At 32.2% G+C, this 57,671-nt stretch carries 56 protein-coding genes, 3 tRNA genes and 1 riboswitch (1 of these 60 running past the window's edge); of the genes, 31 read left to right on the top strand and 28 right to left on the bottom strand.

Going from position 1 to position 57,671, the window contains the following annotated elements; translation table 11 throughout:
• The 4 genes from M4I21_RS16440 to mtaB form a co-directional block, all read left to right on the top strand.
• Window positions 1-15, top strand: the 3' portion of a protein-coding gene (locus tag M4I21_RS16440; RefSeq protein ID WP_249560316.1) for a ribonuclease Z. Its footprint begins 891 nt before the window's first position; 15 of the gene's 906 nt are visible here — the last part of the coding sequence; its start codon lies beyond the left edge, outside the window; the stop codon is at window positions 13-15.
• A gap of 145 nt (window positions 16-160) precedes the next feature.
• Window positions 161-1,084, top strand: coding sequence for an EamA family transporter (locus M4I21_RS16435; protein ID WP_249560315.1), 924 nt, complete (start codon window positions 161-163; stop codon window positions 1,082-1,084).
• An 88-nt stretch (window positions 1,085-1,172) separates the two neighbouring features.
• On the top strand, window positions 1,173-1,820 hold the full coding sequence (gene pdxH / locus M4I21_RS16430) for a pyridoxamine 5'-phosphate oxidase (RefSeq protein ID WP_249560314.1): 648 nt from the start codon (window positions 1,173-1,175) through the stop codon (window positions 1,818-1,820).
• 129 nt (window positions 1,821-1,949) lie between these two features.
• Window positions 1,950-3,278: a tRNA (N(6)-L-threonylcarbamoyladenosine(37)-C(2))-methylthiotransferase MtaB gene (gene mtaB, locus M4I21_RS16425; RefSeq protein ID WP_249560313.1), complete on the top strand. Its 1,329-nt coding sequence runs from the start codon at window positions 1,950-1,952 to the stop codon at window positions 3,276-3,278.
• A gap of 77 nt (window positions 3,279-3,355) precedes the next feature.
• Here the strand turns inward: mtaB and M4I21_RS16420 are convergent, their stop codons facing one another.
• Complete coding sequence (locus M4I21_RS16420) at window positions 3,356-3,652, bottom strand: GNAT family N-acetyltransferase (protein ID WP_249560312.1); 297 nt, start codon at window positions 3,650-3,652, stop codon at window positions 3,356-3,358.
• Window positions 3,653-3,833: 181 nt separating this feature from the next.
• On the opposite strand from M4I21_RS16420, the gene M4I21_RS16415 reads away from it, so the two are divergent.
• The gene (locus M4I21_RS16415) at window positions 3,834-4,484 is read left to right on the top strand and encodes an alpha/beta hydrolase family protein (RefSeq protein ID WP_249560311.1); all 651 of its coding nucleotides are present in this window, start codon (window positions 3,834-3,836) and stop codon (window positions 4,482-4,484) included.
• Window positions 4,485-4,540: 56 nt separating this feature from the next.
• The gene (locus M4I21_RS16410) at window positions 4,541-5,485 is read left to right on the top strand and encodes a lytic transglycosylase domain-containing protein (RefSeq protein WP_249560310.1); all 945 of its coding nucleotides are present in this window, start codon (window positions 4,541-4,543) and stop codon (window positions 5,483-5,485) included.
• Window positions 5,486-5,567: 82 nt separating this feature from the next.
• On the opposite strand, the gene M4I21_RS16405 is transcribed toward M4I21_RS16410, so the two are convergent.
• Window positions 5,568-6,083: a DUF2892 domain-containing protein gene (locus M4I21_RS16405; RefSeq protein WP_249560309.1), complete on the bottom strand. Its 516-nt coding sequence runs from the start codon at window positions 6,081-6,083 to the stop codon at window positions 5,568-5,570.
• 7 nt (window positions 6,084-6,090) lie between these two features.
• Window positions 6,091-6,978, bottom strand: a complete 888-nt coding sequence (locus M4I21_RS16400; protein ID WP_249560308.1) for a DUF6263 family protein — start codon at window positions 6,976-6,978, stop codon at window positions 6,091-6,093.
• A gap of 170 nt (window positions 6,979-7,148) precedes the next feature.
• Between M4I21_RS16400 and rpmH the strand changes: the two genes are divergently transcribed.
• On the top strand, window positions 7,149-7,310 hold the full coding sequence (gene rpmH / locus M4I21_RS16395; protein WP_013619748.1) for a 50S ribosomal protein L34: 162 nt from the start codon (window positions 7,149-7,151) through the stop codon (window positions 7,308-7,310).
• 120 nt (window positions 7,311-7,430) lie between these two features.
• Window positions 7,431-10,283 carry a carbamoyl-phosphate synthase large subunit gene (gene carB / locus M4I21_RS16390; protein WP_249560307.1) on the top strand — a complete coding sequence of 951 codons (2,853 nt, stop codon included), beginning with the start codon at window positions 7,431-7,433 and terminating at the stop codon, window positions 10,281-10,283.
• 155 nt (window positions 10,284-10,438) lie between these two features.
• On the opposite strand, the gene M4I21_RS16385 is transcribed toward carB, so the two are convergent.
• The 13 genes from M4I21_RS16385 to M4I21_RS16325 all read right to left on the bottom strand — a co-directional run bounded on the left by M4I21_RS16385 (window position 10,439) and on the right by M4I21_RS16325 (window position 23,188).
• Entirely contained in the window at window positions 10,439-11,074 is a 636-nt protein-coding gene (locus M4I21_RS16385; RefSeq protein ID WP_249560306.1) for a DUF1266 domain-containing protein, read from the bottom strand.
• 111 nt (window positions 11,075-11,185) lie between these two features.
• Window positions 11,186-11,737 (bottom strand): hypothetical protein, encoded by a 552-nt coding sequence (locus tag M4I21_RS16380; RefSeq protein WP_249560305.1) that lies wholly within the window; start codon window positions 11,735-11,737, stop codon window positions 11,186-11,188.
• 122 nt (window positions 11,738-11,859) lie between these two features.
• A complete protein-coding gene (locus M4I21_RS16375) occupies window positions 11,860-12,594 on the bottom strand; it encodes a LytR/AlgR family response regulator transcription factor (protein ID WP_249560304.1) in 735 nt (244 codons plus the stop codon).
• Entirely contained in the window at window positions 12,587-14,290 is a 1,704-nt protein-coding gene (locus tag M4I21_RS16370; protein ID WP_249560303.1) for a tetratricopeptide repeat-containing sensor histidine kinase, read from the bottom strand. Before M4I21_RS16370 ends, M4I21_RS16375 begins: the two co-directional genes overlap by 8 nt.
• A 66-nt stretch (window positions 14,291-14,356) precedes the next feature.
• Window positions 14,357-16,405, bottom strand: coding sequence for a WG repeat-containing protein (locus M4I21_RS16365; RefSeq protein ID WP_249560302.1), 2,049 nt, complete (start codon window positions 16,403-16,405; stop codon window positions 14,357-14,359).
• A 23-nt stretch (window positions 16,406-16,428) separates the two neighbouring features.
• Window positions 16,429-17,043 (bottom strand): hypothetical protein, encoded by a 615-nt coding sequence (locus M4I21_RS16360; protein ID WP_249560301.1) that lies wholly within the window; start codon window positions 17,041-17,043, stop codon window positions 16,429-16,431.
• Window positions 17,044-17,147: 104 nt separating this feature from the next.
• Window positions 17,148-17,690 carry an acyl-CoA thioesterase gene (locus M4I21_RS16355; RefSeq protein ID WP_249560300.1) on the bottom strand — a complete coding sequence of 181 codons (543 nt, stop codon included), beginning with the start codon at window positions 17,688-17,690 and terminating at the stop codon, window positions 17,148-17,150.
• Window positions 17,691-17,694: 4 nt separating this feature from the next.
• On the bottom strand, window positions 17,695-18,060 hold the full coding sequence (locus M4I21_RS16350) for a DUF8785 domain-containing protein (protein WP_249560299.1): 366 nt from the start codon (window positions 18,058-18,060) through the stop codon (window positions 17,695-17,697).
• Between the two features lie 28 nt (window positions 18,061-18,088).
• Complete coding sequence (locus M4I21_RS16345; RefSeq protein ID WP_249560298.1) at window positions 18,089-19,420, bottom strand: DNA recombination protein RmuC; 1,332 nt, start codon at window positions 19,418-19,420, stop codon at window positions 18,089-18,091.
• Between the two features lie 82 nt (window positions 19,421-19,502).
• On the bottom strand, window positions 19,503-20,294 hold the full coding sequence (locus M4I21_RS16340; RefSeq protein WP_249560351.1) for an ABC transporter ATP-binding protein: 792 nt from the start codon (window positions 20,292-20,294) through the stop codon (window positions 19,503-19,505).
• Between the two features lie 63 nt (window positions 20,295-20,357).
• Window positions 20,358-20,984 carry a hypothetical protein gene (locus tag M4I21_RS16335; protein ID WP_249560297.1) on the bottom strand — a complete coding sequence of 209 codons (627 nt, stop codon included), beginning with the start codon at window positions 20,982-20,984 and terminating at the stop codon, window positions 20,358-20,360.
• Window positions 20,985-21,000: 16 nt separating this feature from the next.
• Window positions 21,001-22,032, bottom strand: coding sequence for a FecCD family ABC transporter permease (locus M4I21_RS16330; RefSeq protein WP_249560296.1), 1,032 nt, complete (start codon window positions 22,030-22,032; stop codon window positions 21,001-21,003).
• A 1-nt stretch (window position 22,033) separates the two neighbouring features.
• Complete coding sequence (locus M4I21_RS16325) at window positions 22,034-23,188, bottom strand: ABC transporter substrate-binding protein (protein ID WP_249560295.1); 1,155 nt, start codon at window positions 23,186-23,188, stop codon at window positions 22,034-22,036.
• Window positions 23,189-23,256: 68 nt separating this feature from the next.
• Window positions 23,257-23,462: riboswitch (cobalamin riboswitch) on the top strand.
• 37 nt (window positions 23,463-23,499) lie between these two features.
• Between M4I21_RS16325 and M4I21_RS16320 the strand changes: the two genes are divergently transcribed.
• On the top strand, window positions 23,500-25,335 hold the full coding sequence (locus tag M4I21_RS16320) for a TonB-dependent receptor plug domain-containing protein (RefSeq protein ID WP_249560294.1): 1,836 nt from the start codon (window positions 23,500-23,502) through the stop codon (window positions 25,333-25,335).
• A 4-nt stretch (window positions 25,336-25,339) separates the two neighbouring features.
• Window positions 25,340-26,395 (top strand): YncE family protein, encoded by a 1,056-nt coding sequence (locus M4I21_RS16315; protein WP_249560293.1) that lies wholly within the window; start codon window positions 25,340-25,342, stop codon window positions 26,393-26,395.
• Between the two features lie 75 nt (window positions 26,396-26,470).
• Here M4I21_RS16315 and M4I21_RS16310 read toward each other — a convergent pair whose 3' ends face one another.
• A complete protein-coding gene (locus tag M4I21_RS16310) occupies window positions 26,471-27,994 on the bottom strand; it encodes a GFO_1087 family putative carboxy terminal peptidase (protein ID WP_249560292.1) in 1,524 nt (507 codons plus the stop codon).
• Window positions 27,995-28,224: 230 nt separating this feature from the next.
• On the opposite strand from M4I21_RS16310, the gene M4I21_RS16305 reads away from it, so the two are divergent.
• From M4I21_RS16305 to M4I21_RS16280, 6 genes are all read left to right on the top strand, one after another.
• A complete protein-coding gene (locus tag M4I21_RS16305) occupies window positions 28,225-28,734 on the top strand; it encodes a GFO_1088 family ECF-type sigma factor (RefSeq protein WP_249560291.1) in 510 nt (169 codons plus the stop codon).
• Window positions 28,721-29,140 (top strand): PG0215 family putative anti-sigma factor, encoded by a 420-nt coding sequence (locus M4I21_RS16300; protein ID WP_249560290.1) that lies wholly within the window; start codon window positions 28,721-28,723, stop codon window positions 29,138-29,140. Before M4I21_RS16305 ends, M4I21_RS16300 begins: the two co-directional genes overlap by 14 nt.
• 9 nt (window positions 29,141-29,149) lie before the next feature.
• On the top strand, window positions 29,150-29,683 hold the full coding sequence (locus M4I21_RS16295) for a GFO_1090 family protein (protein WP_249560289.1): 534 nt from the start codon (window positions 29,150-29,152) through the stop codon (window positions 29,681-29,683).
• 68 nt (window positions 29,684-29,751) lie between these two features.
• Window positions 29,752-30,297: a GFO_1091 family lipoprotein gene (locus M4I21_RS16290; protein ID WP_249560288.1), complete on the top strand. Its 546-nt coding sequence runs from the start codon at window positions 29,752-29,754 to the stop codon at window positions 30,295-30,297.
• Between the two features lie 157 nt (window positions 30,298-30,454).
• On the top strand, window positions 30,455-31,297 hold the full coding sequence (locus M4I21_RS16285; RefSeq protein ID WP_249560287.1) for a mechanosensitive ion channel family protein: 843 nt from the start codon (window positions 30,455-30,457) through the stop codon (window positions 31,295-31,297).
• A gap of 186 nt (window positions 31,298-31,483) precedes the next feature.
• Window positions 31,484-37,153 carry an endonuclease gene (locus M4I21_RS16280; protein ID WP_249560286.1) on the top strand — a complete coding sequence of 1,890 codons (5,670 nt, stop codon included), beginning with the start codon at window positions 31,484-31,486 and terminating at the stop codon, window positions 37,151-37,153.
• Window positions 37,154-37,234: 81 nt separating this feature from the next.
• Here the strand turns inward: M4I21_RS16280 and purB are convergent, their stop codons facing one another.
• Window positions 37,235-38,578, bottom strand: a complete 1,344-nt coding sequence (gene purB / locus M4I21_RS16275) for an adenylosuccinate lyase (protein ID WP_249560285.1) — start codon at window positions 38,576-38,578, stop codon at window positions 37,235-37,237.
• Window positions 38,579-38,698: 120 nt separating this feature from the next.
• Window positions 38,699-39,262 carry an adenylosuccinate lyase gene (locus M4I21_RS16270; protein ID WP_249560284.1) on the bottom strand — a complete coding sequence of 188 codons (564 nt, stop codon included), beginning with the start codon at window positions 39,260-39,262 and terminating at the stop codon, window positions 38,699-38,701.
• Window positions 39,263-39,297: 35 nt separating this feature from the next.
• On the opposite strand from M4I21_RS16270, the gene M4I21_RS16265 reads away from it, so the two are divergent.
• Window positions 39,298-39,771, top strand: coding sequence for a heme-binding domain-containing protein (locus M4I21_RS16265; RefSeq protein WP_249560283.1), 474 nt, complete (start codon window positions 39,298-39,300; stop codon window positions 39,769-39,771).
• On the opposite strand, the gene M4I21_RS16260 is transcribed toward M4I21_RS16265, so the two are convergent.
• Complete coding sequence (locus M4I21_RS16260; RefSeq protein ID WP_249560282.1) at window positions 39,734-40,426, bottom strand: SIR2 family NAD-dependent protein deacylase; 693 nt, start codon at window positions 40,424-40,426, stop codon at window positions 39,734-39,736. The two genes, M4I21_RS16265 and M4I21_RS16260, sit on opposite strands and share 38 nt — an antisense overlap.
• Window positions 40,427-40,481: 55 nt before the next feature.
• Here M4I21_RS16260 and M4I21_RS16255 point away from each other — a divergent pair, with 55 nt between their 5' ends.
• Both M4I21_RS16255 and M4I21_RS16250 read left to right on the top strand, forming a co-directional pair.
• On the top strand, window positions 40,482-41,138 hold the full coding sequence (locus tag M4I21_RS16255; RefSeq protein ID WP_249560281.1) for a TrmH family RNA methyltransferase: 657 nt from the start codon (window positions 40,482-40,484) through the stop codon (window positions 41,136-41,138).
• An 83-nt stretch (window positions 41,139-41,221) separates the two neighbouring features.
• On the top strand, window positions 41,222-41,749 hold the full coding sequence (locus tag M4I21_RS16250) for an SRPBCC family protein (RefSeq protein ID WP_249560350.1): 528 nt from the start codon (window positions 41,222-41,224) through the stop codon (window positions 41,747-41,749).
• On the opposite strand, the gene M4I21_RS16245 is transcribed toward M4I21_RS16250, so the two are convergent.
• Window positions 41,746-42,393, bottom strand: coding sequence for a hypothetical protein (locus tag M4I21_RS16245; protein ID WP_249560280.1), 648 nt, complete (start codon window positions 42,391-42,393; stop codon window positions 41,746-41,748). The two genes, M4I21_RS16250 and M4I21_RS16245, sit on opposite strands and share 4 nt — an antisense overlap.
• Window positions 42,394-42,570: 177 nt before the next feature.
• On the opposite strand from M4I21_RS16245, the gene M4I21_RS16240 reads away from it, so the two are divergent.
• The 6 genes from M4I21_RS16240 (at window position 42,571) to M4I21_RS16220 (ending at window position 47,154) form a co-directional block, all read left to right on the top strand.
• Window positions 42,571-43,449 (top strand): PPK2 family polyphosphate kinase, encoded by an 879-nt coding sequence (locus M4I21_RS16240; RefSeq protein ID WP_249560279.1) that lies wholly within the window; start codon window positions 42,571-42,573, stop codon window positions 43,447-43,449.
• A gap of 1 nt (window position 43,450) precedes the next feature.
• Window positions 43,451-44,845 carry a M28 family peptidase gene (locus M4I21_RS16235; RefSeq protein ID WP_249560278.1) on the top strand — a complete coding sequence of 465 codons (1,395 nt, stop codon included), beginning with the start codon at window positions 43,451-43,453 and terminating at the stop codon, window positions 44,843-44,845.
• 78 nt (window positions 44,846-44,923) lie between these two features.
• Window positions 44,924-45,859 carry a peptidylprolyl isomerase gene (locus tag M4I21_RS16230; RefSeq protein WP_249560277.1) on the top strand — a complete coding sequence of 312 codons (936 nt, stop codon included), beginning with the start codon at window positions 44,924-44,926 and terminating at the stop codon, window positions 45,857-45,859.
• Between the two features lie 382 nt (window positions 45,860-46,241).
• Window positions 46,242-46,502 (top strand): DinB family protein, encoded by a 261-nt coding sequence (locus M4I21_RS18670; protein WP_349628897.1) that lies wholly within the window; start codon window positions 46,242-46,244, stop codon window positions 46,500-46,502.
• A gap of 47 nt (window positions 46,503-46,549) precedes the next feature.
• Window positions 46,550-46,789: a DinB family protein gene (locus M4I21_RS18665; protein WP_349628896.1), complete on the top strand. Its 240-nt coding sequence runs from the start codon at window positions 46,550-46,552 to the stop codon at window positions 46,787-46,789.
• A gap of 26 nt (window positions 46,790-46,815) precedes the next feature.
• Window positions 46,816-47,154, top strand: coding sequence for a tRNA-binding protein (locus M4I21_RS16220; protein ID WP_249560276.1), 339 nt, complete (start codon window positions 46,816-46,818; stop codon window positions 47,152-47,154).
• 71 nt (window positions 47,155-47,225) lie between these two features.
• Here the strand turns inward: M4I21_RS16220 and M4I21_RS16215 are convergent, their stop codons facing one another.
• From M4I21_RS16215 to M4I21_RS16205, 3 genes are all read right to left on the bottom strand, one after another.
• Window positions 47,226-49,742 carry a M14 family metallopeptidase gene (locus tag M4I21_RS16215; RefSeq protein ID WP_249560275.1) on the bottom strand — a complete coding sequence of 839 codons (2,517 nt, stop codon included), beginning with the start codon at window positions 49,740-49,742 and terminating at the stop codon, window positions 47,226-47,228.
• 74 nt (window positions 49,743-49,816) lie between these two features.
• Window positions 49,817-50,194, bottom strand: a complete 378-nt coding sequence (locus M4I21_RS16210) for a PUR family DNA/RNA-binding protein (protein WP_249560274.1) — start codon at window positions 50,192-50,194, stop codon at window positions 49,817-49,819.
• Window positions 50,195-50,275: 81 nt separating this feature from the next.
• Window positions 50,276-52,033 carry an ABC transporter ATP-binding protein gene (locus tag M4I21_RS16205; protein ID WP_249560273.1) on the bottom strand — a complete coding sequence of 586 codons (1,758 nt, stop codon included), beginning with the start codon at window positions 52,031-52,033 and terminating at the stop codon, window positions 50,276-50,278.
• Between the two features lie 170 nt (window positions 52,034-52,203).
• Here M4I21_RS16205 and nusB point away from each other — a divergent pair, with 170 nt between their 5' ends.
• From nusB to M4I21_RS16185, 4 genes are all read left to right on the top strand, one after another.
• Entirely contained in the window at window positions 52,204-53,151 is a 948-nt protein-coding gene (gene nusB, locus M4I21_RS16200; RefSeq protein WP_249560272.1) for a transcription antitermination factor NusB, read from the top strand.
• 45 nt (window positions 53,152-53,196) lie between these two features.
• The gene (locus M4I21_RS16195) at window positions 53,197-53,676 is read left to right on the top strand and encodes a DUF1573 domain-containing protein (RefSeq protein WP_249560271.1); all 480 of its coding nucleotides are present in this window, start codon (window positions 53,197-53,199) and stop codon (window positions 53,674-53,676) included.
• Between the two features lie 4 nt (window positions 53,677-53,680).
• Window positions 53,681-53,983 carry a preprotein translocase subunit YajC gene (gene yajC / locus M4I21_RS16190; protein WP_249560270.1) on the top strand — a complete coding sequence of 101 codons (303 nt, stop codon included), beginning with the start codon at window positions 53,681-53,683 and terminating at the stop codon, window positions 53,981-53,983.
• 88 nt (window positions 53,984-54,071) lie between these two features.
• A complete protein-coding gene (locus M4I21_RS16185) occupies window positions 54,072-54,869 on the top strand; it encodes a TspO-related membrane protein (RefSeq protein ID WP_249560269.1) in 798 nt (265 codons plus the stop codon).
• A gap of 193 nt (window positions 54,870-55,062) precedes the next feature.
• Here M4I21_RS16185 and M4I21_RS16180 read toward each other — a convergent pair.
• Window positions 55,063-55,136: transfer RNA gene (locus tag M4I21_RS16180), tRNA-Arg, on the bottom strand.
• Between the two features lie 395 nt (window positions 55,137-55,531).
• Between M4I21_RS16180 and M4I21_RS16175 the strand changes: the two genes are divergently transcribed.
• Window positions 55,532-55,620, top strand: a tRNA-Ser gene (locus M4I21_RS16175).
• Between the two features lie 70 nt (window positions 55,621-55,690).
• Window positions 55,691-55,768: transfer RNA gene (locus M4I21_RS16170), tRNA-Pro, on the top strand.
• 151 nt (window positions 55,769-55,919) lie between these two features.
• On the opposite strand, the gene M4I21_RS16165 is transcribed toward M4I21_RS16170, so the two are convergent.
• The 3 genes from M4I21_RS16165 to M4I21_RS16155 form a co-directional block, all read right to left on the bottom strand.
• Entirely contained in the window at window positions 55,920-56,246 is a 327-nt protein-coding gene (locus M4I21_RS16165; protein WP_249560268.1) for a hypothetical protein, read from the bottom strand.
• 142 nt (window positions 56,247-56,388) lie between these two features.
• Window positions 56,389-57,162 carry an IS3 family transposase gene (locus M4I21_RS16160; RefSeq protein WP_349628900.1) on the bottom strand — a complete coding sequence of 258 codons (774 nt, stop codon included), beginning with the start codon at window positions 57,160-57,162 and terminating at the stop codon, window positions 56,389-56,391.
• Window positions 57,162-57,533, bottom strand: coding sequence for a transposase (locus M4I21_RS16155; RefSeq protein ID WP_249560267.1), 372 nt, complete (start codon window positions 57,531-57,533; stop codon window positions 57,162-57,164). The genes M4I21_RS16160 and M4I21_RS16155 overlap by 1 nt, the downstream gene beginning before the upstream one ends.
• Window positions 57,534-57,671 lie beyond the last annotated feature (138 nt).

Raw genomic sequence — 57,671 nt, 5'->3', positions numbered from 1 at the left:
GCCTTCAATTTTTAAGCCTAACAACAATTATCTATTTTATAAACTTTATCTTTGCCCGCTTTTTAAAGTTTGGAGTGTCTAGTATTTGTCACGGTTTTTACAGTGAATACATTACTTCATTTTCCAACAAACTTTAAAGTGCACTAATTTATAATTTAGTATGGAGAAGTTAAAAGGAGTGCTATATGTTCTTATTGGGGCAGCTAGCTATGGTGTGTTAGCAACATTTGTTAAAAAGGCTAACTTAGAAGGGTTTAGTACTAGTGGGTTAAATACATTGCAATATCTTATAGGTTTTGTTGGCGTGGCATTATTGGCTTTGCTAAATAAGAAGAACCGTACTGTTGCAAAAACAAAAGAAAATAAGAACGGAAAATTAAAGCTTATGCTTTTTGGTACGGCTGCCGGTTTAACCAGTTATTTTTATTATTTAAGTCTTAATTATATTCCTGTTTCTGTGGCAATTATATTTTTAATGCAAGCCATTTGGTTGGGTGTTGTGTTAGAGATGATATTGAGCAAAAAGGTAGATAAACTTAAGCTATTTGGTAGTATCTTGGTTGTTATAGGTACTTTATTTGCGGTAAATGTTTTTCAGGAAAGTCAATCTATAGATCCAAAAGGTTTTGTTTTGGGTATTATGGCAAGTATATGTTATACGGCTACGTTATATGCGTCTAACACAGTTGCTGTAAGTTTACCTAATATGGTTAGGAGTAAGTATTTAGTTTTAGGTGGTTTATTAATTGTTCTGTTAATATGGAATACTGCGCTTATATCTGAATTTGATTATGCAAGTTTAAGCTTCTGGAAATACGGATTGTTCTTGGGTTTTTTCGGTGCTGTTTTACCTCCAATTGCATTTAATAAAGGGTTCCCTATTACGGGCATTGGCTTAGGTAGTATTTTAACGTCATTAGAAATTCCTGTCTCTATATTAACGGCAAGCATAATTTTACACGAAGAAATTAAAGGCATACAATGGTTTGGTGTTTTTGTTATTATTATTTCTGTGGCGGTTATTAACTACAAGAGTATAGCTAACGATATTAAAAACACTAAAAACGAGTCTTCTTCTGCTTAAATATTTGCTAAATTTGTAGTTGTAAATACGGCATTGTTTTAAGTTTTTAGAATGATATTGTATGCGTTATTAAATTAGACATCACGTTATGAAGCAGGATTTAGGAAACTATAGAAAATCGTACCAGAAAAGCGAACTTTTAGAAGGTGGGGTATCAGAGAATCCAATAGAGTTATTTCAAAAATGGTTTTATGAGGTAGAGGCTACAGAGGGTGTAGACGAGCCAAATGCCATGACAATTTCTACCATAGGATTAGACGGTTTTCCTAAAAGTAGAGTGGTGCTATTAAAAAAGTATACACACGAAGGTTTTATTTTTTATAGCAATTATGAAAGTGAAAAAGGGAAAGCGATAGCTAATAACCCTAATATGTGTATTTCCTTCTTTTGGCCTCATCTAGAAAGGCAGGTTATTATTAAGGGAAAAGCAGAAAAAATTGCTGAAAATTTATCTGATGGTTATTTTGAATCTAGACCAGATGGCAGTAAGCTAGGTGCAATAGTATCAGATCAAAGTACGGTTATACCTTCTAGAGAATATTTAGAAGCTAAATTAAAGTCGCTAGAAGAAGAATATGAGAATAAAGAAATAGAAAGGCCAAAACACTGGGGTGGCTATATTGTAAAACCTGTTTCTATAGAGTTCTGGCAAGGAAGACCAAATAGGTTGCATGACCGAATTAGGTACGAGTTGCAAGAAGATTATAATTGGAAGATAGAAAGGCTTGCGCCTTAATAAATTTATTGGTTTTAATAGCGTTAGATAAGTAGTAGTTGTGCCAATTATGGTTCCGTTGCTAACTTCTATATACAGAAGTAATTTGTATCTTTGCTCCCCAATAAAAAATGCCGTAATTAATTAAGAATGAAGAAGAAAGTAGCTTTTTATACACTAGGTTGTAAACTTAACTTTTCAGAAACTTCTACCATAGCACGTAGCTTTGTAGATGAAGGTTTTGATAGAGTAGATTTTGCAGAAGCTGCAGATATGTATGTAATTAATACATGTTCTGTTACAGAAAATGCAGATAAAAGATTTAAATCTATTGTAAAGCAAGCTCAAAAGAAGAATCCAAATGCCTTTGTTGCTGCAGTTGGTTGTTATGCGCAATTAAAGCCAGAAGAACTAGCAGCGGTAGATGGTGTAGATTTGGTTTTAGGCGCAACAGAAAAATTTAAAATTACAGACTATATTAACGACTTGTCTAAAAATGATTTTGGAGAAATACATTCTTGCGAAATTGAAGAGGCAGATTTTTATGTTGGTAGTTATGCAATAGGAGATAGAACACGTGCTTTTTTAAAGGTGCAAGATGGGTGCGATTATAAATGTACATATTGTACTATTCCGTTAGCAAGAGGTATTTCTAGAAGTGATACTTTAGATAATGTTTTAAAAAATGCAGCAGAAATAGCTACAAAAGACATAAAAGAAATTGTACTTACTGGTGTTAATATTGGTGATTATGGTAAAGGTGAATTTGGAAACAAAAAACACCAGCATACATTTTTAGATCTCGTAAAGGCTTTAGATACTGTTGAAGGGATTAATAGGCTTAGAATATCTTCTATAGAGCCAAACTTGCTAAAAAACGAGACTATTGAGTTTGTATCTAAGAGTAATTCTTTTGTGCCGCATTTTCATATTCCGTTACAGAGTGGTAGTGATGCTATTCTAAAATTAATGCGTCGTAGGTATTTAACTAATTTATACATAGATCGTGTTGCTAAAATTAGAGAAGTAATGCCACACGCTTGTATAGGTGTAGATGTTATTGTTGGTTTTCCTGGGGAAACAGAGGAACACTTTTTAGAAACCTATCATTTTTTAAATGAATTAGATATTTCTTATTTACACGTTTTTACATACTCAGAAAGAGACAATACGGTAGCTGCATCTATGGATAATGCTGTGCCTAAAAATGTGAGAGCAAAACGAAGTAAAATGCTTAGAGGTTTATCTGTTAAAAAGCGTAGAGCTTTTTATGAGAGTCAGCTTGGTACAACTAGAACAGTTTTGTTCGAGAGTGAAAATAAAGAAGGATATATAAATGGTTTTACAGAGAATTATGTAAAAGTAAAAGCTCCTTGGAATCCAGAATTGGTAAATACATTACACAAGATAGAGCTAACAGAAATTGATGAGGATGGCTTAGTTAGATTTAATTTTGTAAATACAATAGCTACAGTATAGAAAAATTAATATAGAAAAACAGTATAGAAAAAAGGTGCTAAAAAGTAAAATAACTTTTTAGCACCTTTTTTAATTTTTTAGATACGAATACCTATTGGTAGCATTTCTTTGTACAATCTTTTGTTTTTTCTTAAAAAACTAGCAACATCTGGACTTGTAGGAACTACGCGCATATTTTTTTCTTGAATATCGCTTAAAACGGCTTTGATAAAGTTTTCTTTAAAATCTACAGCTATAATCTCTTCAGGAACTATTAGTTTTGTTAAAAACACTTTGCGTTCTTGTGAAGAGTATTCTAATTTAGCCAAGTGTCCATTAACTTTAGTTTCATACTGGCGTAAAAAACTATTGTCTTTAATCTCTACTTCATTCATATAGTATATGGTTTTAAATTGTAGTTAAAATATGCGTCAATGTGTTCAAAAATGACGATATTTAGATAAGTTTTATCATAAAATACTTACTATAAATAAGTGATGATAACCTTACAAAGTTACGCTAAAAATACGTAAAAACCTAGTTTTCAATTTACTAAACCCTTAGTTGCCTTAATATATGATTAACGTTTACTTAATGCCAGGTATGGCAGCTAATCCTTCGATATTTAAAAACATTAAACTACCGGAAGAAACTTTTAATCAACATTTGCTAGAATGGTTTGTACCCCGCAAGGGAATGACTCTAGAAGAATATGCAATAGAGATGTGTACTAAAATTACACATACAGACGTTGTATTAATAGGTGTTTCTTTCGGTGGTATCTTGGTACAAGAGATGGCCAAGCATATACACACAAAAAAAGTAATTCTAATATCTAGTGTCAAAACTAAATACGAACTTCCAAAACGTATGCGCTTGGCTAAGTTTACAAAAGCGTATAAGCTATTGCCAACAGGCTTGGTAACTAATATGGAGGTTTTAGGTAAGTATGCTTTTGGAGAAACGGTAACAAAGCGTTTAGAGTTGTATGAGGAGTATTTATCTGTTAAGGATAAGTATTATTTAGATTGGTCTTTAGATCAGATGGTAAATTGGGAGCAGACAGAGAGTGATCCTAATTTGGTACATATTCACGGAGATAACGACCCTGTTTTTCCTATAAAATATATAAAAGGCTGTATTCCTATATCAAAAGGAACTCATATTATGATTATAAATAGGTTTAAATGGTTTAACGAGCATTTACCACAAATAATTTTAGAATAGATAAGGTATTTAATATCTTTGAGAAGAATTGAATTTAATATAGAAATAGATAGAGGATGAAAGTTATAAAAAGTATACTAATGTTTTTGGGAGTCGTTTTAGTGGCAGGATCACTAATGTTTGCAGTGCAGAGTAGTGCAGTTGCACCACAAGAAAATAATGAAGAAGCTGCTAATGTGGCTCCAGATAATGAATACAGAGTATCGTCAATAGAAATTCCGGCAGATTTAAATTTTGCAGGAGAATCTGTTCCGTTAACAGATCCAGAGGTTATGGAGCGTATAGATCGTGAGTTTTTAGTAAACACTTACTGGCAGTCTAATGCTTTGCTATTAATGAAAAGAGCAAACAAATACTTTCCTATAATAGAGCCAATTTTAGCAAAAAATGGTGTTCCAGACGATTTTAAATATTTGGCTGTTGCAGAAAGTGGATTACAAAATGTAGTATCGCCAGCAGGTGCTACTGGTTTTTGGCAAATTATGAGAGCTACAGGTAAAGAATATGGTTTAGAGGTTAATGATAACGTAGATGAACGTTACCACATTCAAAAATCTACAGAGGTTGCTTGTAGGTACTTAAAAAAATACAAAGAGAAATTTGGTAATTGGACATTGGCTGCTGCGTCTTACAATGCAGGGGCAGGTGCTATTAACAAATATTTAAATCAGCAAAAAGTAGATTCTTATTACGATTTGTTATTAGGACAAGAGACAGGTAGATATCTTTTTAGAATTATGGCTATTAAAGAGATTTTGGCAGCTCCAGATAAATATGGTTTTGAGATTTCTGAAAAAGATATGTATAATGCTGTACCTAGTTTTACTGTAGATGTAGATGTGCCTGTATCTAACTTTGCTGACTTTGCAAATGAGTATGAGATTAACTACAAGGTTTTAAAAAGACACAATCCTTGGTTAAGAGAACCACATTTAAACAATAACTCAAGAAAAAAATATACTATTGAGATTCCTAATAAAGGATATTATAAAATAGATTAGTACTACAAATTATACTACATAAAAAAAGCCCTTAAAACATCTGTTTTAAGGGCTTTTTTTGTAATCTATGATTTATAAAGAATTAGATCTTCTTCATCTGTTGCTTCATCATTTTTATTTGATCTGCAAGCATATTCTGCTTATCTAGCTTCTTAGCTTCAGTTAAAAGTAGTGTAGCTTCTCTTTTACGTCTTTTCTGCATTGCTATACCAGCTAAGCTTAATTTAGCCATAGCCATATCATAATCCATTGTTAAACCAAGCTTAAGTGCTTTTTTAAAGTATTTTTCAGCTTGAGTTAAGTTTGTTTGAGAAAATATAATTCCGTGTAAGTAGTTGTAATACCCTTGTTGTTTTACTGTTAAAGCTCCTTCAGGGTTTTTAATTTTAGTTAACCAATTTTGAGTTCCAGCAAGATCTTGCTTTCTCATCTTTAAAAAGGCAAGTAAAATAATTTCGTTTCTAAAGTAGAAGAATACAAATACAAGAGAAAAAAGAATAAGGGCAATGCCATTACCTATATTACCTTCTATAAATTGATAAACTGCGTAAGCTATGATTAAGGCTGCAATACCTATTTTAATGTTTTTATTGAACATATTCTTTTTATTCTATTGTTTTATAACTAATTGTTGATGTAATTTTTGTTGGTATTTTTTGATCCCCTAACATTGGTACTATAGAATTTCCGCTAGATGTACCAGTAACTTCCATTGTAGTAATAAAGCCAGTTTTAGCATTTGCTATTGCTTTGGTTGTTTGTGTTCCTGTTAAATCCATAATAGCATTAGTGTCTTTAACGGTCATTACAACAGCTGCAGTACAGCTTAAAGTTGTACTATTTGCGTCTTGGGCATCTAATGTCCACTTGTTCTTGGTATTTAATTTTCCAGAGTATTCATTTTCCCAAGTATCACCTACAACAACTTTAGTTGCTGTATTTGGGTAAATGTAAGTCATTTGTTTAAAGCTACTAGCTAAACCTTCTGTTCCGTATTCTTTACCTAAAGATGCTTTTACAGAGGCCAAAGTAGTAGGGTCTGTAATACCAGAAGCATCCATCATTTTACTTACTAATTGGTCTCCGCCGTCAACATTAGTAATATCACCATTGCTAGCTAAAGTAATTTTTACAGGAATATTTAGGATAGAGTTAAACATTTCAGATTGTAAGTCACCTTCTTTAACTTCTTTGGCTTTTACATCCATTAAAATACCTTGTAAATTAGATGTCATCTTCATATTTAAATCTGTAAAAGACATTTCTAATACGTAAGCACCATCTTTTTTTTCTAAAACTTTCATTTTATACTCACCAAAAATATCGTTAGTAAGCTCGTGAGACATACCTTGCATTTCTTGAGTAATAACTTGTTTTGCATTTTGTTGTACAATAAAAGTATCACCAACAGAAAGTTTGTATTCTAATTTAGATTGAGCTTTAATACCTAAAGAGCATAGTAAAACCGAGGTAAGAAAGAATAATTTTTTCATTTAAAAAGAGTGTTATAAATTTGCAAATGCAAAAGTACTAAAAACAAACTAAAATATTTTATTAATTAGGTTTGCTAATGAAAAAACTCTTTGTATATTTGCGCCCAGCTTTTATAGAGCAAAATTAAAGTTAAGATTTTTACATTACATTATTATAAAGATATTCTAGTATGCCGAAAAGAACGTTTCAACCATCAAAAAGAAAGAGAAAAAATAAACACGGTTTTAGAGAGCGTATGGCTTCTGTAAACGGTAGAAAAGTTTTAGCTAGAAGAAGAGCTAAGGGTAGAAAAAAACTTACTGTATCTTCTGAGTTGAGACATAAGAAATAATGATTATATATATTATAAAATAATAAAGGTGTTACTTTTTTAAAAGTAGCACCTTTTTTTTGACCTAATCGTACGTATACTACGTTTAAAATTACACCCAAAACAATAAAATAAGTTACAATGCCGAAAAGAGAAGACATTAAATCTATTTTAATAATAGGTTCTGGACCAATAGTAATAGGGCAAGCATGTGAATTTGATTATTCTGGATCACAAGCATTACGTTCTTTGCGCGAAGATGGAATAGAGACAATCTTAATTAATAGCAATCCTGCTACAATTATGACAGATCCAACAATGGCGGATCATGTGTACCTAAAACCATTGACAACAAAATCTATTATAGAAATCTTAAAAAATCATCCAAATATAGATGCTGTTTTGCCAACAATGGGTGGGCAAACTGCATTAAATCTGTGTATAGAGGCAGATGAAAAAGGAATTTGGGAAGATTTTAATGTAGAAATAATAGGTGTAGATATAGACGCGATTAATATTACAGAAGATCGTGAAAAATTTAGAGAGCTAATGCTTAAAATTGGTGTTGGCATGGCACCACAAGCAACAGCAACTTCTTTTTTAAAGGGTAAAGAAATAGCACAGGAGTTTGGTTTTCCGTTGGTAATTAGAGCTTCTTATACTTTAGGTGGTGCTGGTGCTTCTATAGTTTACAAACCAGAAGATTTTGATGAGTTACTTAGTGTAGGGTTAGAGATTTCTCCTATACATGAAGTAATGATAGATAAAGCATTACTAGGTTGGAAAGAATATGAATTAGAGTTATTACGTGATAAAAATGATAACGTTGTTATTATTTGCGCTATAGAAAATATGGATCCAATGGGGATACATACAGGAGATTCTATAACGGTAGCTCCTGCTATGACATTGTCTGATACTACATACCAAAGAATGCGAGATATGGCTATCCATATGATGCGTAGTATTGGTGACTTTGCAGGTGGTTGTAATGTACAATTTGCCGTTAGTCCGGATGAAAAAGAAGATATTATTGCAATTGAAATTAACCCAAGGGTTTCTAGATCATCTGCATTAGCATCGAAAGCAACAGGGTATCCAATTGCAAAAATAGCCTCTAAACTAGCTATTGGTTATAACTTGGATGAACTAGATAACCAAATTACTAAATCTACATCTGCTTTATTTGAGCCTACTTTAGATTACGTTATTGTAAAAATACCACGTTGGAACTTTGATAAATTTGAAGGATCTGATAGAACTTTAGGTTTACAGATGAAATCTGTTGGAGAAGTTATGGGTATTGGCCGTTCTTTTCAAGAAGCATTGCACAAGGCAACACAGTCTTTAGAAATTAAACGTAATGGTTTAGGTGCAGACGGTAAAGGTTATACAGATTATGATCAAATAATACAAAAACTTACCGTGCCAAGTTGGGATAGGGTTTTTGTTATATATGATGCAATACAATTAGGAATTCCGTTAAGTAGAATTCATGAAATTACTAAAATAGATATGTGGTTCTTACGTCAGTATGAAGAATTACATCACCTAGAAAAAGAAATTTCTAAGTATACAATAGAAAGTTTACCAAGAGAGTTATTGTTAGAAGCAAAGCAAAAAGGTTTTGCAGACAGACAAATAGCACATATGCTAGACTGTTACGAGAGTGAAGTACATAAAAAACGTTCTGCACAAGGCATAAATAGAGTATTTAAACTAGTAGATACTTGTGCTGCAGAATTTAAAGCAATGACACCTTATTACTATTCTACTTTTGAAGAGGAGATAGAAACGCCAGACGGTAAACGTTATGTGCAAAATGATAGTATTGTAAGTGATAAGAAAAAAGTTGTAGTACTAGGCTCTGGACCAAACAGAATAGGACAAGGTATAGAATTTGATTATTGCTGTGTACATGGTGTTTTGGCAGCTGCAGAATGTGGCTACGAGACTATAATGATTAACTGTAACCCAGAAACGGTATCTACCGATTTTGATACAGCAGACAAATTATATTTTGAACCTGTTTTTTGGGAACATATTTATGATATTATTCAGCATGAAAAGCCAGAAGGGGTTATTGTACAGTTAGGTGGACAAACAGCTTTAAAGCTTGCAGAAAAATTATCTAAATACGGGATAAAAATAATAGGAACTAGTTTTGAAGCTTTAGATTTAGCAGAAGATAGAGGTAATTTCTCTAAAATGTTATTAGAAAATAACATCCCTTTTCCTCAGTATGGTATTGCAGAAACTGCAGATGAAGCTTTAGATTTAGCAGACGAGTTAGATTTTCCGTTATTAGTAAGACCATCTTACGTATTAGGAGGTCAAGGAATGAAAATTGTAATAAACAAAGCAGAGCTAGAAGAGCATGTTGTTAATTTATTAAAATCTATTCCAGGAAATAAACTTCTTTTAGATCACTACTTAGACGGTGCAATAGAAGCAGAGGCAGATGCTATTTGTGACGGGGAAGATGTTTACATTATAGGTATTATGGAGCATATAGAGCCTTGTGGTGTACACTCTGGAGATTCTAACGCTACATTACCTCCTTTTAACTTAGGAGAGTTTGTAATGCAACAAATTAAAGACCATACTAAAAAAATAGCTTTAGCATTAAATACAGTAGGTTTAATAAACATACAGTTTGCTATTAAGGATGATATGGTTTACATTATAGAAGCCAACCCTAGAGCATCTAGAACCGTTCCTTTTATAGCAAAGGCATACAAAGAGCCATATGTAAATTATGCTACTAAGGTAATGTTAGGAGAGAAAAAAGTAAAAGACTTTAATTTTAACCCTCAATTAGAAGGGTATGCAATTAAACAACCTGTTTTCTCTTTTAATAAATTTCCTAATGTAAATAAGAATTTAGGCCCAGAGATGAAAAGTACAGGAGAAAGTATCTTGTTTATAGATAGTTTAAAGGATGATGAGTTTTACAACTTATATGCAAGACGTAAAATGTACTTAAGCAAATAGTGTAAAATCTTTACAATAAAAAAATCCCCATTAGAAATTTATCTAATGGGGATTTTTATTTACTAACTAATCTAAATGTGGGGTTTCGTAGTCTTGCTTTTATTATCCCCAGAAGGGAGATAAAAATCTCTTCCCTTAAGTTGGGGTTTATTGTTCTACTCCTGTGGATTAAGAGGTAGTATATTGTAAATAGATTTTTCTCCTTTAGTAATAGTTTTTGCTAATGTTTCAAAAGATTCTTTTTCTGGATCATTAGAATTCCATTCAACTCTTCCCTTATCAAAATCTGAGAAGTAAGTGTCCCAATCTGCGTACTTTTCTTTAGCCATAACCAATGTTTCAGATAAGATTTCTAAAGATTCTTCTTTCGTTAAGTATTCAGAAGCGTAACCCATACAAACATTATTCGCAACTCTAGCGTAATCCCAAGATTTGTATGTGTAATCTCTAGTTTTTAATTCTTCTAAAGATTCTAATAAAGATTCTTTATTTGTAATATCCCAAGCACTTTTAAGCATTCTTTTAGCCCCAGCAGCGTCCGTTCTTTCAAAAGGAAATTCAAATATTTCTTTATAGCCACTAGCCAGCTGTTCATTTGTAGTGTAGTTAGCATTACTCATCATAGACTCCACATCGCTTACACCGCCGTATCCGTGAATAAAATATATACCACCAAGCATAAAGCTACTTAGCTTTTCGTCTTTTAATTGTTCGCTTTTAGAGCAAGAAACAGCACTAAATATTGCTAAACAGTAGATAGCAGTTAACTTTAGTTGTTTTACTTTTTTCATAATTTTTAATTTTGAATAGGACTTATTTTAATATATACGCTAATTTATAGCAAGGCAGTTGTAATTACTTTAAGCAATGAATATTCGCCTAGAGTTAATTAATATTCGTTTTCAGTTTATAGTATTAGGCTCTCCGTTTGCTAAATAGTAGTAGTTATATGTTGTACTATCTATTTTAGATTTTAATTGTATATGATATTCTAATCCGGATTTATTGCCGTCTAATGGGGAAGAGATAACTATTTTATGAAGGATTAACTCTTTTTTAGACGTGTTTTGGTTGCCAGTCTTTATAGCTCTTTTAACTAAGCCATCTATAGAGCTAATATCTATTTCTTTTTGTAGAGAAAACATATAGTTTTCTATTTCACCTTTTTCTAATTTCAAAGAAATTTCTGATAGTTGTGCCCAGGCATTATCTTTAAACGACCAGCCTTCCATACGTAAAGATTCAGGCGTGTTTGTAACAGTGGCATCAACTTGGATTCCTTTTTCTTGGTAATTTTGTAATATTATATCTGTGTAAAGCGCATCTTTACCAAACTTCTTTTTCAGAACTTCATCAATCTGTATAAACCCATCTGCATTAGCTTTATATACTTTTTCTTTGCAGGAAAAGAATATAAAGAGTAGGAGTATAGGTAAAATAGATTTTAGTTTCATCGTCATTTTTGCTAAAGAGTATTTACTCTTAATTTAGGAGTAAATGTATAGTCTAAAGCCGGTTATGTATATGAAGAATCTATATTAGTTAAGGATGAGTTTATATTTGAAGCTAAAAACGATTAGTTGTTTAGTAAGCGTTCTACAAATTCAGTTTTACGGCGAGCAGAAACCGGAATTTGTTCTCCTGACTTTAGAAAGATATATCCGTTTTTATCGTACTTATCTATGTAATCTAAATTAACAACATAAGATTGGTGTGTACGCATAAAACGATCTTCAGGGAATTGATCTTCAAATTCCTTAATTGGTTTAGACGCGATATAAGATTTTCCACTAGATAAATAAAATGTAGTGTATCCTTTATCAGATTTACAATGCGTTAAATTTTTAAATTCTATAATTTGTAAACCTTCTTGCAAGCGTAAAACAAGTTTTTCTTTTTTACGTCCAAGCATTTCGTTTTTAACAACTTGTAATTGTTCTTGCTGTGTTTCTGCATTTGTAGTTATGGCTTTGTCTATTGCTGCCTCTAACTCTTCAATATCTACGGGTTTTAAAATATAATCTACAGCACCGTTTTTTAGTGCTTGTAGTGCATACTGCTCGTATGCAGTAATAAATATTACATTATAATTTAGGTTGGTGGTTTGCTCTAAAAAATCGAAAGCATTACCATCTATAAGGTTTATATCTAAAAAAATTAGATCTGGATTACAGGCATTTGCAACGACTACTGCTTCTTTTACAGATTCGCATTCTCCTAATATTGTTATATCTTTTTCTAAAGAAGTTATCATTGCTAATAACCCTTTTCTAATATAAAGTTCGTCTTCTACTATTAAAGCTTTAAGCATCTTCTGTTTCTATTTTATATGGTAAAGTAAGTGTAACAAGTGTTCCTTGTTCTTTGTAAATTGATCTATCTTCTATTATAACGCCAGTTTCTACTTTTAATTCTTTAGAGATAATTTTTAGGCGTTCTGCTGTTATCTGTGTAGATAAAGACTTCTTTTTACTATTCGTGTTTTGTTTAGTAGCATTAATACCTAAACCATTGTCTTTAATTAAGCAGACTAGTTTATTATTTTCTAAACTTATTTTAAGTGATATTTCTGCGTTTTCCATATTGTTTTTAAAACCGTGTTCTATGGCATTTTCTACAAATGGTTGCATTAACATTGGTGGTACAAGTACATTTACATCATTTAATTTTTCATCGACTATTAAACTATAATTAAAGCCATTTTGACCTCGCATATTTTGTAAGTCAATATAGTTTTGTAGTGCTTTTAACTCTTGTTTTAAGGGTACAAGTTTTTCTCTGGAGTTTTCTAAAATTAAACGTAGGAGTTTAGAGAATTTAGATAAATAAATAATTGCTTTTTTGTCTTCCTTGTTCAAGATCATCCCTTGGAGAACAGATAAACTATTAAATATAAAATGAGGAGTCATTTGTGAGCGTAACAAACGTTGTTCTGTTTGTATGTGTTCATGAGCTGTTTTTATATTTCGATATTTAAAAATAAATAAAGCAGAAAGTAGGGTAACGGTTAATAAAAGCAATAAAAAGGCACCCCATATTTTTTGTTTCTCTGCAATTTCTAGGCGGTTATCTATAACTTTTACTTGCTTTATTAAAGTTGTTTCTCGTCTATTAGCAACTTTTAATTGTTTGTCAGAGCTTTCTAAAGCATGTATTTTTTCACTAATTTTTTCTCTAAAGATTTCTTCATTAGTGTCTTCTATATAGTCTAAGTACCCAGAAGCTTCAATTAATTTATTTTGAGATCTATATAGGTCAAAATAATGTTCGTATAAGTTTTTTTTATTATAAAGTGTAGAGTTTTCTGTTAGCGATATAGCAGCTGAATCTAAGTATATTTTGGCATTTTTCCAGCTTCCTTTTCTTATATATGCTAAGCCAATATTAGAGTAATGAACATTATGGTTTCTTTCATCAGACTGTTTTAATGTTTTTTTAAGGTAAACAATAGCCTCGTCCCACTTTTCTAGTCCCATTAGAGTTAACGCGTAGTTATTGTTAAATAACGATAGTTTCCTATATTTAGGATACGTAATATTGTTGTATATTTTATGGGCTTTTTTAAAATCACCATTATGATAATACAACATTCCCCATTTAAAGCATAGACTTTGGTAAGCAATAGAATCTTTTTCTCTAAAAATAGGAGCTACTTTTTCACAATACTCTATTCCTTTTTCAATTTCATTTAAGTCGATAAGATTTTCTGCCATTAAATTAAAAGCCCTAACCAGATTGGTTGTATCTTTTAAACGCATGGCCTCTTTTGTCATTTTATTAGAGAATACTAACCCGTTAGAATACTGCCTAGTTCTACCATAGGATTTAGTAAGATAAAAGAGTTCGTCTAAACTAAGTTTTTCTATTTCCTTTTTTTTATTAAGGGTATCTATAACTACATAATACTCTCTAGAATTAAATAACTCCTCTAGTGTTTGCTGTGCTTGTATAGGTTGATATATTCCAAGACATAAGAAAAATAGAATTATGGTTTTTAACTGCTTCATAAATTGGTTTAACAAAATTGAATATAACCAAATGCTTGTAATTATTACAATATGTTTTTAGAAATATTAATTATTTTCTTCTTTTTTTAATAATTCGCCATCTGCATTGTAAGTCTCACCGCTATATAGGCTGTATGTAGCATTATTACTATCAGTACTTAACGTCATTGAGTTTGCTGTATCTGGAAACTTTTTAAAAACTTTGTTGTTTTTATCTATTAAATAGGCTGTTCCATTTTTTATTACATAAGCGTATTTTTCTTGAAAATATTTAGCTTCTTTGTATTCAAAAGGAATAACAACGTCTCCTTTTGTGTTAATATATCCATATAAATTACTTCCTTTTTCCTTTACAGCAGCTAGGCCATTAGAAAAAATATCTGCCCATTGGTACCCTTTTAAGTCAATAATTACTTTTCCCTTTTCATTAATAAAGGCATCCTTATCTGTATAATTTACGTTGTCTTTTATATAATTTTTAGCGGCAAGTATAAGTCCAGCTTTGCCAAAGTCACCTTCAAAATTTTGCCATCTACCATTGGTAATATTTTTTCCAGTTAAGGTGTATATATCGGTGTCATTGATACCATTTTCTTTGTCAATTTCAGTTATAAAACTATTTTCTAAAACCGTTATTCTATTAAACCTTTCTGGTAATATTTGTTTTCCGTATTTATTATAAAGACTAGTTTTTCGATTATTATAAACATTAAAATAGCCTTTTTCGGGGTAAATATTGTTATAAATATTAGGTAATAATACTTTACCTGTTTTTGCATTAATTAAACCTTTAGGACCATTAACTTCTTTTTCTGTAATAACAATGTTACCATCATAGATTTCATATCTATATAACACATAATCTATTTTCTCTAGCGTATTGTTTGTAGTGTTTAGCCAAAGATATTCTCTAGTGTAGTCTGTGTCTTCTGTGTAGTAATAATAATCTAAAACGTATTCTAAGTTGTTGTACGTAGGCTTAATAACCCAATTACCAGCAGCATTAACAAAACCGCTTTTATTTGTGGTACTGTCTTGTGCTATATAATAACCAAAATTAGATTTTTTGTAGCTAGATGGTTTTAGGGTTACTTTTTTTGTGTTTACTGTTGGTTTGCCTTTATTTATAAAGAGTTTTATTTTATCTATCTCTCCTTTAGCAGAATAAGTAGTATAGGTTGTACGTGAGTTTATAGGTGTTTCTGGTACGGTTTGTAATAAACTGTTTTTTAAATCTTCTTTTGTTTTAATCTTATTATTATCAATCTTTTTAATTGTTTTAGAAAAGATAGACTTTACATCTTTTAAATAAGATAGCATTTCTTCAGTAGGCTTGGAATTGCTAGAAATCCCTTTTTCTTCTAAAATTTCACCATTTTCATGTATTGCTTCAATAGAAACAATATTGTCTTCTAAATAGCTGGGGTATGTAATCTGTACCTTGTTGTAATCTACTTTTTTGTAGCTTATAGCAATAGTGTCAATTTCTGTTGTAGAAGCATCTAGGATATACTCTTTAACATTTGGTACACTGTAAATAAAGTTAGTATTTATACTGTCTACATTTTTAGCAGAAGAAAAAGTATGAACTAGATATCCATTGGAGTTTTTTATACAAGTTGCTGTATCTGTTACAGTTGTTTTATCTGAAAAAAACTTTTTTTCTACTTGTATTTTTATTGGATTATCAATTTTATCCCAATGCTCTTTAATATATTTTAATTTTAAATCTGATGAGCTATAGCCTCCAAACCTTAAAGTAGCGTTAGGAGGAGTTATTTTTTGCTCAAATATAATCTCATTAGTAAAATCTGTAATGTGTTTATCTATGGTATCCTTTGAGTAAATTTTATATGGATTTTCCTTAAAAATAGTAGTGTCTTTTTTCTGAGATGTCTCTACCGATAATTCTAAATTTATGCTCGAAAAATTTAATAGCATAGTAATACCTTGGTTTTCTTCTTCTAAAAGTTTTTTAGCTTCAGTAAGAGTTAAGGTGTCTATAGCTTTTAGTAATGGATTGTCCTTGTCTATATTTTTTAATGGTTTTTTTTGTGACGTACAAGAGCAAATACCAATAACTAAAGCTAATGGTACTATTATATTTTTAAGCATAAATTTTATTTTAATTGGGAGGTCTAGCTATAAATTTCTTGTTCTATGTTACTTTTTTTATAAGATTTTATAGCGAAAAAGATAAATACAACAGTAATAAGAGTTCCTAATATAAGAGTATTGGTAGATCCTAAAGTTTCAGAAATAGATATAAGTATTTTCTTTAATCCTCTTCTAGAGCCAGATACAGTTACATTTTCACCGGCTTCTAACTTTAGTGCACTATCATATGTAGCAAAAGTTAATATTGCAGACACTAAACTGTATAAAGCAGGTTTTAACCAAGCTTTGGTTTTTTTCTGCTCTATATTTTTTGTGAAACTGGCATTAGAAACGATGGTATCTAAGGTAGACTGAAATTCCTCTTGTGAGGCAAAATCCAAATACACTTTTTCTTTCTTCCCTTTTTCAGTAAAAAATACTTGAAAACCTTGTTCTGCTGTAAAAGGAACAATTTTTAAAATATCTGTATAACTAAAAGTATGTTGTGTGTTTAATAGCCCTTTTTTATCTGAATCTAATTCTGCTGTAAAAGCCTCTATAGTTTCATAATCTTCATCACAGACCCTGATTGTAGTATCTGTTAATAATATGTTTTTAATATATGCTGCTTTAGGATTAATTATAAATTGTTGCATTTATCTATTTTTTTATATTTTGATAAATGTAGACAAGCATACTAAAATACATACACATCAATATATATTTGACTATAGTTAATTAATATTTGATTGCTTTTAAGCTAAAGTTCAATTTTAATGTTTTCAGATTCTAAGGTGTCTACAAAGTCTTCAATCTTAAAGTTAGAAGATTCAAAAGTGTTACTTCTTTTAAAGGCTTGCTCTTTACGTCTAATACTACGCGCAAATCTGCGTATGCCTTGTTTATCTTCTACTAAAAGTCCTGGCACTACTAAGCTTTTACCATCTGCATCTTTAGCAACCATTGTAAAATAAGACGAATTACAGTGTTTTTTTTCTCCTGATGTAATATTTTCAGATTCTACCCTAACACCAACAACCATAGAGGTTCTACCCGTATAGTTTATAGATGCTTTAAGTGTCACTAATTCTCCTACTTCTATGGGGTTTAAAAAATCTACTCTGTTTACAGATGCAGTTACGCAGTAACCTCTAGAGTGTTTAGAGGCACAAGCAAATGCAATTTGGTCCATTAGATTTAAAATATAACCACCGTGCACTTTACCTCCAAAATTAGAGTGTGCAGGCAACATTAATTCTGTTATAGAAACTTTAGATTCTTTAGCCGTTTTAAATTTTTTCATAGTCTTAATTTCTAACGTGTGGAGATTTTTCTTTTGTTACTTCTGTAATAAAATATTTAGTATCACCTAACCAAGAAAAAGTTGCGTAACGCTCTACATAGGTAACCTTTACATAGTTACCTTGGTATTCTTTTAACTTATTTATAATGTCTTCGTCTTTATCTAAAACCGAAAAAGAAAATATTTGCGCTCCAGATATTCCTTGACTTATTTCTCCTTCCCAGGTTTTAACAATAACTCCTTTGTGGCTAAATTTTATTAATTCGCCAGATCTATAACCCTCGCTAATTGGCACATAATATATAAAGGCATACATAGCTGCAAATACGGCTACAATAAGTAATACGGTAATAATTAATGCTTTTTTCATTTTATAAAAGTATAATGGTTGTTTTTGTTTATAATTCTTCGTGGTTATCTAAAGCTCTATTTAAAATTGACTCAGGAATAGATTTTTTAGCCTTGGCACCCATTTTTTTTAGTTTCTCTATAGAAGTTACAATGTTACCGCGACCTTCTACCAACTTATTCATAGCGCCTTTGTACTCCGTTTTAGCTTCATCCATTTTTTTGCCAACTCTAGTTAAGTCACCAACAAAACCTTCAAACTTGTCATACAAAGCACCAGCTTGTTTGGCAATCTGTATGGCATTACGTTGTTGTTTTTCATTGTTCCACATTGTATCTATAGTGCGTAAAGTAGCAAGTAGAGTAGATGGGGTAACTATAACAATGTTCTGTTCAAAAGCCTTGTTGTATAAGTTGTTATCATTATTAATGGCTACTGCAAAAGCAGGTTCTATAGGAACAAAAAGCAAGACAAAATCTGGACTTTCCATTTCGTATAAGTCTTCATATTTTTTTGCTGATAATTGATCTACATGTTTACGTAGAGAAGCAATATGTTCTTTTAAAAATTGTTCTCTATCAGTTTCATCGTCCGCATTTACATAACGCTCGTAAGCGGTTAAAGATACTTTAGAATCTACTACCATTTTTTTATTATCGGGTAAATTAATAATAACATCTGGTAATACTCTAGAACCATCTTCTCTTGTAAAACTTTGCTGTACTGTATATTCTCTATCTTTTTCTAATCCAGATTTTTCTAGTACACGTTCTAACACCAGTTCTCCCCAGTTTCCTTGCATTTTACTATCGCCTTTTAATGCTTTAGTTAAGTTTTCTGCTTCCTGGGTAATTTTTAGGTTCTGACTCTGTAAGTTTAATAATTGTTCTTTTAAGGCAGAATGTATGCTGATGTTTTCTTTCTGACTTTCTTCAACCTTTTTCTCAAACAACAGAATTTTTTCTTGTAATGGATGTAAAATGTTTTTAATGTTTACCTGATTTTGTTCTGTAAACTTGGTACTTTTTTCGTCTAAAATCTTATTCGCTAAGTTTTCAAACTCTTTGGTAAACTTTTCTTGAAGCTGTTCTACTTCTTGTTTTTGTTCTGTATTCTTAAGTTCAAGGTTTTCTAAATCTGCTTGGTATCTTGTAATTCTGTTTCCAAGTAGCTCTTTGTCTTCACGCAAAGAGTTTTTTTCATCCTCTAGAGATAATAGTTTATTTTCTAATGTAGTCAAGTTTTGCTTTAATATAGATTCTCTTTCTAATAGAGCACTTTGGCTAGATTTTGTTTTAAGGTTCTGAATATAATTCCCTAAAAAGTAACCTGCAGCAAGGCATAAAATGGCAACTAAAAAGTAAATTAAAAAATCGGGCATAAAATTCTAGTGTCTATAAAAAAGTAAAGATAAAGGTTTTGTCTTTTGTTTTCTTTATAGTTTTTAGAAACTGGCAGAAAATTTAGACGACTTTAAAAGAACCACTTTCAGGATTAAAAGTAATAGTATCTTTCGGAAAAAGGGAATCAAACTTTTTAGCAGCAATTAGTGCATCTGGAGTATTAAAATGACTTGTATTTTTATCTAGAATTAAAATTTTATCGCATAATTGCAAAGCAACTTCTATTTCGTGTGTTGTAAATAGAATCGTCTTTTTAGTTTTATGCGCTATGTTTTTTAATAGTTTTAATATAGTTGCCTTGTGGTACAAATCTAGGTGAGATGTTGGTTCGTCTAACAAAATAATAGAGGTGTCTTGTGCCAAGGCTCTGGCAATCATTACTTTTTGTAATTGTCCGTCACTAAGTTCATAGCACTTTTTGTGCTGTAATTCTTCAATTTGAACCAAAGAAATAGCTTCTGTAATTTTTTGTTTGTCAGTTGCTGTTAAAGTACCTATCCAATTGGTGTATGGTTGTCTTCCTAGGGCAATGACTTCTAAAGAAGTTAAGTTTTTAGAGGCTATTTTTTCTGTTAAAACAACGCTTATTTTGGCAGCTAATTGTCCTGGTTTGTAGTCGTTAATTTCAATAGTATCAATACTAATAGTACCACTAAGTTTTGGTTGTACATTACCCAAAGTACGCAGCAAAGTAGATTTTCCTATGCCATTTATACCAACAATAGCAGTTAATTCCCCTTTTTGCAAAGCAAAATTAATATCCTTAGAAATAACATTTTGTTGTTTCTTGGAGCTGTAACCAATGCTTAGGTTTTTTACTTCTAGGGCTGTATGCTGTTGTTCTTTTTCGATGTTTTTTGTTTTGTAAATTACCTAAACCAAAGTTATAAAGTAATTTTTTTTATTCGTTTAAATTTAGATATTCTTTTCAATATAATTATTAAAGCTTTTAAAGGGAATAATAGACTCAATTTCAGATATTGACTTTAGTTTATGTACTAATCCAAATAAGCAAATGGTAATTAATACAGCAAAGACAATTGCTATTTTTGTAGTTCCCATATTAATTATGGGTAATAAAAGAATATTAGGAACATATATGTAATCAAAAAGTTGATTTTCAATAATGTGAGCAGAGTAAAAAGAATACCCAAAAATTAAACTTACAATCAAAACTGCAAACATTTGTGATTTAGCGTATATGAATACATTTGGTTTTTTACTTTTGTATTCTGCATTATGAATATCAATTTTTAAATAACTAAATATTTCTTTTTTTATGTTTTCGTCTTTAATAACTATTTCTTCTTCAGATTCTTTACCATAATAAATTGAAATTTTATGTTTTCCTTTTTGTGTTTCAATTTTCTTAATATATGAATATGGGATACTAAAAATTCCTTTTAAAAATGAAAAATCAGTAGTTTCAGAATTTAATTTGGATATTGATTTTTCATCCGGATTACCAATAAAGATACAACTGTCTTTTATTAAAATAAGTTTATTGTATTTAGCATTTTCTTGCTTCCAAAATTTAAACATAGCTTTTGAATTTTTGCTAAAATACCATTTTCTTTTTACGTATTAACAGCCAAATTACTACAGGCGCACCAATAATAGAGGTAATAGCGTTTATGGGCAAAACATAAGCACTAGATGGTAATTGTGCAATTGTATCGCATAGGAGCATTAAAATGGCTCCGTAAAGAAGTACAGCAGGAATTAGTATTTTATGATTTGTGGTATTAAATACTTGTCTGGTTAAATGTGGTACAGCCAATCCTATAAAAGCAATAGGGCCCGCAAAAGCAGTAATACCGCCAGCTAATAAACCTGTAGCTAGTATAATTAAAAAACGTTGTTTTTTTATATGCACACCTAAACTACGCGCATAGTTTTCACCCAATAAAAAAGCATTTAAAGATTTAATAGTAAAGATGCTTATAAAAATTCCTGTACCAATTATAATAGCTAATAAGCCTAATTGTGACCAAGATAAGTTACCAAGACTACCAAAAGACCAATAAATGTATTGTTGCAATTGTTCTGCATCTGTAAAGTACGATAATACACTAACAATTGCAGCGGTAATGCTCCCAAACATTAAGCCAATAATTAATAGAGCCATAGTATCTTTTACTTTGGCAGCAACAACCATTACCGATAATAGAACTAGAAAACTACCCGTGCTAGAAGCTATAGCTAAGGTTACATTATTTACAACACCGAATGTAAAAATACCTGACAACATAGAAGCTCCCATAATTAAAATAGCAGCACCTAAACTAGCACCAGAACTAATACCCAAAACAAATGGGCCAGCAAGTGGGTTTCTAAATAATGTTTGCATTAACAAACCGCTTAACGCTAAGCCACCACCAGTTAATATGGCTGTTATTGCTTTGGGTATTCTGTAATTCCTAATAATATAACCCCAAGATTCTTTTTGTAATTCGCCCCCAAAAATAGCACTAATAGTATCTGTAAAGGGTATAGTTACAGACCCAAAACTGATGCTAATACAAAAACATATTACCAGTAAAACAAGTAATAGAATAAATGCTAATGTGTATTTTTTTTGATGCAACACCTTATTGTAGCGGTTTAAAAAATGTAGTCTTATATTCCGGTAAAACGTCTGGGTGAAAAATAGAAATAAGGTCTTTTAATACCAAGTCCGGCCTATTAGGAGCAAGCTCAAAAAATAGTACACCTCCAGTTTCTCCTTTAACCAATGTGATAGTATATATTTTTTTATTTTTATAAGCATCAAACTGGGTATAATGCTCACTAGATTCTGCAACTTCTTTATAACTAGAGTTGCTAGATGGCGATATCCAAAAATCGGCTTTGCCAGCTTTATCAAAAACACTTTCTACACTTAAACCAACACCACCAGTTTCTTCTAAATTGCTCCATAAATAATTAGAGTTAGCATCTTTTAAAAACTGAGCCATCCAACTTTTTCCGCCAGCTACGTGCCATAAATCTTTGTACAAACCACCAGTTAAAACACTTGGTCTATTGGTTGCTTTTTTAGCGAGTTCTTTAGCTATATTATAATTGGTTTCTATAGTTTTAAAAATAGAATCGGCTTTTGCCTCTGTATTAAAAAAAGGAGCAAAAAATTTAATCCATTCTGCTTTGCCAAGTGGAGTTTCCTCTGTCCAATCGCCATTAAAAACAACAGGTATATTAGAGCGTTGTAAAGTGCTGTATGTTTTATTGTTGTTATCTATACCAAAACCAACAACAACGTCTGGATTTAGTGCAATAACCATTTCGGTGTTTAAAGATTGGTTAACACCTAATTCTTCAATTTTACCAGAATTTACCAAGGTTCTAGCAGTAGGGGAAGATATATAATCTGTATTAGGAAAACCAACTAGCTTGTCTAAAACACCTAAAGCTTCTAAAGCAGGTATGTGTGTTGTAGATGTTACAACTAGTTTCTGCACAGGAACAGTTACAATGGCATCATAATCGTCTTTATTTAAATTAATACTAGCGGCTTTTTCTTTAGGAACAAGTGCATACGTAAAAGCAGATTCTGCTTTTGGCCAAGGAGAGGTAATTTTTAAAATAGTAACGCCATTTGCTTGCTTTTCTATGGTAAAACCTTTTGCGTAATTAAGGTCTACTTTACTAGGTTTTACAGTAGTTGTAGGTAATGGTTGCTGTGTTTTTTCTTTGCAAGAAGCAAGTATAAAAAAACAACTTAAAAGAACAATTTTTAAAATTTTCATTGATGGCGAATTAAAGTCCAAAAGTAGTGTAATTTACATTTGAATGAAAAAATTGAGTAAAAAGGATTACTTTTGCGCCGAATTTTGGTTCTAACTACCTAGTGTAGTAAGATTAAAAGGGAATTTGGTGAAAATCCAAAACTGTTCCCGCAACTGTAAGCTAAGTTTACCAAGGGTAAATGCTTTTTGTAACTACAATCCACTGTTTCACTAGTAACGGGAAGGAAGACAAAAAGACGCAAGTCAGGAGACCTGCCATATTTAGTACCAGTTTATATAAAAATCCTCGGGTTAAGGATGTTTAAATTATTATGATGAATAAAAAATATTTGTTTTCTGCATTGTGTTTTTTCACAGTCTTATTTTCTTTTGCACAAAAAAAGGATAGTGTTGTTGTTTTAGATGAAGTTATTTTAACGGATGCTAAATTGTCTCAGTTTTCTGTAGGTAATAAAAAGCAGGTTTTAACAGATTCCGTTTTAAGCAAGACCAATTCTTTTACAGATTTACTAAGGTATAACAGTACAATTTATTTTAAAGAAAATGGCTATGGTATGGTTTCTTCGCCATCTTTTAGAGGAACAAATGCGCAACAAACAGCAGTTATTTGGAACGGAATAAATATAAATTCCCAGTTAAACGGCCAAACCGACTTTAATACCATTGTAACCTCTAATTACAATAATGTTACTGTAAAAAGTGGTGGTGGTAGTGTACAGTATGGTAGTGGTGCCATAGGAGGTAGTATTCACCTAAATAATTCTTTTAACTTTAAAGAGCACTTAGATAACGAACTACGTATAGGTTATGGTAGTTTTGATACGCAAAGCACAAACTATAAACTTTCTTTAGGTTCTAAAAAGTTGTCACTTAATCTTGGTTTAAATTATAACTCATCTAATAATGATTATAAATACTTGGGAACAGACCAAAAAAATGAAAATGGAGCTTATGAAAACGGAAACGTAGATCTTAGTCTAGGGTATTTAATTTCAGATAACAATATTTTAAAACTATACCAAAACACGTATTTGGGTTCTAGAGATTTTTCAGGAACGTTATTAGCAAATTCTAACGAGAATTATAAAAACACCAATGTTAGAACAATGTTGGAGTGGAGTAATTTTAACGATAAAAAAATTAGCCGTTTAAAGGTGGCACATTTGTATGAAAGATATAAGTATTATGCAAATAAAGATAGACCAGAATATGCATTTGGTTATGCTAATTCTTATTTGTTTAATTATGATTATAAATACACTTTTTCTAATGTAGTTTTAAATGCAATTATAGATAATAATTACACAGATGTAATTGGTAGAAATATAGAAGAATCTAATAGAAACATTACATCAGTATCTATTTTAATGCAACATAAACTAACAAACAAATTAAAATATAGTTTTAATGTTAGAAAAGATTATACAAGTGATTTTTCTAGTCCGTTTTTGTTTGTTTTTAGCGGAGCGTATAATATATCTAAATTATATAATGTAACATTAAGCGCCTCTAAAAATTATAGAATTCCCACTTTTAACGACACGTATTGGGTAGGAGCAGGTAATAAGGATTTAGTACCGGAAACATCTAAACAAGTAGAAGTTGGCAATTATTTTAATTTAAAAAATGTTCGTTTTAATGTCATAGGCTATTACACAAAACTATCTGAAATGATACAATGGAGACCTATTGCAGGAGAAGGTTGGATACCTGTTAACGTAAAAGATGTTACACAGTATGGAGCAGAAGCAGAAGCAGCTGTAACAAAGCACCTAGGGCAAAGTAAATTGGTATGGTTAACTAATTACGCATATACAAAATCTATAGACGATAGTAACGACAAGCAATTAATGTATGTTCCTTTACACAAGATAACATCTAACCTAGCATTTAGTTATAAAAAAGCTGAAGCTTACATACAATTATTAAGAAACGATTTGGTGTACACAACTACAGATAATAGCAGCGAGTTACCTGGGTATACCGTTGCAAATTTAGGAATGAGTTATGATGTTGTAAAAACAGCTAAAAACACAACTTCTCTGGGATTAAGAATTAATAACTTATTTAATAAAGAATATCAGAACACGGCATTTAGACCTATGCCTAATAGAAACATAATGGTTCAACTAACAACTAAATTTTAATACTATGAAAATGAAAGGTAAAATAGCAGGAATACTCGCTTTAGGATTTTTAATTATTTCTTGTGAGAGCGATGATAATTCAGTAGACCTGCCAAAAGGTGCATATGATAACGGAATTTTAATAACAAACGAAGGCGCTTTCTCTGGCGGAACAGGAACTATCAACTATATTTCTGATGACTACTCTACTATGGAGTCAGAGGTATATAAGAAAGTTAATAATGAAGATTTAGGTACAATAGTACAATCTATAGGTTTTAATGATGATGAAGCATATATTATAGCAAATGTTTCTAATAAAATTTCAATTGTAAACAGAAATACGTTTGAAAAATTAGGGGAAATTACAACAGGACTTAATAATCCACGTTATTTTGCTGTTTCTAACGGAAAAGGCTATGTAAGTAACTGGGGAGATACTGCAGATGAAAATGATGATTATATTGCAATTATTAACTTAAGTAGTTTTGCAATAGAAGGTACTATTCCTGTAGTTTTAGGTCCAGAAAAATTATTAGGTAAAAATAATGTTTTATATGTAGCGCATTCTGGTGCTTATGGTACTAATAATAAAGTTTCTGTAATTAATACTATTACAAATGAACTATCTAACACTATAGAAGTTGGTGATGTGCCTAATTCTATGCAAATAGAAGATGGTTACTTATGGGTATTAGCTAGTGGAAAACCTAGTTTTACTAAAGATGAAACAGGAGGTGTTTTATCTAAAATTAATACAAGAGATTATAGTGATATCGTTAATTATACATTTGGTGCTACTGAGCATCCAGGTTCTTTAGGTTTAGATGATGATGAATTTTATTATGGCCTTGGAGGTAATATCTACAAAATGGATATTGAAGACACAGAATTACCTACTGCAGCATATATAGAAAGTATTAGTTATTATAATATGACTATACACGACGATAAAATGTATGTAACAGACGCTAAAGATTATGCAAGTAATGGATCTATATCTATATACGATTTAGAAACAAAACAATTAGAGCAAACTTTTGATGTTGGTCTTATACCAGGCGGAGTTTATTTTAACTAAGAACCTCACAATTACCCATAAAAAAAGGCTCACTATTTAGTGAGCCTTTTTGTTTTCTAGCCTTTAAGTAAAATATTACTTACTAGTAGGTTTAATATCATTTGGCATAATATACATTTCTGAGCTAAACTTAGGGTATTTTACACCTTTTGTAACTTTAGCTGCGTTTGTATCTTTCTGTAAATCAAATTTAGCAGCAGTACCAAGCATATCATCTAATGCAACACGTAATAAAGGGTCAGTAGTATCACCGTAAGGTTTAATGTTTTTGTAATATTGGTATTCTATAACTTCTATTTTTGGTACAAAACCATCGCCATAATCGTTATTTCCTTCTTTGTTAAAAATTTGAAAAACAATTGGCTGCATGCCTATAGTATGTTTTGTGCTTCTGTTGTCTGTATCAGTATAAGGTTCATCTCTACTTCCTTTAGGAGCATCTACAATAGTGGTAGAACCTTCATTTTTACCTGTAGTTTTTTCACCAATAACTGTAACTGGGATATAAGGCCTAAGGCCGTTTATAATCATTTCACTAGCAGAAGCTGTTCTCTCTGTACCTAAAACATAAAGTCTTGTAATTCCCGTTAATCTATTCATATCAGTAGCTCCTGTATAATCTCCAGAAATTTTATCGTACAAGAAAACATCTTGAAAAAATGGGTATGTACTACTATTAGCAGCATCTCTTTTTGCGTTGTATTTTAATTCTGCAAAAATTTCACCATTAGTGCTATTTGTTTCAGCTGTAGCTTCACCGTAAATCATACTTGCTAATAACGCAGATGTTAATACAGAACCACCACCATTGTATCTAAAATCTAAAATAAGTTCATTTACTCCAGCTGCTTTTAATTCTCCAAAAGCATCGTTTAATTCTCCGTTGTACGTACCACGGAAACCTTCGTAAACAAGGTAGCCAATTTTACGTCCGCCTTCTTCTATCACACTTGTATGTAATACAGGATTTATAGATAAAGTTGCAGCAGTAATTGATTTTTCTTCAGTTTGTGTTAATGCATCAGTCTCAGAAACAGTGGCTAAACCTAATGTTACACTTTCTTGAGTGTATAGTTTGTTGATAATAATATAATTATCAACAGTCATTATTTCTCCATCAACTTTAGAAATAATATCACCTCTTTTTAATCCAGCAGCTTCAGCAGGAGAACCTGCAGCAACAGAACCTATAACTTGTACTACGTTATTAGTGCCACTAACTTGTACTAGAGGCCCTCTAGTAATACCGTAAGTTGTGCTAATACCATTAAAACTTGCTAATTGCTCATCTACATCATCAATAAACCAAGAGAAATCATCTTTTTCTGTATATTTTAAAGCATCAAACAATTCCTCAGGACCACTATAACCATTTAAATATGTATAAAACGCATCTTGGTCATCATCTTTTGTATCTGCTAATGCACTAACATTTGGTTGCCAATAGTACCAATGGTTAAGTCCTTTCCAGATAAACTCGTTTATTTCGTTGTTTAATTTTATCTCTCCTGTTTTAACATCTCCTCCGTCGTCATCATTTTTATCACAGGCAGATAAGAATAATATCAACCCAGATAATAGAAATACTGTTTTTTTCATAATAGTTATTTATTTAGTGTAAGAACAATGTTAGTCTCAATTATTGTTCCATAATTTTACATATATATTAGGTATAGTAGATATACGTTATATATAGTGTGTCGGTTTACAATGCTGTAAATTACTGACATCTTTTATAAAAAAAAACTTTTTTGTAACAAAAACTGTTATCCATCGTCTTCCTTATATAGACATTAGTACTAGTGTTTGTAGCAACAACCAAACTAAAAATGAAACAAACAGAATTTCTAAATGTAGTAATGCCTTTTAAAGACAAGCTCTTTAGGTTAGCTAAGAGATTGCTTGTTTCTACAGAGGAAGCAGAAGATGCCACCCAAGAGATACTGCTAAAATTATGGTCTAAAAACGACCGGATGAAACAGTATGCAAGTGTAGAAGCCTTTGCCATGACAATGACAAAGAACTTTTGTTTAGACAGGTTAAAATCTAAACAAGCAAGTAATTTAAAGTTGGTACATAGTAATTACACAGACGGGAGTGCTTCTTTACAACGCCAAGTAGAAGCACAAGACAGTGTAAACTGGGTAGAAAAAATAATGGAGAGTTTACCAGAACAGCAAAAAATGGCATTGCAATTGCGAGATGTAGAGCAATATAGTTTTGATGAGATTGGTAAATTACTAGAGATGACACCTGCAGCGGTTAGAGTGGCATTGTCTAGAGCAAGAAAAACAGTGAGAGAAAAATTAATTGAAAAGCATAATTATGGAATTGCATAATATAGAAAAATTAATAGAAAAGTATTTAGAAGCTACCACAACGGTTGCCGAAGAAGAAGCATTAAAAGCCTATTTTTTAAAGGGTGATGTTGCTCCGCATTTAAAAGAGTACACAGCAATGTTTACATACTTTTCTGTAGCTAAAGAAGAAACATTTACCAAGCAGGTGCCATTAAAACCTAGAAAAAGAAATTATAAATGGTTATCCGTAGCAGCAGTAGCAGTTTTAGTATTTGGTATTTATTACGGTAATGATTACCGAGAGCAAAAAGAGGCAGAGTATGTTTTACAACAAACAAAAAAAGCATTTAGTCTTATAGCTCAAAACTTAAACAAAGGCACCGAAAAACTGGTTTACCTTAATAAATTTGAAGAAGCAAAAAACAAGATTTACAAAACAAATTAAAATTAAATTATGAAAAAATTATTAATCATAGCAGTATTAACTGCATTACCATTTACAGGATTTTCACAGTCAATTTTTGACAAGTTCGAGGATTTAGATAACGTATCATCTCTTATCGTAAATAAAAGTATGTTTAATCTATTAACAAAGATAGATGTAGATGTTAATGATAAAGAAAATCAAGAGTATATAGATATAGCTAAGAGTATTAGTAGCCTAAAAGTTTTTATTACAGAGGATAGTAAAATAGGAACAGATATGCTTACCACAATGAAATCTTACTTAAAAACAGCTTCTTTAGAAGAGCTTATGCGTGTAAAAGATAAAGAGGCTAATATTAAATTTTACATAAAAAGCGGTAAAGATGAAGATCACGTGAGTGAACTTTTAATGTTTGTTAGTGATATACAAAATGCAAAAGTTGATGGTCGTAAGGTAGAAACAGTTTTAGTATCTATTACGGGAGATATAGATTTAAATAAAATAGGTTCATTAACAAGTAAAATGGGTTTACCAGAGCAATTAAAGGAAGTTAAAAAATAATAATATTCACAAACTAACAAGGTTAGAAAAGTTAGCCTTGTTAGTTTTCATAATTAACATACATCAATATGAAAAACAGTATAAAACACATAGCAGCAGCATTAATTTTGTTGGTTACATTAGGCTCTTGTTCTTCTAATCAAAGTTTACAAGAGTATTACGTAGATAGTAATGAAAACGAGAATTTTTTATCTTTTGATATTCCTACGAGTATCTTAAATATAGCAACGGCAAATTTATCTCCAGAAGAGAAAAAAGCAGTAGAGTCAATAAAGAAAGTGAATGTTTTAGCATTTAATAAGACTACAGATAATGTAGCTTCTTATAAAGTAGAAAAAACAAAAGTAAATGCTATTTTGGGTGATAAAAAATACACTCAGTTAATGAAAATTAACTCTAAAATGGCAAAGGGCGTAGTTAAGTTTACAGGAGAAGAAGATGCAATAGACGAGGTTATTGTTTATGGCTATAAAGATGATAAAGGTTTTGCTCTAATCCGCGTGGTTGGCGATAATATGAATCCTGCTTACTTAGGAAAATTTATTTCCGCTATGGAAAAGTCAGACATAAATGAAGATGATTTTAAAGGTCTAGGAAATATTTTTGGAAAGTAATATTTTTATTTTGTTATAAAACCCTGTTTAACATAGCTAAGCAGGGTTTTTTGGTGTTAAATGCTAAAATGTTAACAATTGTTAATCTAGATTTATTTTTATGTTAGATACATTTTATATCTTGTACCCAACATTAACTATTTAAACATTAACAATTATGCAAGAAAGTGCAGAAATTATTGAGGAGACTGCGGGCACGGCTGGTCTATGGATGACTAAAGGAATTGATTTTGTAACAGATTATGGTCCCAAAATTTTAGGAGCTATAGCAATTTACTTGATTGGTTCATGGGTTATAAAAAAGCTTGCTGGTGCTGCCCGAAAAGTATTAAGTAAAGGAAATTACGACGAATCATTACAACGATTTTTATTAAATCTTTTATCATGGGGATTAAAAATCTTTTTAATCATTATGGTAATATCAAAACTTGGTGTAGAAACTACAAGTTTTGCAGCTATTCTTGCAGCAGCAGGTTTAGCAATTGGTTTAGCACTACAAGGATCTTTAGGGAATTTTGCAGGAGGCGTTTTAATTATGATTTTTAAGCCATACAAAATTGGAGATTTAGTAGAGGCACAAGGTGTTTTAGGAAATGTAAAAGAAATTGAAATTTTTACAACTAAATTAATTACACCTCAAAACAAATTAGCAATAGTACCTAATGGCGCAATGGCAAATGGTAATATTATTAATTACACCGCAGAGGGTAAAATGAGAGTAGATACCACTGTAGGTATTGGTTATGGAGAGGATATGAAGAAAGCTAAAGAAGTGCTTTTAGAAATGCTTGTAGCTAACCCTAAGGTTTTAAAAGATCCTGCACCATCTGTAAACGTAGAGGCATTAGCAGATAGCTCTGTAAATTTAGCAGTGCGTCCGTTTTGTAAGCCAGAAGATTATTGGGATGTATATTTTGCAACTATTGAAGGTTCTAAATTAGCATTAGACAAGGCTAAAATTGAAATTCCTTATCCACACGAAGTACAAATTAACAAATAAGACAATTTGTTTCTTTATATAAAAGACCGCTATATGCGGTCTTTTTTTTGTTCAATTTTAAGGAAACAAAAACAGTACATAAGGTTATCAACAATTAATAGTAATCGTTAATAATAAGTTAATATTAGACCAGTAATTTTAATTGCTATTAAATGTAGTTTTACCAGCAATAAACCTATATGAAAAATGATGAAAAATTACTTTAAAGTATTCGTTTCCATTGGAATGCTGCTTTTGACGGCTTTAGGCTATTGTCAAGTGCCAGCATACTACAACGGAACAGATGTTACACAAACGGGTGTTAACTTAAAAACCGACTTATCTAGCTTAGTTACAACAACACAAAATACTGTACTAAGTTACACACCAGGCGTATGGGACGCTTTAAAACAAACAGATTTAGATCCGGCAAACTCTACTAATGTATTGTTGGTTTATGGGTATAATGATAGCGATTCAAATACCACTACAGACCGTACAAGAAGTAAAAACAGTAATGGCGGTGGCGTTGGCGATTGGAACAGAGAACACGTTTTTCCAAAATCGTTAGGAAATCCAAATTTAGGAACGTCTGGTCCAGGATCAGATGCACACCATTTAAGATCTTCAGATGTACAATTTAACTCGTTACGTAACAACCACCCTTTTGGTGCTGGTAGTGGTAATGCCGGTTTAATGGGCGGTAACATCTGGTACCCAGGAGATGAGTGGAAAGGAGATGTTGCTAGAATGATTTTGTATATGTACGTGCGTTACGGCAACCAATGTTTGCCTATAAATGTTGGTACAGGCACCACCACATATAGTGCGGATGTTCCAGATATTTTTTTAGAATGGAATGTGCAAGATCCAGTTTCTCAAGTAGAAGTTAATAGAAACGTATTGTTAGAAGGTATTCAAGGAAACAGAAATCCTTTTATAGACAACCCTGCTTTTGCAACTTCTATTTGGGGCGGACCACAAGCAGAAAACAGATTTAATAATATAAGCTCAGATACAGAAGATCCAACTGCACCCTTAAATTTAGTTGCAGCAAATACTACAGAAACAGAGACACTTTTAAGTTGGGATGCTGCTACAGATAATGTAGGTGTTACAGCATACCAAATTTTTAATGGTAGTACTTTGGTTGGTGTGGTAAGCGGAACAACTTACCAAGTAACAAACTTAACAGCTAACACAACGTATACTTTTGCGGTAAAAGCAATAGACGCTGCAAGTAACACATCTGTAAATAGTAATACAGCTTCTGTTACAACTTTAGAGGGTACGGTAGTAACACCGCCAACAGGAGATTATATTGTTTTTCAAGGGTACGAGAGTACAGCTACGGACAACTGGAACTATACAACATCACCAAATAATTGTAATGATGGTGGTAGTGATGTTTGGGATGTAGTAACTAGCGTAGGATCTATAAGTACAGCTAATACAGGTGCTAATTTTTTTGGTATTAGAGATTTAGATGGTAATTGTGGTACTGCAGATGGTGGTACATTAACTTTTGATGCTATAGATGTCTCTACTTTTACAGATGTTAGTTTGTCTTTTGCTGTTAATGTTGTTGGTTATGATGTAACTAATGGTGATACAATTAGCTATGAAATTTTTCACGATGGTACTTCTCAAGGAGTGCAAGTTGTAACAGTTGGTAGTCCATACAGCACCGCAGACTGGGAACAAATTAAAGCTTCAGTTCCTAATACGGTTTCTTCCGTAAGTTTAAAATTATTTGTAAAACAAAACGGAGGTAGTGATTACGCAGGTTTTGATGATGTTCGTTTAGAAGGTACTTCTTCTGCACCAGTAACGTCTCCATCAATTTTAATAAATGAAATAGATGCCGATACACCCGGTACAGATACACAAGAGTTTGTAGAGTTGTTTGATGGCGGAACAGGAAACTCGGCTTTAGATGGTCTTGTAATGGTTCTTTATAATGGCTCTAACAACCAGAGTTATGCCGCTTATGATTTAGATGGATATGCAACAGATGCTAATGGTTATTTTGTAATAGGAAATGTAGATGTACCAAATGTAAGTTTGGTTATACCAAGTAATGGGTTGCAAAATGGAGCAGATGCTGTTGTTATATATTCCGGTGATGCTTCAGATTTTCCAAACGGTTCTGATATTACTACAGATAATATAGTTGATGCCGTTGTGTATGATACGAACGATAGTGACGACGCAGAATTATTAGTTTTGTTAAATGCAGGTGAAACTCAAGTTAACGAAGGTGGAGCAGGAGATAAGGATAATCATTCTTCTCAACGTATATTAAACGGAGCAGGAGGAGCACAAAACACCGCTACTTTTGCACAAGAAGCGCCAACACCAGGAGCAGCAAACGGACAGGTCGTAGTTGTGCCACCAACAGAAGCATCAATCTTAATAAACGAGTTAGATGCAGATACAGCAGGTACAGATACACAAGAGTTTGTAGAGCTATATGATGGCGGAGCAGGAAATACAGCTTTAGATGGTAAAGTTTTAGTTTTTTATAATGGCTCTAACAATCAAAGTTATGCTGCTTATGATTTAGATGGATATGCAACAGATGCTAATGGTTATTTTGTAATAGGAAATGTAGATGTGCCAAATGTAAACATTGTAATACCAAGTAATGGCTTGCAAAACGGTGCAGATGCTGTTGCTTTATATACGGGTGATGCAACAGACTTTCCAAACAATTCTGCAATAAGTACAACAAACCTTTTAGATGCTTTAGTGTATGATACTAATGATAGCGATGATGCTGAGTTACTAGTATTATTAAATACAGGTGAGGCACAAATAAATGAAGATGGTTCTGGCGATAAAGATGCACATTCTTTACAACGTTATACAAATGGTTCTGGTGATGCGTTAAGCACTGTTACTTATGTACAAGCGTTACCAACACCAGGAGCATCTAACACAAATGCTACAGAGCCAATTACGTTAGTTATTAACGAGGTAGACGCAGATACAGCAGGTACAGATACACAAGAATTTGTAGAGTTGTATGACGGAGGTAAAGGAAATACGGCTTTAGATGGTTTTGTTTTAGTACACTACAATGGATCTAATAATCTAAGTTATGCTGCTTATGATTTAGATGGATACACAACTAATGCGGAAGGGTATTTTGTAATGGGTAATGTAGATGTACCAAATGTAAGCTTAATAATGCCAAGTAATGGCTTGCAAAACGGTGCAGATGCAGTTGCCTTGTATGCAGGTAATGCATCAGACTTTAGTAAAGTGGCTGTAACTACAACTAATTTAATAGATGCTTTTGTGTATGACACTAATGATAATGATGCTACAGAATTATTGGTTTTGCTAAATGCAGGTGAAGCTCAAATTAATGAAGATGAATTAGGTAATAAAGACGGACATTCATCACAACGTTTTCCAAACGGACAAGGAGGAGTAAGAAACACAGCAACGTACACGCAAGCTATTCCGTCTCCAGGAACAGAAAATGGAGCTGTAATTCCGCCACCAGCTGTTATTAGTATAGCAGCTGCAAGAAATGTTGCAGATGGTGAAGTGGTTACTGTAACGGGAGTATTAACTGTTGCAGATGCTTTTGCAGGTTCTGCTTACATACAAGATACAACAGGGGCAATTGCCGTTTTTGATGCTTTAGTGCATGGAGAAGGTGTATTTATGGTAGGTGATTCTATTACTGTAACAGGTACTAGAAGCGCTTTTAATGACCAGTTACAAATAGCAACGGTTACCAATGTAGAGGATAATGGTACGCCAACAAATGCAATTACACCAATAACAGTTACATTAAGTGAGTTGGTAAATCATCCGGCAGAATTGGTACGTGTTATGAATCCTGTTTTTCCTAAGCCAGGAGATATTCTTTTTGGGAATTCTAATTACACTATAACAGATGCATCTGGTAACGGATCACTTCGTATAGATAATGATGTAGAAGCACTAGTTGGTTTAGGTCAGCCTAATACTTGTACAGAAATTACAGGTGTAGTTGGTCGTTTTTATGAAAACTACCAATTGCTACCGAGATCTGCAGAGGATATGCCGTGTGCAGGAGAATATGTACCACCAACAATTCCGGTACAAATAGGAAAAGACAAAACGTTAGATGTGGTAGCTTGGAATATAGAGTGGTTTGGAGATGAAGCAAACTCACCTGCTGCAGGTAACCCAATGTCAGACGCTATACAGAAAGACAGTATAAAAGCTGTTATTATTAAGTTAGATGCAGATATTTATGCTGTAGAAGAAATTGCAGATGAAGTTTTGTTTACTCAAATGGTAAGTGAGCTTCCTGGGTACGACTATGTACTTTCACCAGCAGTTTCTAGACCTAACGATCCTGGTGTTAATCAAAAACTAGGATTTATCTACAATACAACAACTGTAAATGTGGTAAACACAAAAGTATTGTTGCAAACTATTCACCCATTATACAATGGAGGAGATGATTCTGCTTTGGTAAATTATCCTAACACAACAGATCGTTTTTATGCAAGTGGTCGTTTGCCATTTTTAATGACGGCAGATGTAACTATTAATGGAGAAACAGAGCAAATTAATGTTGTTGCTTTACACGCCAGAGCAAATAGTGGTACAGATGCACAAGATAGGTATGATATGCGTAAGTATGATGTTGAGGTGTTAAAAGATACTTTAGATGTACAATATGCAGACAAAAAACTTATTTTGTTGGGAGATTATAATGATGATGTAGATGCAACAGTTGCAGATATTACAACAACTACAACGTCTAGTTTTAATGCTTACGCTACAGATGAGGTTAACTATAACATAGTTTCAAAAACATTAAGTGACCAAGGTTTTAGGTCATATGTGTTTAGAGAAAATATGATAGACCATATTACCATAACTAACGAGTTAAACGAAAATTACATAGCACAATCTGCTCGTGTACATTATGAGTTTTATGATAGTGATTATCCTAATACGGTATCAGATCACTTTCCGGTATCTGCGCGTTTTCAGTTAAAAGGACTAGAATTAGTACGTATTACGTCCACAGATGTTACTTGTGGCACGGCTACAGATGGTACAGCTACAGTAGTTGTAGAAGGTGGTGCAAAACCATATTCTTATGAATGGAGTAATGGCGATACTACAGAAACTGCAACTAACTTAGAGGCTGGTGCGCATAGTGTAATTGTTACAGACGCTTTAGGTAATGAGGTTACTGAAGATTTTAGTATAATTGCACCAGAAGCTATAACGGTTTCTGTTTCTGATAACACTAAAGTTTACTTAGGATATAACTCGTGTACTACTTTAAATGTAATTGCTGTAGAAGGTGGTGTTGCTCCATATAGTTACGAGTGGAGTAACGGAGAAACTACGCAAGATATTAGTGCGTGTCCAGAAACAACTACAACATACATAGTTACTGTTACAGACGCCAATGGTTGTTCTGCAACTGCAGATGTTACTGTAGAGGTAGAAGATGTAAGGTGTGGTAATGCATACAGACCAGGAGTTGAGGTTTGTTACAGAGGAAAATCTTACTGTATGTCTTCATGGGCAGCCGCAGTTTTTGTAAAGTATTATGGTGCAACATTAGGTTCTTGTAATGCGTCAGAACAGGTGTCTATTACCAATTTAAGATTGTATCCAAACCCATTTAGAAACTATTTAAATATTCAGTTAGATAGTAATATGGACACAAATGCAGACTTTATAATCTATAATTTTTATGGTAGAAAAGTGTTTAGTACACAAGAGCAGCTTACAGCTGGTAAGTCTAACTTAACGTATAATTTAAGTTATTTAAGACGTGGAAAATACTTTTTAAAAGTAAGAGTAAATGGTGTTACGCAAAAAGCAAGATTGCTTATAAAGCGTTAAGCAGACTATAGATAAAATAAAAACCCATCAATTTAAATATTGATGGGTTTTTGCTTTGTATTAGGTATGTAAAATCTAGTACTAAATACCAGTATAGTTACTAGGTGTAATAGCTTTTAATTCGGTTTTAATAGCATCAGAAACTTCTAGTGTATCTATAAAGTTAGCTATAGAATTCTGGTTAATTTTCTCGTTAGTTCTAGTCAAGCCTTTTAAAGCTTCATATGGGTTAGGATATGCTTCACGACGCAATATAGTTTGTATAGCCTCTGCAACAACAGCCCAATTGTTTTCTAAATCTTGCTCAAATTTTTCTTTATTAAGCAATAACTTATTTAAACCTTTTAATGTAGAGCCAAAAGCAATCATTGTATGTGCAAAAGGTACGCCTGCGTTTCTAAGAACAGTACTGTCTGTTAAATCTCTCTGTAGTCTAGAAATAGGTAATTTGGCAGATAGGTGCTCAAAAATAGCGTTTGCCATACCTAAGTTTCCTTCAGAGTTTTCAAAATCTATAGGGTTTACTTTATGTGGCATAGCAGAAGAACCAACTTCACCAGCTTTAATTTTTTGCTTAAAGTAATCCATAGACACATATGTCCAGAAGTCTCTATCTAAATCTATAATTATAGTGTTTATACGCTTAAGGGTGTCAAACAAAGCAGCCATATGGTCATAATGCTCTATTTGTGTAGTAGGGAAAGAGTGTTGTAAGTCTAACTTTTCTTGCACAAACTGCTGTCCAAATGCTCTCCAATCTATAGATGGGTATGCAACTTTGTGGGCATTAAAGTTACCAGTTGCACCGCCAAATTTAGCAGCACTTGGTACATCGTTTAATAAATTGAATTGTTCTTTTAAACGAACTACAAAAACCTCTATTTCTTTTCCTAAACGAGTAGGAGAAGCTGGTTGTCCGTGCGTTCTAGCAAGCATAGGTATTTCTGCCCATTCTACAACCAAAGTTTCTAGTTTATCTACAACATCAAAAAACATAGGTACATAAACCTCATTCATAGCTTCTTTTATAGAAAGCGGAATAGCGGTATTATTTATGTCTTGTGATGTTAAACCAAAATGTATAAATTCTTTAAATTTCTCTAAACCAAGTTTGTCAAATTCTTTTTTTATAAAGTACTCAACAGCTTTTACATCGTGATTTGTAACTTTTTCTATCTCTTTAATGGCTTGTGCATCTTCAGTAGAAAAGTTCTCGTATATAGAACGTAAGTTTTCAAATAAAGAAGTATCAAAAGATTCTAATTGAGGTAGCGGAATTTCGCATAACGCAATAAAATATTCAATTTCTACTCTAACTCTGTATTTTATTAATGCTTCCTCAGAAAAAAAAGGACCTAGAGCATCTACTTTGTTTCTGTATCTTCCGTCTATAGGAGAAATAGCATTTAATTGGTTTAAAGACATCTGTTTTTGAATTGATTTTTAAAAGCTGCAAATATAGTCAAAAGTTGAGTTATATGCCTATCTATAAGCTGTTTTCTATGCTTGTTTTTAGGACGAAACAACATCAAACTAAAAAATAATTTATTTAATTTTTGCTAACGTTAAACGTGCTCTTGCTTTGTATGCTGCTGTACCTGTGTGGTAGTTTTTTTCTAAAATACTACGTAAGTCTGGGTATATCCAATTGTATTTTTGTCCTAGGAGTAAAAGGCTTGTCATAGAATATGCTTGTGTTGCTACTTTGTGGTCGCCAATAAGCCAATCAAAACAAGTGGTAGTAATTTGTTCTAGGTGATTTTCTTTAAGCTGTTCTTTGATGTTATTCTCTTTTTTTGAAAAATACTGTAGCATCAAAATTTCACATATTTTAGCGCAGGGTCTAATACTAGATTCTAGCTTTAAAGATTTTAATTCTTTTGCAAATGGAGTAATCACCGGAAAAATAATAGTAGTATTTTCTTTAACAGCAAACTCCAAAACCCAGGCAGCTTTGCAAGAAATGGGGTCGTTAACAGAGTGTACTATATCTAGTAGGTCAGAAACCAAATAGGGGTGCTCTAAAATAACACTGGAAATTTGTTGCCTTTTTTCTTTAGAGTGATTAACACTACTTTTTAGCCACGAATATAATTCTGATTTAGTCACAAAAAATTGTACTTTGCAATTGTAAATTTAACAGGATGAAAATACTAAAAAAAATACTAGTAGCGCTTTTAGTTGTTTTAATTGCAATGCAATTTTATAGACCAGAACAGAATAGCGCAGAAACCGATTTAAAAACCGCGTTTTTAACAGAAACAAACCCCTCTAAAGAAGTACAAAAAATACTAGCAGCAAGTTGTTTTGATTGCCATAGTAATACTACAGCATATCCTTGGTATAATAACATAGCACCTGTATCTTATTGGTTGGCAGATCACGTTAAAGATGGTAAAAAACATTTAAATTTTTCTGACTGGAAAAATTACTCTCTAAAGAAAAAAGATCATAAATTAGAAGAGGTAATAGAAACTATAGATAGTGGCGAAATGCCTTTAGACGAATATACGTGGACACATAGTGAAGCAAATTTATCTACAGCACAAAAAGAAGCAGTTATTAGTTGGGTAAAAGATACTAGAGCATTGTATCAATTAAAGATGAAACAAGAGTAGGTAACCCATTTACTGCGGTTTTGCTTATTATAGTTAAGTTATTAAAGTCTGTTTTTTTAATACTTGGCTTAGGGTCTATAAAGTATATTGGAGTGCCATTAGGTACATAATGTACTAAACTAGCAGCCGGATACACTTGCATAGAGGTGCCAATAATTATTAAGATATCTGCGGTTTCAGTTATTTTTGCAGCTTTTTCTAATAAAGGAACTTCTTCTCCAAACCAAACAATATGTGGTCTTAATTGATTTCCGTTTTTAGATACATCTCCCAAGTTTAAGTCTTTTGTCCAGTCAGTTACATCAGATTCTTTTTTGGTACAACGGGCTTTTAGAAGTTCGCCGTGTAAATGCAATACATTGTTGTTGCCTGCACGTTCGTGTAAATCATCTACGTTTTGGGTAATTACCGTTACATTAAAATGCTTTTGTAATTCTGTAATAGCTGCATGTGCTTTATTAGGAGTAACACTTAATAATTGTTTTCTTCTTTGGTTGTAAAAATCTAAAACAAGAGTTGGATTTGCAGCAAAACCTTGCGGAGAAGCTACTTGCATAACATTGTGACCTTCCCATAGACCATCTGCGTCTCTAAATGTTTTAATACCACTTTCTGCACTAATTCCGGCTCCAGTTAATAATACTATATTTTTCATTCTAATTATATTCAGTTTTTTATAAAATTAAACTTTTCTTTTTATATTGGTCTTTATGACAGACACTAAACTATTAACGTATTTAGAAAACATTATAAGTGACGAACGTAAACAGCGTTTTCTAGATATTTTAGAAGATAGAACCAACCAAATAACAGTAGCGGTAGAAGACGTTTTTCAAATGCATAATACGAGTGCAGTTGTTAGAAGTTGTGATGCTTTTGGTGTACAAACAGCACATTTAATAGAAAGTAAATACAGTGAACGTTTAGATAAAAATATAGCAATGGGTGCGCAGCAATGGGTAAGTACCCCAAGATATAATACAACAACAGATTGTATAGATACATTGCGTAAAGACGGTTATAAAATTATAGCAACATCTCCGCATACAGATTCTTATTTGTTAGATGATTTTGTAATTGATGATAAAATAGCACTCTTCTTTGGAACAGAAAGAAGTGGGTTAAGTCAAGAAGTACTAGACAAAGCAGATGGATTTGTAAAAATACCTATGGTAGGTTTTAGCGAGAGCTTAAATATATCTGTATCCGCAGCAATATTATTGCAAAGCCTAACAGCAAGACTAAAAAAATCGGCTACGAATTGGCAACTTACAGAAGCCGAAAAACTAGAAGTTAGATTAGAGTGGACTAAAAATTCTATTAAGAGTATTGACGAGATTTTAGAGCGTTATTATAAAGAAAACTAGACAGTTATGTGGCATTAAAACTTACAATTTGTTATCCTTTTTTTTTGTACATTGAAGAACCAATCAAAACCAAAAACCAAATGATGATAGCAATTTACATAGTCGTAGGGCTATTGATACTAGTTGCAATTTTAGCACTAGCTGCACCCAAAAGCTACAACGTATTTAGATCTATAGATATTTCTAAACCAAGAAAAGAGGTTTTTAATTATGTGTTACTGGTGAAGAACCAAGAAATATGGTCGCCCTGGGCAAAGAAAGATCCTAGTATGGCTCGTAAATATATAGGTGTAGATGGTACTGTAGGTTTTGTTAGTTACTGGAACGGTAATAAGGAGGTAGGGGAAGGCGAACAAGAGATAACTAATATTTTAGAAAGCGAACATATAGAAGGTGAATTGCGTTTTTTTAAACCATTTAAGTCTATTTCCAATTGTTATTTTAAGATGTACGATACGGGAGAAAACAAAACTAAAATTACTTGGGGCTTCTCAGGAAAAAATGTTTTTCCGATGAGTATTATGATGCTTTTCATGAATATGGATAAAGTGGTGGGTAAAGATTTTGATGAAGGCTTACTAGCCTTAAAAAATGAGCTAGAACGCAATTAATTAGCTCTAGTAGCGCAATCTTCTAATTTAGCTATAGTTTGCTTTGCGATCTCTTTTGATCTTAAATGATAGTATTTTTTAGATTCACTTAAAGACGTATCCATAAGTTTTAACTCGTTTTTATGATAAATCTCTTTCGCTAATTTATATGCTTCTTTACAGTTTTCTGTATCTACAACCATTTTTTTCATAGACTTTTCAAACGGAATTAAAATACTATCTACAGCAGCATATAACTCGTTATTAGGAGACTTAGAAATGAGTTTACTTTTTCTGCTAAAATTAGCAATAGCAATTATGCCAGAGTTAATACAATCTTCAGCTTCTTTTGTTAATGCTTTAGCTGTTTCAAAAGAATTTGTTTTTGTTACCTCTTTTAATAGGTTTAATCCTTGATTAACATCTTGCGTAGCATCATCACAATTACAATCTTCTAATTGCTTTTCTAGTTTTTGTACTATTTTAATGGCTTTGTACGCGTGGTATTTAATTGTATTTATGTCCTTTGCTAGTACAGCTTTATTTGTTTGCTTTAACACAACACCTAAATTAGACTTAACTAAATCACAGGTAGTATTTACAACAAAAGAACACAACAGAAGTGCTGTTGCTAGTAGGTATAATATTTTTGTTTTATGTATCATTTTTAAGGTTTTGGGGCACCCTTAAGTACAGATTCAATAGCAATATAATGCGTAATAAAATGATAACCTTTTATTATCGTTAAAGGGACGAAAAATCCTAATGATGTGTTATTTTACAAGGATTCATCAATTAAATATGGTATATTCAGTCTCTTAAAAAAACTAAACCTTACACAAGTGCGGAACGTAGATATAAAAAAATATAAGGCATCAGAAAAATTAAAACTGTCTAACCAACCAACGGTAGAAACTTTTGGAGAATCTGATAAAAAATTAAAAAAGGAATTAGAGGAAATTAGGGAAGAGTTAGGAGATTTTCAAGATACTTTATATGCGCATGGTAAATACAGTGTTTTAATTTGTTTGCAAGGAATGGATACTTCGGGGAAGGATAGTCTTATTCGTGAAATTTTTAAAGATTTTAATGCTCGTGGTGTAGTTGTGCATAGTTTTAAAGTGCCAACAGAACTAGAACGTAAACACGATTATTTGTGGAGACACTACATTGCGCTACCTGCAAAAGGTAAGTTTGGTGTTTTTAATAGAACCCATTACGAGAATGTTTTGGTAACACGTGTGCATCCGGAATATATTATGGGCGAGCATATACCAGGTGTACATAGCGTAGCAGATATAGATGATGCTTTCTGGGCTAAAAGATTTGAACAAATAAATAATTTTGAAAAGCATATAGCAGAAAACGGAACTTTAATTTATAAGTTTTACTTGCATTTATCTAAAGAAGAGCAACGTCAAAGGTTATTGCGTAGACTTGATCTTAAAGAAAAAAACTGGAAATTTTCTCCAGGAGACTTAAAAGAACGTAAACTGTGGGACTCTTACCAAGAGTATTATGAAGATGCTATAAATAAAACTTCTAAAACGCACGCTCCTTGGTATGTGGTACCAGCGGATAATAAAAAAGGAGCACGAGTAATTGTAGCATCAATATTACTACAAGAATTAAAAAAGTATAAAGATATTAAAGAGCCGGAATTAGACGATAAGATAAAGGCAAATTTAGAACTATATAAAACTCAACTAGAATCAGAATAGAATGAAGAAATTAACCTTAGTATTCCTTTTTATATGCGCAACCGTTTTCTCGCAAACCGATGACGAAAAACAACTTAGAGCTATTTACGATGCATCATTAACAGATGGTATGTCTTATGGTTGGTTAGATCATTTGTCTAATAGAATAGGAGGGCGTTTATCTGGGTCTATAGAAGCAGAACAAGCAGTAAATTACACTAAAAAAGAATTGGATAAATTAGGGTTAGATCGTGTGTATCTACAACCTGTAATGGTGCCAAAATGGGTGCGCGGTATAGCGGAATATGCAAATATTTTATCTGAAGATGGTACTTCTACAAGTGTGCCAATTTGTGCGTTAGGAGGTTCGGTGGCTACTTCTGGTTTAGGTCTAAGAGCAAATGTAGTGGAAGTAAAAGGTATAGATGAATTACAAACTTTAGGTAAAGATAAAATTTCAGGTAAAATAGTATTTTTTAATAGACCTATGAATCCTAAAGATATTGTAACATTTACAGCCTACGGTGGTTGTGTAGATCAGCGTTATTCTGGTGCCGCAGAAGCGGGTAAATATGGAGCAGTTGGTGTAATAGTACGTTCTGTAAATTTACGCTTAGACGATTATCCACATACGGGTTCTATGAGTTACGGAGATACTCCTGTGAAAAATAGAATACCTGCAGCAGCAATTAGTACTAACGGAGCCGAGTTGCTGTCTATAGCATTAAAATTAAACTCAGAGACAAAATTCTTTTTTAAGCAAAATTGCAAGCAATTAGAAGATGTACAGTCTTACAATGTAATAGGAGAAATAAAAGGAAGTACATACCCTAATGAAATTATTGTAGTAGGCGGACATTTAGATTCTTGGGATTTAGGAGATGGTTCTCATGATGATGGTGCTGGTGTTGTACAAAGTATGGATGTATTACGTTTAATAAAAGCATCGGGTTATAAGCCAAAGAGAACTATTAGAGCTGTTTTGTTTATGAATGAAGAAAATGGTTTACGTGGTGGCAATAAATATGCTGAGGTTGCAAACAGTAAAAATGAAAATCACATATTTGCTCTAGAGAGTGATGCTGGTGGTTTTTCGCCAAGAGGTTTTTCTTTTGATTGTTCTGATGATAATTTTGAACAAGTAGATAGTTGGAGGAATTTGTTTAAACCTTACTTAATTCATTTATTTGAAAAAGGAGGTAGTGGAGCAGATGTTGGTCCGCTTAAAAAAGATAATATGGTTTTAGCTGGCTTACGTCCAGATTCTCAGCGTTATTTTGATCATCATCATGCGGCTAATGATACTTTTGAACACGTAAATAAAAGAGAATTAGAATTAGGAGCCGCAACTATGACCAGCTTAGTGTATTTGTTTGATAAATACGGTATTGTAACATCAAAAAAGATAAAAGGATAATAACAAATTCTTAAACTGCGAAACTTTTTTCAACAGAAAACAATGACTATCTTTGCGGTTCAAAAAAAATAAAGCGATATGCAAGACGGAATTTACGCAAAATTCAATACTACTAAAGGAGAAATTTTAGTAAAATTAACTCACGATAAAACACCAGGTACAGTTGGTAACTTTGTTGCTTTAGCTGAAGGAAATTTAGAAAACTCTGTAAAGCCACAAGGAACACCATATTATAACGGATTAAAATTTCATAGAGTTATTCCAGATTTTATGATCCAAGGTGGTTGTCCATTAGGAACAGGTACAGGAGATGCTGGTTATAAGTTTGATGATGAATTTCATCCAGATTTAACGCATTCTGGTCCAGGAGTATTATCTATGGCTAATGCTGGTCCTGGAACAAACGGAAGTCAGTTCTTTATAACTCACATAGCTACACCTTGGTTAGATAATAAGCACACAGTTTTTGGGAACGTAGAAAGCGGTCAAGATGTTGTAGATGCTATTGCACAAGATGATACTCTAGAGAGTTTAGAAATAGTTAGAGTTGGTGATGAAGCTGAAAAATGGAATGCAGTTGAAGCATTTAGAACTTTTGAAGGGTCTAGAGAAAAAAGATTAGCTGAAGAAAAAGCTAGTGCTGCTGATGAAATGGAAAAATTAGCTGCTGGTTTTGAAGAAACTGCATCTGGTTTACGTTACAAAGTTATTCAAAAAGGTACTGGTGGTGTTAAAGCAGAAAGCGGTAAAACTGTTTCTGTACACTATGAAGGTTCTTTAACAAGTGGTGAAGTTTTTGATTCATCTTACAAAAGAAACGAACCAATAGATTTTCAATTAGGAGTAGGACAAGTAATTCCAGGTTGGGATGAGGGTATTGCTTTATTAGAAGTAGGAGACAAAGCTCGTTTTGTTATTCCTTCTAACTTAGCATATGGTAGTGCTGGAGCAGGTGGAGTTATACCTCCAAATGCATCTTTAATATTTGATGTAGAATTAATGGGTGTTAAATAAGCACTATTAAAATACTAAGCATAATTTTTAAGACCTCTCTTTTCTAAAGGGAGGTTTTTTCGTTTAGATAAAAAACTACCGTTTACACTTACAGTTAATAGAACAATATTTATAACAATTAATACAGATAAAATAAGGAAAAAAGTGATCATATCTTTACAGGTTAATTTATTTCTTTAAACGTTATAGGTATATAACAACTATGTTAACAAAAACCCTACCGCTTTTTCTGCATATAACTAAAAAAACTAATTATATGTGCTACTTCTACTAGACTCAATAATGTTAAAAGGGTTGCGTTAAAAGTTAATTAAATTATAATTTTATGTACTTTTATGGTTGATAATGACTACTATAAGTACTAAAATAGACAGCTGTAAGTATGAAAAATAATACATTAGATACGCTTAAATATCCTATTGGTCATTTTTCTTGTCCTAAAGAAATTTCTAAAGAACAACTACACAATTGGATTTTGGTTTTAGAAGATTTTCCTAAAAAGTTAGGAAATTTGGTTGTTGGTTTAAGTGATATACAATTAAATACACCATACAGGCCAGAAGGGTGGTCTGTTAGGCAGCTTATTCATCATATAGCAGAGATAGTCACCACCACAGCTATACACGGTTTAAATGGTCTTTAACAGAGAATAAACCAATTATAAAAGCATATGAAGAGAAAGATTGGGCAATGTTAACAGATGCAACTACAGCGCCAATAGTATTATCTCTAAATTACATTACCGCTTTACATGCAAAAATGGTGTATTTATTAAATGCATTATCGGTAGAACAATTACAACTAGAATTTATACACCCAGCAGATAACTCATCGGTTAGTGTTGCAGAAAATATAGGTAGGTATGCTTGGCATAGCAATCATCATTTTGCGCATATAGAAAACCTGTGTAAAATAGAAGGGTGGTTGTAGATTAATAATAATAAAAACACACACAAATGAAGGAGCAAATTACCTGGAACGATTTTTCTAAAATAGATATGCGTGTAGGTACAATTATTAATGTAGAAGATTTTCCAGAAGCACGGAACCCAGCTTATCAATTACAGATAGATTTTGGTGAAGAAATAGGTGTTTTAAAAACATCTGCACAAATAACATTACGTTACAGTAAAGGCCAGTTGCTAGACAGGCAAATTATTGCTGTTGTAAACTTTCCTAAAAAACAGATCGCTAATTTTATGAGCGAATGTTTGGTAATGGGAGCTGTAGATGGTAAAGATGTTATTTTATTAAATCCAGAAGCTCAAGTTCAAAACGGTTTAAAAGTAGGGTAGTGGTAAAAGTGATAAAACAAAAAATCCCGAGTTATAAACTCGGGATTTTTTATAAGCTGATGTAATTTAAATTACATCATTTTGCTAAAGTAAATAGCGTTCATAAGTAATTTATTTGTGCCAAACCAAAAGGCTCTAAAGTTGGTATTATCGGTAAATAATATGACACGGCCTTTACCGTAACTCTGCGTTTTAAACGGAACACTATTTTTTAATATATCTAGGTTTTCCTTAGAAATATAACCGCTTAATAATGGGTTACTAGTATACTGTATAGGGTTGTTATAACTGTTTTTGTCTGGGTTTATATAAATATTGGTATTTCTAAATAATGGTAATTTATCATTTTTATAGCCAAAGTTTATTGGATGAGAACGGTCTAATTTAGCTTCAAAAATAGCGCCACCAGTTACTTGTGCTCCTCTAAAATCTCTACGCTTATCAAAAGGAATGTTCTTGGCTACTAGTGATGAATCCTTTTTAAAATCAATTTTCATTAGTTCATTAGAATTTAGCCAATATGCGGCGTTTCTATATGCAATTAAAGTTCCTCCAGCTTTTACCCATTCTTTAATTTTAGCAACAGAGCTTTTATCTAGTGCACTGCCATAAATACTAGGCACAATTAAAGTGGTATATCTACTTAAATCTACTCTAGAAAAATAATCGGTATCTAGCTTTGTAATTTTCATATTATAACGCTGATCAAACAAATGCCAAATTTCTCCTGCATCTGCATACGTTACACCGCTACCCACTAAAAGAGCTACTTGCTGTTTTTTTAACGGATCAAATTCATTACTACCTAGATCTATACCTTTAGTTAAGCCAGTACCAACAGCAGTAATATTTAGGTTATTTTCTTTAGCAACATTTTCTAAAAATAGATGAAGCTCCTGTTTGTTATATTTCTGATTTTGCACAGGAACCATTATAGTGCCATAATCATAGTCTTTACCTTCTACACTAAATGGGCTTTTGCCAACTTTAGCTCTAATACCAGCTTCTAAAATTGTGTTTAAAGCTTTTGGACTGTAGTATTCATTCCACTCAAATAAATAAGCATAACTACTTTCGCCAGTTATAGCACCCTGTAATGGTTGTAAATCTTTAATTTCGTCACCTACATTAGTTAGACTTGTAGTTTCGGTATAGTCCAAATTAAAAGCAAGAGGAAACGTCCAAGCAGAAATATCGTAAAATAAACTATCTGTAAACGTTGTTCTTTTCTCGAACATAGCATTTATTAGTTGATAGTTTTTCTGGTTCATAGGAACAACATAACTAGCTCCTTTTTTGTATTCTTTTCCGTTTAAGCTAACATCGCTTTTAAGTTCGTTAAATTTTATTTTGTGTCTTTGTAAAATATCAGCTAAATGCCATGTTTTAGCAGCATCTTTACTATCGCCAAAAATGATAGCTTTTGTTTTGCTTTTTGCGGCTTCTGCCTTTGTATTTTTATAGAACTGTTGTTGGTATCCAAGTATTTTAGATCTCATATTATATGCAGCTTCTATAGTAGATAATGCTGCCGTAAATTGATTTCTAATAGTAAAAGGGAAGGTAAGTACGCCGTTTTCACTTTCTTGTACGTGGCCACGAGAACTACCTTGCTCAAACAAAATACCAATACTACCATTAACATCTGGAAAAGTAGATCCTTTGCCATAATAGTAATCATCATAATTTTCTTCAGAATAGTATAAAGATCCTATTTTGTCAAAAGCCTTGGCGTGGTATGTGCCAATCTCTGCTGTTAATTCTTGATTTACACTTGGGGTTAAAGGATGTACTCTTGTCGGTTCTCCAGGTTGAAAAAAGAAAGTAGAGTTTGTGCCCATTTCATGATGGTCTGTTAGAATATTGGGCAGCCATTTATGAAACGTATTAATTCTTGCTTTGCTTTCTGGTAATTGTACTGGTAACCAATCACGGTTCATATCAAACCAATAATGATTTGTACGTCCGTTTGGCCAAGTTTCATGATATTCTCTATCATTACCATCTGGATTTAGATTTTTACTTTTATTACTATTCGCCCAATGTGCAAAGCGTTGAATTCCATCTGGATTAAAAGCAGGATCCATTAGAATAACCATATTATCTAATAAGTTTTCTATTTCAGGGCCTTGTGCAGCTGCTAAATAGTACGCGTAAGCTAAACCAGCATTTGCACCACTTGGTTCATTACCGTGTATAGAAAAACCTTGGTATACAACTATAGGTTGGTTGCTAGTATCTGCATTACCATCTGTGTTTGTAAGGTGAGTTTGTCTTATGTTTTCTATATTTTTCAAGTTTTTAGGAGATGTAATAGTCAACAATAATATAGGTCTGCCCTCATACGTTTCTCCTCGGTTTTCTATAGCGATTCTGTCACTAGCTTTTGCTAATGTTTGCATGTAGAATTGCAGTTTGTCATGAGATACGTGCCATTCGCCAACCTCATGACCTATAACGTCTATGGGTTTTGGAATATCTTGGTTGTACGTAATGTTTTGTGGTAGGTAATAATTAAGATCTAATTTTTGTTGAGCTTGGGTATATTGAAACACGACAAAAATTAATAAAAGCAGTCTTTTTTTCATAGATGAGTTCGTTTTTAGAGCTAAAAAAAGCGACTCTTTTTGAGAGTCGCTTAAAGATACATGTTTTTTGTTATCTAGATGTCGTCAAAGCTTACGTTTGTAAAACTACTTGTTGCAATAGCTTCTACTTCTTCACCATTAATACGTTCTTCTTTTTTGAAGTCTTTTTGGTGTCTGTCGGAAATTACTTCTTCACCTTTTTCATTAATAATGTAGTCCATCATTTCATTTAAAAGCTCTTTAAAAGGAGTAAAATCTTCTTTGTATAAGTAAATTTTATGCTTTTTATAATGGAAAGATCCATCATCGTGTGTAAATTTTTTACTCTCAGTAACCGTTAAATAATAGTCTCCTGCCTTAGTACTCCTCACATCAAAAAAATAAGTCCGTCTGCCGGCTCTTAGTACTTTTGAATAAATCTCTTCCTGATCCATTAGTTCTTTTTCACTCATTGTTATAGTTATCTCGTTAGTGTAATGTTATCATAGTATTCCTCAAAAATGGAAAAAAAATAGCTAATTGACAACATTTTTCTAACTTTCTTTCTCTGATAGTTGACTATTATAAAGAGCTTTATAATAGCCTTCTACTGCGAATAAAGAACTGTGAGTGCCCTCTTGAACAACTTTACCATCGTCCAGAATTAGGATTTTATCAGCATTTTTTGCAGACGAGACTCTGTGGCTAACTATTAGTGTAGTTTTATTTTTAGAAGCAGATTTTAGGTTGTTAAGTATTTGTTCTTCAGTTTCTGTATCTACGGCAGAAAGGCAATCGTCGAACAAGTAAATATTAGGGTCTTTAAGTAGTGCTCTAGCAATAGAAACTCGTTGCTTTTGTCCGCCACTTAGTGTAATTCCTCTTTCTCCTAAAACAGTGTCGTACTTTTCTTTAAAGTTCATAATATTTTTATGAACAACGGCTTTTTTAGCAACTGTAATTATTTCTTCATCGGTAGCGTCTTCTTTCCCAAATTTAATATTGTCTTTTATAGAATCTGAAAACAAGAAAGCATCTTGGGGTACAGCACCTATGTTTTGTCTTAGACAATCTAGGTTTACTTTTTTAATAGAGGTGCCATCTATTAATATATCACCAGAAGAAACGTCGTATAATCTAGCAATAAGGTCTAATATAGTCGATTTTCCACTACCAGTTTTACCTATAATAGCAACAGTTTCTCCTTGTTTTATAGAAAAAGATATGTTTTTTAGAGCTGTAATGTTAGTGTCATCATAAGTGAAGCTTACATTTTTAAACTCTATTTCACCCTTAATATCCATAGGAGTTGTAACCGTATTTTCTATTTCTGGTTTCTCTTTTAAAAACTCGTTAATTCTTGCTTGTGATGCTTCTGCTCTTTGTATAATAGAGGTTAGCCAACCAACGATTGCAACAGGCCAAGTAAGCATATTTACATAGATTATAAACTCAGCTATAAGTCCTATGCTTTCTATTTTGCCGCTTATATATTGTTGTCCTCCTACATAAATAACAATAATGTTACTTATACCAATAAGAAGCACCATTAGTGGAAAAAACCAAGCATTTATTTTTACCAAAGCCATGCTTTTTTCTTTTCCTTCATTGGCTAAAGAGGTAAGCTCTGCATTGGTACGATCTTCTATGCTATATGCTTTTATTACAGAAATACCTGAGAAAGATTCTTGCGCAAACGTAGATAGTTTAGATAAAAACTGCTGTACAATGGTACTACGCTTGTGTATTAACTTACTAATGTTATAAATTAAAACAGATAAAATTGGTAGAGGTATTAAGGTGTAAAGTGCTAATGAAGGTGCTTTAGAATACATTATGGGAATAATGCAGGCAAATAGCGTAATCGTGTTCATACCATACATTAAGGCAGGGCCGCAATACATTCTAACCTGACTAACATCTTCGCTAATTCTGTTCATTAAATCACCAGTTCTGTTCTTTTTGTAAAAGTTTAAACTTAATTTTTGGTAATGGTCGTAAACCTCATTTTTTAAATCGTATTCTATATATCTAGATACGTTAATAATGGTTTGTCTCATTAAAAATGTAAAAAAACCAGATAAAAGGGCAGCACCTAAAATAATAAGGATATATTCCAGTAAGTGGCTTTTAACTACAGATATATCTATATTATCCTGGGTTATAAACTCTTTTACAACGTTTATAGATTTGTTTACATAAGGGGGCATTACTAAAGAAAATACGCGAGCAATAACTGTGATTATAATACCAATTGTAAGCTTAAGCCAGTATTTTTTAAAGTACTTATTAATGTGTTTTAATTCTTTCATTTATGTTATAAAGATAGTGGTGTTGTACTAAGTTAGCAAAGATAGGTTTTTGAACCATAACCTTATGTTATCATTATCATAAGATAAAAACTTGTTACAATTGGTACATTTGAAAAATATAATAGTACTTTTGCAAAATATAATTTTTAACAAATTAAAGTTCTTTTTCAATGCTAACAAGAAGGCATATCAGGGTTAAAGTAATGCAGTGTATTTACGCCCTAACTCATTCGCAAGATGATACACTAGAAAAACAGGTAAAGTTTTTAAAATACAGTGTAGATAGTATGTATACATTATACTTACTAATGTTAAGTTTGTTGGTAGAACTGCAAAAGAGAGCAGAAGAGCAAGCAGAAATTGCATCTAAAAGTTATTTAGGTAATGTTTCTGATGCGTATCCGGACAGAAAAAAGTTTGTAAACAACAAGGTATTGTTACAAATAGCAGACAATAAATTACTTCTCGAAGAATTGTCTAGCCGAAAATTAAACAATTGGTATTTAAATGAAGAGTATGTTAAGTTAATATACAAAGAAGTTGTAGAGAGTGAATACTATACAACGTATATGACGAGCAATACAAGTAGCTACGAAGAAGATAGAGACTTGTTAGCAAATCTTTACAAATTTGTAATTGCTCCTAACGAAAAAATATACGATTATTTTGAGGACGATAAATTAACTTGGATAGATGATATTCCTATTATAAATACATTTGTATTAAAGTTAATAAAGAAAGCGAAGTCAGATGTGGTAGAATCTTTTTTCTTGCCAGAGCTTTTAAAAGAAGACGATGATATGGTTTATGCAAAACAATTGCTAACCAAAACATTGTTAAATGATGCCGAATATGTTAAAGAAATAGTTGGTAAAACTCCTAATTGGGACAAAGACCGTATTGCAGACATAGATGGTATTTTACTAAAAATGGCAATTTGTGAGCTTTTAAATTTTCCGTCTATACCAGAGAAGGTTACTATAAATGAGTTCTTAGAAATAGCAAAAGAATACTCTACACCAAAAAGTAGCATCTTTATAAACGGTATTTTAGATAAGCTAGTACGTGAGTATAAAAGTGAAGGAAAGTTAAAAAAGATGGGTAGAGGATTATTATAATAAATATTCATTAATTTTGTGTAAAACAAAATAAAATTTAAAACTATGAGAAAGATTATTTTAATGCTTGGAGTAGCTGTGTTTGCTATGTCGTTTACATCTTGTAAAGACAATGCTTCTAATAAAATAATTATGGCTAATGTTGATAACGCTGCTGAAAGAGATAGCAATGCTAAAAACTTACCAGAAATGAGTTTTGATAGAACTGAATTTGATTTTGGTACTATTGAACAAGGAACTCCACAACAAACAGTTTTTACATTTACAAATACAGGTAATGCACCTTTAATTATTACAGATGCAAAAAGTACTTGTGGATGTACTATTCCAGAATACCCAAAAAACAAAGCAATTGCTCCAGGAGAATCTGGAGAAATGTTAGTTAAATTTAACGGTTCTGGTCAAAATCAAATAGCCAAAGCAGTAACAGTAACAGCAAATACAGCTAAAGGAAGAGAAACTTTACGCATAAAAGCTTTTGTAAACCCTAAAAACGGAACAACAGCATTAATTCCGACAAAGTAAAAATATGGATCAAATATTAGAGCAGTACCCTTTTCTACCAATGGTAGGTATATTTATAGTAGCATATTTTTTTATGATACGACCGCAAATGAAACGTTCTAAGAACGAAAAGAAATTTGCAACAGAGTTAAAAAAAGGAGATAAAGTTATTACCAAGAGCGGAATGCATGGTAAAATTTTTGATCTAAACGATAAAGATATGTCTTGTATAATTGAGACGATGTCTGGCAAAATTAAATTTTCTAGATCTGCTATTTCTATGGAAATGAGTCAGAAAATGAATGAGCCAGTAGCAGAAAAAAAGTAGTACTATAAATTACTATTTAAAAAAGCATCGATGAAAATCGATGCTTTTTTGTTTGTAGTCGATTTTGTATCTTATAAAAAAAGCAAAAATGAAAAAAGTATTGCAAGTTGCAAACGGAGTAGCATTTATTTCTACATTGGTTATGAATTACCTGTCTAACACAGGTAAAATGAATGGTACAACGATTGGGGAAGTTTCAGGTGGTTTACGATCGTTATTTACGCCTGCAGGTTATGCTTTTTCAATCTGGGGATTAATTTACCTTTTTGTATTTTCTTATGTTATTTATCAGGGAAGAAGTCTTTTTGTAAAAGTACGCGATAATCAATTTGTGCTAAAAATAGGTTGGTGGTTTGTAGTTTCATGTATAGCCAATTGTAGTTGGGTTGTATGCTGGATTTATGGGTATACGGGACTGTCCTGTATCTTTATATTCTTATTATTGTTTTCTTTATTAAAAATAGTGTGGAACAATAAAATGGAATTATGGGATGCTCCAATTTCTGTAATTACTTTTTTATGGTGGCCATTTGTAATTTATAGTGGTTGGGTAGCTGTAGCAAGTATTGCTAATGTATCTGCATATCTCGTAAAAGTTAATTGGGATGGTTTTGGTTTAGAACCAGTTGTGTGGGCAGTAGTGATGATTGTAGTAGCTGTAGTAATTAATTTAGTTGTTACTTGGCAAAGAAATATGCGCGAGTTTGCTCTTGTAGGTGCTTGGGCTCTAATTGCAATTGCCATAGCCAACAAGGGAGTAGAGGAGACGTTGGTTTGCGTTGCCTATAGTGCTGCGGCAGTATTAATACTAAGTAGCTTTGCACACGCCTTTAAAAACCGTAAAACGGGACCTGTTGAAAAATTAAAGGAATATTTTAATAAGTAAATTTATGTTTGGTGTTTAACTAAATCAAGGATGCTTTTTTTTGTAAATATCTGTTTCATAATGTATTGATGTGTACACCTAGTTGTTATGCAATACTTTTTTAAACTTTAGAAGGCTTTTTGTTTGGCTATCATTAAGGAGTAGAAAAGATATAGAAACAAAAAAACCTTCAGCGTTAACTGAAGGTTTTTTGTGATCGCGAAAGGATTCGAACCTTTGACCGTCTGCTTAGAAGGCAGATGCTCTATCCAGCTGAGCTACGCGACCATTTAAAAGACATAATATCTGTCTTTCGGGCTGCAAATATACAATAACCAATTTATAATATGCAAGTAAAATTTAAAATAATTTTAGTTTTTTTTTATTTCATTAATTCGGTAAAAAAATGATCTTTATATATAATGTAGTGAACAGATATATCAGGGAAATGAAACTATAGAAAAGGGGAGTCTTATAAGTTGTATGTTAACTTTTGAAAGTAAAATGTAGACTGTAAAAAAATAATTAAAAAAAGTTTCATTCTAATAATACTTATAATGAGCACGTTACCAGAAATATCAAAAAAAAGATTAAAAAAAGTTTAAAAACACTTGGTAGCTATGCTTAATCGTTATATATTTGCACTCGCAATTAAAAACTGTGTAAGTTCTTTAAAGAGTATTGGAGAGGTGCCTGAGTGGCCGAAAGGAACGGTTTGCTAAATCGTCGTAGGTGGAAACACTTACCCAGGGTTCGAATCCCTGTCTCTCCGCAATAGCTGTCAAAGCAAATTGCGAGGACAGAAAATTTCTCAAGTATTGAAATTAAAGAAGATAACTATTCGGGGTGTAGCGTAGCCCGGTTATCGCGCCGCGTTTGGGACGCGGAGGTCGCAGGTTCGAATCCTGCCACCCCGACCAAGAAAGCCTTTCAGGAAACTGAGAGGCTTTTTTATTTTATACTATTAAAGCTAAAAAAGCTTCTCTTATATAGGGAAGCTTTTTGTGTATAATAGTGTTTTTAGAATAGAAGACACTGAAAATTTTATACAATAGAAATTTATCTTTAGAATTAAAGTTTAAACGGATTCCATTTTTCTCCAACTGCAGTACGTTCTGCACCAACTCCAATTGGCATTTCAAATAACTGATTTAATGTACTATCTAATTCCACAGCATTCTTTAAAGAAATAATTTTTGCATTTTCTTCAGTGTGTTCATCCTGTCCGCACAAGAACTGCCAATCTCCATCATTGTCGTGTGATGCATATAAAATAGGTCTTTTAAGATCGGTCACGTGGTTACACGTAAAAATGGCTTTATTTTCTGCATCACTGAATTTAAATTCAGTTTTGTGTTTATCCTTTTTTTCTTTTCTAAATAGATTAAATAGGCCCATAATAGCTGTTTGCGTTATTAAAAATTACAGTATTAAAAGTAAGTAAATATTTTATTTTAAAGCGATTAGGTGGCTGTTTTTAATATGTATTTGTCTTGTTCTGAAATATGGCTACAGGTTAATCCCGAGGCTTCGGGAGATTTTACGCATTTTTTGCAGCTCTCTTAGCGTGACTCACGTTATCAAAGGTTTGGTCTAAATAAAATTCATCTTTTAAAATTCCATTTACACGTTCTGCCATTGCATTTTCGTAACAATGATTTTCTTCGGTCATACTTATATCTATCTTTTTTCTTTTTAATATTTGAGTGTATACGTTGCTGCAATATTGTATTCCTCTATCAGAGTGATGTATGAGTCCTTTAATTTTCTTAGCTTGATAAACGGCTTTATTAAGCGCTCTGACACATCCTTTTAGTTCCAGGCTATCACTAACGTCATAACCAACTATTTTCCTTGAATGCATATCTGTTATTAAAGCCAGGTAGCAAAAGCCCTTTATGGTTCTAATGTATGTGATATCAGATACCCAAACTTGGTTAGCTCTAGTAACTTCTAAGTCTTTTATGATGTTATTATATTTATAAAAACGATGATAAGAGTTCGTAGTTCTAGCACTGGTTTTCCTTATAAGTGTCAGCATTTGATTTTTTCTAAGTACATTAAATAAAGTATCTCTACCAACTTTAATATTAGCTTTAGTAAAGTCCATATTTAAGGATTTTACAAGTTTTCTCACGCCTTCTTTAGGAAGGGATTTGCGTCTTTTTCTAGCGATATCTATAATCTGCTGTTCTAGCCTTAAACTTCTATCAGCTCTGTCTTTATGCTTGTAATAAGCATCACGTTTTAGTCCAAAACAATGGGTTATAGTTGTTAAAGAAGCAAATCCCTTAGATCTCTGTTTAGCTTTAATTAAGGCTTTATACTTAGCTTTTTTTTTAGTTCATTAACTGATCTATAGCCAAGATCTTCAGCTGCTACTTCAAGATAACAATCCTGTACCATAGCATCCAAGTCCTTTTTAAGTAGAAGTTTTTTAAGTTGTTCGACCTCTTTTTGAAGTGCTTTAATTCTAGATATTTCATCTTTAGTTTCCACTTTTACTCTGGTGTTCATTAAGTCTTTACGATTGTACTTTTTAATCCACACATTTACGGTTGTTGGAGCAATAGAGTAGAGTTTACAAAGTTCACTCTTGGTGTGTTTTCCGGTTGTAAGTTCGGCTAAAATCTTTAATTTAAAAGGTTCATTGTAACGTCTAATTACTTTGTCATTTCTATACATAATGTTTAAAATTATGTAGCCTTATTTCAGGACGGGTCAAAATGTGTGTCAACGCCCTGCTAAACGCAGTTCGGCCTTGAGAACGAAGATACAAAAAGTGTAAGATAATAAGCTTTAGTTTCGCGCGGCCACGCGAGG

The sequence above is a fragment of the Cellulophaga sp. 20_2_10 genome (assembly GCF_023476645.1).
In the GTDB taxonomy this organism is placed as follows: Bacteria; Bacteroidota; Bacteroidia; order Flavobacteriales; family Flavobacteriaceae; genus Cellulophaga.
This window is presented reverse-complemented; position numbering and strand designations above follow the sequence as displayed.

Excerpts from the sequence above, each read along its gene's own strand:
- M4I21_RS16375 (WP_249560304.1), bottom strand. The coding sequence starts at position 12,594 with ATGCTTAAAGCTTTAATAGTAGAAGACGAACTTTATATTAGAAAAGGG.
- M4I21_RS16315 (WP_249560293.1), top strand. The coding sequence starts at position 25,340 with ATGAAAATGAAAGGTAAAATAGCAGGAATACTCGCTTTAGGATTTTTA.
- M4I21_RS16195 (WP_249560271.1), top strand. The coding sequence starts at position 53,197 with ATGAGAAAGATTATTTTAATGCTTGGAGTAGCTGTGTTTGCTATGTCG.
- M4I21_RS16410 (WP_249560310.1), top strand. The coding sequence starts at position 4,541 with ATGAAAGTTATAAAAAGTATACTAATGTTTTTGGGAGTCGTTTTAGTG.
- M4I21_RS16255 (WP_249560281.1), top strand. The coding sequence starts at position 40,482 with ATGACAGACACTAAACTATTAACGTATTTAGAAAACATTATAAGTGAC.
- M4I21_RS16295 (WP_249560289.1), top strand. The coding sequence starts at position 29,150 with ATGAAAAAATTATTAATCATAGCAGTATTAACTGCATTACCATTTACA.
- M4I21_RS16235 (WP_249560278.1), top strand. The coding sequence starts at position 43,451 with ATGAAGAAATTAACCTTAGTATTCCTTTTTATATGCGCAACCGTTTTC.
- M4I21_RS16285 (WP_249560287.1), top strand. The coding sequence starts at position 30,455 with ATGCAAGAAAGTGCAGAAATTATTGAGGAGACTGCGGGCACGGCTGGT.
- mtaB (WP_249560313.1), top strand. The coding sequence starts at position 1,950 with ATGAAGAAGAAAGTAGCTTTTTATACACTAGGTTGTAAACTTAACTTT.
- M4I21_RS16415 (WP_249560311.1), top strand. The coding sequence starts at position 3,834 with ATGATTAACGTTTACTTAATGCCAGGTATGGCAGCTAATCCTTCGATA.
- M4I21_RS16335 (WP_249560297.1), bottom strand. The coding sequence starts at position 20,984 with ATGTTTAAATTTTGGAAGCAAGAAAATGCTAAATACAATAAACTTATT.
- M4I21_RS16325 (WP_249560295.1), bottom strand. The coding sequence starts at position 23,188 with ATGAAAATTTTAAAAATTGTTCTTTTAAGTTGTTTTTTTATACTTGCT.
- M4I21_RS16385 (WP_249560306.1), bottom strand. The coding sequence starts at position 11,074 with ATGAAAAAAGTAAAACAACTAAAGTTAACTGCTATCTACTGTTTAGCA.
- M4I21_RS16245 (WP_249560280.1), bottom strand. The coding sequence starts at position 42,393 with ATGATACATAAAACAAAAATATTATACCTACTAGCAACAGCACTTCTG.
- M4I21_RS16230 (WP_249560277.1), top strand. The coding sequence starts at position 44,924 with ATGCAAGACGGAATTTACGCAAAATTCAATACTACTAAAGGAGAAATT.
- M4I21_RS16360 (WP_249560301.1), bottom strand. The coding sequence starts at position 17,043 with ATGCAACAATTTATAATTAATCCTAAAGCAGCATATATTAAAAACATA.
- nusB (WP_249560272.1), top strand. The coding sequence starts at position 52,204 with ATGCTAACAAGAAGGCATATCAGGGTTAAAGTAATGCAGTGTATTTAC.
- M4I21_RS16215 (WP_249560275.1), bottom strand. The coding sequence starts at position 49,742 with ATGAAAAAAAGACTGCTTTTATTAATTTTTGTCGTGTTTCAATATACC.
- carB (WP_249560307.1), top strand. The coding sequence starts at position 7,431 with ATGCCGAAAAGAGAAGACATTAAATCTATTTTAATAATAGGTTCTGGA.
- M4I21_RS16165 (WP_249560268.1), bottom strand. The coding sequence starts at position 56,246 with ATGGGCCTATTTAATCTATTTAGAAAAGAAAAAAAGGATAAACACAAA.
- M4I21_RS16370 (WP_249560303.1), bottom strand. The coding sequence starts at position 14,290 with ATGAAGCAGTTAAAAACCATAATTCTATTTTTCTTATGTCTTGGAATA.
- pdxH (WP_249560314.1), top strand. The coding sequence starts at position 1,173 with ATGAAGCAGGATTTAGGAAACTATAGAAAATCGTACCAGAAAAGCGAA.
- M4I21_RS16350 (WP_249560299.1), bottom strand. The coding sequence starts at position 18,060 with ATGAAAAAAGCATTAATTATTACCGTATTACTTATTGTAGCCGTATTT.
- M4I21_RS16405 (WP_249560309.1), bottom strand. The coding sequence starts at position 6,083 with ATGTTCAATAAAAACATTAAAATAGGTATTGCAGCCTTAATCATAGCT.
- M4I21_RS16250 (WP_249560350.1), top strand. The coding sequence starts at position 41,222 with ATGATAGCAATTTACATAGTCGTAGGGCTATTGATACTAGTTGCAATT.
- rpmH (WP_013619748.1), top strand. The coding sequence starts at position 7,149 with ATGCCGAAAAGAACGTTTCAACCATCAAAAAGAAAGAGAAAAAATAAA.
- M4I21_RS16305 (WP_249560291.1), top strand. The coding sequence starts at position 28,225 with ATGAAACAAACAGAATTTCTAAATGTAGTAATGCCTTTTAAAGACAAG.
- M4I21_RS18665 (WP_349628896.1), top strand. The coding sequence starts at position 46,550 with ATGTTAACAGATGCAACTACAGCGCCAATAGTATTATCTCTAAATTAC.
- M4I21_RS16355 (WP_249560300.1), bottom strand. The coding sequence starts at position 17,690 with ATGAAAAAATTTAAAACGGCTAAAGAATCTAAAGTTTCTATAACAGAA.
- M4I21_RS16265 (WP_249560283.1), top strand. The coding sequence starts at position 39,298 with ATGAAAATACTAAAAAAAATACTAGTAGCGCTTTTAGTTGTTTTAATT.
- purB (WP_249560285.1), bottom strand. The coding sequence starts at position 38,578 with ATGTCTTTAAACCAATTAAATGCTATTTCTCCTATAGACGGAAGATAC.
- M4I21_RS16310 (WP_249560292.1), bottom strand. The coding sequence starts at position 27,994 with ATGAAAAAAACAGTATTTCTATTATCTGGGTTGATATTATTCTTATCT.
- M4I21_RS16345 (WP_249560298.1), bottom strand. The coding sequence starts at position 19,420 with ATGCCCGATTTTTTAATTTACTTTTTAGTTGCCATTTTATGCCTTGCT.
- M4I21_RS16210 (WP_249560274.1), bottom strand. The coding sequence starts at position 50,194 with ATGAGTGAAAAAGAACTAATGGATCAGGAAGAGATTTATTCAAAAGTA.
- M4I21_RS16220 (WP_249560276.1), top strand. The coding sequence starts at position 46,816 with ATGAAGGAGCAAATTACCTGGAACGATTTTTCTAAAATAGATATGCGT.
- M4I21_RS16205 (WP_249560273.1), bottom strand. The coding sequence starts at position 52,033 with ATGAAAGAATTAAAACACATTAATAAGTACTTTAAAAAATACTGGCTT.
- yajC (WP_249560270.1), top strand. The coding sequence starts at position 53,681 with ATGGATCAAATATTAGAGCAGTACCCTTTTCTACCAATGGTAGGTATA.
- M4I21_RS16300 (WP_249560290.1), top strand. The coding sequence starts at position 28,721 with ATGGAATTGCATAATATAGAAAAATTAATAGAAAAGTATTTAGAAGCT.
- M4I21_RS16320 (WP_249560294.1), top strand. The coding sequence starts at position 23,500 with ATGATGAATAAAAAATATTTGTTTTCTGCATTGTGTTTTTTCACAGTC.
- M4I21_RS16400 (WP_249560308.1), bottom strand. The coding sequence starts at position 6,978 with ATGAAAAAATTATTCTTTCTTACCTCGGTTTTACTATGCTCTTTAGGT.
- M4I21_RS16185 (WP_249560269.1), top strand. The coding sequence starts at position 54,072 with ATGAAAAAAGTATTGCAAGTTGCAAACGGAGTAGCATTTATTTCTACA.
- M4I21_RS16260 (WP_249560282.1), bottom strand. The coding sequence starts at position 40,426 with ATGAAAAATATAGTATTATTAACTGGAGCCGGAATTAGTGCAGAAAGT.
- M4I21_RS16365 (WP_249560302.1), bottom strand. The coding sequence starts at position 16,405 with ATGCTTAAAAATATAATAGTACCATTAGCTTTAGTTATTGGTATTTGC.
- M4I21_RS16380 (WP_249560305.1), bottom strand. The coding sequence starts at position 11,737 with ATGAAACTAAAATCTATTTTACCTATACTCCTACTCTTTATATTCTTT.
- M4I21_RS16435 (WP_249560315.1), top strand. The coding sequence starts at position 161 with ATGGAGAAGTTAAAAGGAGTGCTATATGTTCTTATTGGGGCAGCTAGC.
- M4I21_RS18670 (WP_349628897.1), top strand. The coding sequence starts at position 46,242 with ATGAAAAATAATACATTAGATACGCTTAAATATCCTATTGGTCATTTT.
- M4I21_RS16420 (WP_249560312.1), bottom strand. The coding sequence starts at position 3,652 with ATGAATGAAGTAGAGATTAAAGACAATAGTTTTTTACGCCAGTATGAA.
- M4I21_RS16290 (WP_249560288.1), top strand. The coding sequence starts at position 29,752 with ATGAAAAACAGTATAAAACACATAGCAGCAGCATTAATTTTGTTGGTT.
- M4I21_RS16280 (WP_249560286.1), top strand. The coding sequence starts at position 31,484 with ATGATGAAAAATTACTTTAAAGTATTCGTTTCCATTGGAATGCTGCTT.
- M4I21_RS16155 (WP_249560267.1), bottom strand. The coding sequence starts at position 57,533 with ATGTATAGAAATGACAAAGTAATTAGACGTTACAATGAACCTTTTAAA.